General features: G+C 66.2%; 64 protein-coding genes (2 of these 64 only partly in view). 61 read left to right on the top strand and 3 right to left on the bottom strand.

The genetic code is table 11. From position 1 onward, the window contains the following. The 18 genes from EDF69_RS16800 to EDF69_RS16715 form a co-directional block, all read left to right on the top strand. A protein-coding gene (locus EDF69_RS16800; RefSeq protein WP_029623217.1) for a ParA family protein crosses the window boundary here: on the top strand, positions 1–202 show its 3' portion. Its footprint begins 428 nt before the window's first position; only the last 202 of its 630 coding nucleotides appear in the window; its start codon lies beyond the left edge, outside the window; it ends in the stop codon at positions 200–202. A gap of 456 nt (positions 203–658) precedes the next feature. Then, positions 659–1,498, top strand: a complete 840-nt coding sequence (locus EDF69_RS16795) for a DUF7146 domain-containing protein (protein WP_010408880.1) — start codon at positions 659–661, stop codon at positions 1,496–1,498. Between the two features lie 58 nt (positions 1,499–1,556). Beyond that, positions 1,557–4,013 carry a strawberry notch-like NTP hydrolase domain-containing protein gene (locus tag EDF69_RS16790; protein WP_132884027.1) on the top strand — a complete coding sequence of 819 codons (2,457 nt, stop codon included), beginning with the start codon at positions 1,557–1,559 and terminating at the stop codon, positions 4,011–4,013. Positions 4,014–4,158: 145 nt separating this feature from the next. Continuing rightward, the gene (locus EDF69_RS16785; protein WP_095687465.1) at positions 4,159–5,706 is read left to right on the top strand and encodes a tyrosine-type recombinase/integrase; all 1,548 of its coding nucleotides are present in this window, start codon (positions 4,159–4,161) and stop codon (positions 5,704–5,706) included. Further along, positions 5,700–6,614: a tyrosine-type recombinase/integrase gene (locus EDF69_RS16780; protein WP_095687466.1), complete on the top strand. Its 915-nt coding sequence runs from the start codon at positions 5,700–5,702 to the stop codon at positions 6,612–6,614. Before EDF69_RS16785 ends, EDF69_RS16780 begins: the two co-directional genes overlap by 7 nt. Then, positions 6,611–7,615, top strand: coding sequence for a tyrosine-type recombinase/integrase (locus EDF69_RS16775; RefSeq protein WP_093067947.1), 1,005 nt, complete (start codon positions 6,611–6,613; stop codon positions 7,613–7,615). The genes EDF69_RS16780 and EDF69_RS16775 overlap by 4 nt, the downstream gene beginning before the upstream one ends. Before the next feature lie 158 nt (positions 7,616–7,773). Continuing rightward, positions 7,774–9,498 (top strand): strawberry notch C-terminal domain-containing protein, encoded by a 1,725-nt coding sequence (locus EDF69_RS16770; protein WP_165890050.1) that lies wholly within the window; start codon positions 7,774–7,776, stop codon positions 9,496–9,498. Between the two features lie 164 nt (positions 9,499–9,662). Then, a complete protein-coding gene (locus EDF69_RS16765; RefSeq protein ID WP_037447387.1) occupies positions 9,663–11,711 on the top strand; it encodes a ParB/RepB/Spo0J family partition protein in 2,049 nt (682 codons plus the stop codon). A gap of 125 nt (positions 11,712–11,836) precedes the next feature. Beyond that, on the top strand, positions 11,837–12,775 hold the full coding sequence (locus EDF69_RS16760; RefSeq protein WP_062126480.1) for an ArdC family protein: 939 nt from the start codon (positions 11,837–11,839) through the stop codon (positions 12,773–12,775). Between the two features lie 15 nt (positions 12,776–12,790). Continuing rightward, a complete protein-coding gene (locus EDF69_RS16755; RefSeq protein ID WP_016510938.1) occupies positions 12,791–13,282 on the top strand; it encodes a hypothetical protein in 492 nt (163 codons plus the stop codon). Positions 13,283–13,322: 40 nt separating this feature from the next. After that, on the top strand, positions 13,323–13,637 hold the full coding sequence (locus tag EDF69_RS16750; RefSeq protein WP_010408907.1) for a DUF7673 family protein: 315 nt from the start codon (positions 13,323–13,325) through the stop codon (positions 13,635–13,637). An 84-nt stretch (positions 13,638–13,721) separates the two neighbouring features. Then, on the top strand, positions 13,722–13,913 hold the full coding sequence (locus tag EDF69_RS16745; RefSeq protein ID WP_024310640.1) for a hypothetical protein: 192 nt from the start codon (positions 13,722–13,724) through the stop codon (positions 13,911–13,913). Between the two features lie 51 nt (positions 13,914–13,964). Beyond that, entirely contained in the window at positions 13,965–14,609 is a 645-nt protein-coding gene (locus EDF69_RS16740; RefSeq protein WP_010408914.1) for a hypothetical protein, read from the top strand. A 37-nt stretch (positions 14,610–14,646) separates the two neighbouring features. Beyond that, on the top strand, positions 14,647–14,937 hold the full coding sequence (locus EDF69_RS16735) for a hypothetical protein (protein WP_024310642.1): 291 nt from the start codon (positions 14,647–14,649) through the stop codon (positions 14,935–14,937). 586 nt (positions 14,938–15,523) lie between these two features. After that, the gene (locus EDF69_RS16730; protein ID WP_132884029.1) at positions 15,524–17,401 is read left to right on the top strand and encodes a reverse transcriptase domain-containing protein; all 1,878 of its coding nucleotides are present in this window, start codon (positions 15,524–15,526) and stop codon (positions 17,399–17,401) included. Positions 17,402–17,410: 9 nt separating this feature from the next. Next, the gene (locus EDF69_RS16725; RefSeq protein WP_132884030.1) at positions 17,411–17,821 is read left to right on the top strand and encodes a DUF6927 domain-containing protein; all 411 of its coding nucleotides are present in this window, start codon (positions 17,411–17,413) and stop codon (positions 17,819–17,821) included. After that, positions 17,818–18,063, top strand: coding sequence for a hypothetical protein (locus EDF69_RS16720; RefSeq protein ID WP_079247040.1), 246 nt, complete (start codon positions 17,818–17,820; stop codon positions 18,061–18,063). The genes EDF69_RS16725 and EDF69_RS16720 overlap by 4 nt, the downstream gene beginning before the upstream one ends. After that, entirely contained in the window at positions 18,060–18,578 is a 519-nt protein-coding gene (locus EDF69_RS16715; RefSeq protein ID WP_037447358.1) for a thermonuclease family protein, read from the top strand. The genes EDF69_RS16720 and EDF69_RS16715 overlap by 4 nt, the downstream gene beginning before the upstream one ends. A 63-nt stretch (positions 18,579–18,641) precedes the next feature. On the opposite strand, the gene EDF69_RS16710 is transcribed toward EDF69_RS16715, so the two are convergent. After that, a complete protein-coding gene (locus EDF69_RS16710) occupies positions 18,642–19,166 on the bottom strand; it encodes a hypothetical protein (RefSeq protein WP_016510268.1) in 525 nt (174 codons plus the stop codon). Between the two features lie 75 nt (positions 19,167–19,241). Between EDF69_RS16710 and EDF69_RS16705 the strand changes: the two genes are divergently transcribed. Continuing rightward, on the top strand, positions 19,242–20,549 hold the full coding sequence (locus EDF69_RS16705) for a hypothetical protein (RefSeq protein WP_062126483.1): 1,308 nt from the start codon (positions 19,242–19,244) through the stop codon (positions 20,547–20,549). A gap of 43 nt (positions 20,550–20,592) precedes the next feature. Next, a complete protein-coding gene (locus EDF69_RS16700; RefSeq protein ID WP_062126486.1) occupies positions 20,593–21,030 on the top strand; it encodes an HNH endonuclease in 438 nt (145 codons plus the stop codon). Here EDF69_RS16700 and EDF69_RS16695 read toward each other — a convergent pair. Continuing rightward, positions 21,002–21,184 (bottom strand): CsbD family protein, encoded by a 183-nt coding sequence (locus tag EDF69_RS16695; RefSeq protein WP_132884031.1) that lies wholly within the window; start codon positions 21,182–21,184, stop codon positions 21,002–21,004. The two genes, EDF69_RS16700 and EDF69_RS16695, sit on opposite strands and share 29 nt — an antisense overlap. A 173-nt stretch (positions 21,185–21,357) precedes the next feature. Here EDF69_RS16695 and EDF69_RS16690 point away from each other — a divergent pair, with 173 nt between their 5' ends. The 31 genes from EDF69_RS16690 to EDF69_RS16540 all read left to right on the top strand — a co-directional run bounded on the left by EDF69_RS16690 (position 21,358) and on the right by EDF69_RS16540 (position 43,897). After that, entirely contained in the window at positions 21,358–22,026 is a 669-nt protein-coding gene (locus EDF69_RS16690; RefSeq protein WP_165890051.1) for a DUF7007 domain-containing protein, read from the top strand. 13 nt (positions 22,027–22,039) lie between these two features. After that, on the top strand, positions 22,040–22,594 hold the full coding sequence (locus EDF69_RS16685) for a hypothetical protein (protein ID WP_062126489.1): 555 nt from the start codon (positions 22,040–22,042) through the stop codon (positions 22,592–22,594). A gap of 16 nt (positions 22,595–22,610) precedes the next feature. Beyond that, entirely contained in the window at positions 22,611–23,816 is a 1,206-nt protein-coding gene (locus EDF69_RS16680) for a helicase HerA domain-containing protein (RefSeq protein WP_010408937.1), read from the top strand. After that, positions 23,813–25,087: a hypothetical protein gene (locus EDF69_RS16675; protein WP_024310654.1), complete on the top strand. Its 1,275-nt coding sequence runs from the start codon at positions 23,813–23,815 to the stop codon at positions 25,085–25,087. Before EDF69_RS16680 ends, EDF69_RS16675 begins: the two co-directional genes overlap by 4 nt. Then, positions 25,084–25,269 carry a hypothetical protein gene (locus EDF69_RS16670; RefSeq protein ID WP_132884032.1) on the top strand — a complete coding sequence of 62 codons (186 nt, stop codon included), beginning with the start codon at positions 25,084–25,086 and terminating at the stop codon, positions 25,267–25,269. Before EDF69_RS16675 ends, EDF69_RS16670 begins: the two co-directional genes overlap by 4 nt. 93 nt (positions 25,270–25,362) lie before the next feature. Beyond that, positions 25,363–27,060, top strand: a complete 1,698-nt coding sequence (locus EDF69_RS16665; RefSeq protein WP_062126492.1) for an ATP-binding protein — start codon at positions 25,363–25,365, stop codon at positions 27,058–27,060. 1 nt (position 27,061) lies between these two features. Continuing rightward, positions 27,062–27,256: a hypothetical protein gene (locus tag EDF69_RS16660; RefSeq protein WP_062126497.1), complete on the top strand. Its 195-nt coding sequence runs from the start codon at positions 27,062–27,064 to the stop codon at positions 27,254–27,256. Next, positions 27,253–28,218 carry a hypothetical protein gene (locus EDF69_RS16655; RefSeq protein WP_062126500.1) on the top strand — a complete coding sequence of 322 codons (966 nt, stop codon included), beginning with the start codon at positions 27,253–27,255 and terminating at the stop codon, positions 28,216–28,218. Before EDF69_RS16660 ends, EDF69_RS16655 begins: the two co-directional genes overlap by 4 nt. A gap of 43 nt (positions 28,219–28,261) precedes the next feature. Beyond that, positions 28,262–28,621: a DUF3768 domain-containing protein gene (locus tag EDF69_RS16650; RefSeq protein WP_062126565.1), complete on the top strand. Its 360-nt coding sequence runs from the start codon at positions 28,262–28,264 to the stop codon at positions 28,619–28,621. 50 nt (positions 28,622–28,671) lie between these two features. Continuing rightward, the gene (locus EDF69_RS16645) at positions 28,672–29,676 is read left to right on the top strand and encodes a deazapurine DNA modification protein DpdA family protein (RefSeq protein WP_066278431.1); all 1,005 of its coding nucleotides are present in this window, start codon (positions 28,672–28,674) and stop codon (positions 29,674–29,676) included. Positions 29,677–29,687: 11 nt separating this feature from the next. Next, positions 29,688–30,494 (top strand): Mom family adenine methylcarbamoylation protein, encoded by an 807-nt coding sequence (locus tag EDF69_RS16640; RefSeq protein ID WP_062126506.1) that lies wholly within the window; start codon positions 29,688–29,690, stop codon positions 30,492–30,494. 77 nt (positions 30,495–30,571) lie between these two features. Continuing rightward, positions 30,572–30,865, top strand: a complete 294-nt coding sequence (locus tag EDF69_RS16635) for a hypothetical protein (protein ID WP_010409087.1) — start codon at positions 30,572–30,574, stop codon at positions 30,863–30,865. Between the two features lie 16 nt (positions 30,866–30,881). Next, positions 30,882–31,196, top strand: coding sequence for a hypothetical protein (locus EDF69_RS16630; RefSeq protein WP_010409090.1), 315 nt, complete (start codon positions 30,882–30,884; stop codon positions 31,194–31,196). Between the two features lie 64 nt (positions 31,197–31,260). Then, entirely contained in the window at positions 31,261–31,770 is a 510-nt protein-coding gene (locus tag EDF69_RS16625) for a hypothetical protein (protein WP_010409093.1), read from the top strand. Between the two features lie 44 nt (positions 31,771–31,814). After that, on the top strand, positions 31,815–32,531 hold the full coding sequence (locus EDF69_RS16620; RefSeq protein WP_062126508.1) for a hypothetical protein: 717 nt from the start codon (positions 31,815–31,817) through the stop codon (positions 32,529–32,531). Between the two features lie 6 nt (positions 32,532–32,537). After that, positions 32,538–33,659, top strand: a complete 1,122-nt coding sequence (locus EDF69_RS16615; RefSeq protein WP_010409098.1) for a phosphoadenosine phosphosulfate reductase domain-containing protein — start codon at positions 32,538–32,540, stop codon at positions 33,657–33,659. Between the two features lie 22 nt (positions 33,660–33,681). Next, entirely contained in the window at positions 33,682–34,230 is a 549-nt protein-coding gene (locus EDF69_RS16610; RefSeq protein ID WP_035386550.1) for a hypothetical protein, read from the top strand. After that, the gene (locus EDF69_RS16605; RefSeq protein WP_010409103.1) at positions 34,227–34,421 is read left to right on the top strand and encodes a hypothetical protein; all 195 of its coding nucleotides are present in this window, start codon (positions 34,227–34,229) and stop codon (positions 34,419–34,421) included. The genes EDF69_RS16610 and EDF69_RS16605 overlap by 4 nt, the downstream gene beginning before the upstream one ends. Positions 34,422–34,493: 72 nt before the next feature. Further along, entirely contained in the window at positions 34,494–34,778 is a 285-nt protein-coding gene (locus EDF69_RS16600) for a hypothetical protein (RefSeq protein WP_066675310.1), read from the top strand. A 22-nt stretch (positions 34,779–34,800) separates the two neighbouring features. Beyond that, complete coding sequence (locus tag EDF69_RS16595; protein WP_010409110.1) at positions 34,801–35,319, top strand: hypothetical protein; 519 nt, start codon at positions 34,801–34,803, stop codon at positions 35,317–35,319. 113 nt (positions 35,320–35,432) lie between these two features. Then, positions 35,433–35,960 (top strand): hypothetical protein, encoded by a 528-nt coding sequence (locus tag EDF69_RS16590; RefSeq protein ID WP_033967159.1) that lies wholly within the window; start codon positions 35,433–35,435, stop codon positions 35,958–35,960. Between the two features lie 165 nt (positions 35,961–36,125). After that, positions 36,126–36,647 carry a DUF736 domain-containing protein gene (locus tag EDF69_RS16585; RefSeq protein ID WP_033967161.1) on the top strand — a complete coding sequence of 174 codons (522 nt, stop codon included), beginning with the start codon at positions 36,126–36,128 and terminating at the stop codon, positions 36,645–36,647. A gap of 321 nt (positions 36,648–36,968) precedes the next feature. Beyond that, positions 36,969–37,427 carry a hypothetical protein gene (locus EDF69_RS16580; RefSeq protein ID WP_052192542.1) on the top strand — a complete coding sequence of 153 codons (459 nt, stop codon included), beginning with the start codon at positions 36,969–36,971 and terminating at the stop codon, positions 37,425–37,427. Between the two features lie 187 nt (positions 37,428–37,614). Then, positions 37,615–38,091 carry a DUF736 domain-containing protein gene (locus EDF69_RS16575; protein ID WP_024310589.1) on the top strand — a complete coding sequence of 159 codons (477 nt, stop codon included), beginning with the start codon at positions 37,615–37,617 and terminating at the stop codon, positions 38,089–38,091. A 268-nt stretch (positions 38,092–38,359) separates the two neighbouring features. Continuing rightward, positions 38,360–38,626, top strand: coding sequence for a type II toxin-antitoxin system Phd/YefM family antitoxin (locus EDF69_RS16570; protein WP_010409116.1), 267 nt, complete (start codon positions 38,360–38,362; stop codon positions 38,624–38,626). Between the two features lie 136 nt (positions 38,627–38,762). Next, positions 38,763–39,020 carry a hypothetical protein gene (locus EDF69_RS16565; protein WP_062126514.1) on the top strand — a complete coding sequence of 86 codons (258 nt, stop codon included), beginning with the start codon at positions 38,763–38,765 and terminating at the stop codon, positions 39,018–39,020. A gap of 690 nt (positions 39,021–39,710) precedes the next feature. Further along, the gene (locus EDF69_RS16560; protein WP_010409121.1) at positions 39,711–40,049 is read left to right on the top strand and encodes a single-stranded DNA-binding protein; all 339 of its coding nucleotides are present in this window, start codon (positions 39,711–39,713) and stop codon (positions 40,047–40,049) included. Positions 40,050–40,186: 137 nt separating this feature from the next. After that, entirely contained in the window at positions 40,187–40,660 is a 474-nt protein-coding gene (locus EDF69_RS16555) for a hypothetical protein (protein ID WP_132884033.1), read from the top strand. A 573-nt stretch (positions 40,661–41,233) separates the two neighbouring features. Further along, a complete protein-coding gene (locus EDF69_RS16550) occupies positions 41,234–42,226 on the top strand; it encodes an SLOG family protein (RefSeq protein WP_037494485.1) in 993 nt (330 codons plus the stop codon). A 712-nt stretch (positions 42,227–42,938) separates the two neighbouring features. Then, entirely contained in the window at positions 42,939–43,262 is a 324-nt protein-coding gene (locus tag EDF69_RS16545; RefSeq protein ID WP_165890052.1) for a hypothetical protein, read from the top strand. 80 nt (positions 43,263–43,342) lie between these two features. After that, a complete protein-coding gene (locus EDF69_RS16540; RefSeq protein ID WP_132884034.1) occupies positions 43,343–43,897 on the top strand; it encodes a hypothetical protein in 555 nt (184 codons plus the stop codon). 180 nt (positions 43,898–44,077) lie between these two features. Here EDF69_RS16540 and EDF69_RS16535 read toward each other — a convergent pair whose 3' ends face one another. After that, positions 44,078–44,296 carry a hypothetical protein gene (locus EDF69_RS16535; RefSeq protein ID WP_010409132.1) on the bottom strand — a complete coding sequence of 73 codons (219 nt, stop codon included), beginning with the start codon at positions 44,294–44,296 and terminating at the stop codon, positions 44,078–44,080. Between the two features lie 635 nt (positions 44,297–44,931). Here EDF69_RS16535 and EDF69_RS16530 point away from each other — a divergent pair. From EDF69_RS16530 to EDF69_RS16485, 10 genes are all read left to right on the top strand, one after another. Further along, positions 44,932–45,105 (top strand): hypothetical protein, encoded by a 174-nt coding sequence (locus EDF69_RS16530; protein ID WP_154651477.1) that lies wholly within the window; start codon positions 44,932–44,934, stop codon positions 45,103–45,105. After that, entirely contained in the window at positions 45,098–47,617 is a 2,520-nt protein-coding gene (locus tag EDF69_RS16525) for a type IV secretion system DNA-binding domain-containing protein (protein ID WP_033967470.1), read from the top strand. Before EDF69_RS16530 ends, EDF69_RS16525 begins: the two co-directional genes overlap by 8 nt. Before the next feature lie 3 nt (positions 47,618–47,620). Then, a complete protein-coding gene (gene mobF / locus EDF69_RS16520; RefSeq protein ID WP_132884035.1) occupies positions 47,621–50,695 on the top strand; it encodes a MobF family relaxase in 3,075 nt (1,024 codons plus the stop codon). A 2-nt stretch (positions 50,696–50,697) separates the two neighbouring features. After that, entirely contained in the window at positions 50,698–50,934 is a 237-nt protein-coding gene (locus EDF69_RS16515) for a hypothetical protein (RefSeq protein WP_033967468.1), read from the top strand. Beyond that, on the top strand, positions 50,931–51,257 hold the full coding sequence (locus EDF69_RS16510; RefSeq protein ID WP_132884036.1) for a hypothetical protein: 327 nt from the start codon (positions 50,931–50,933) through the stop codon (positions 51,255–51,257). The genes EDF69_RS16515 and EDF69_RS16510 overlap by 4 nt, the downstream gene beginning before the upstream one ends. Next, complete coding sequence (locus EDF69_RS16505; protein WP_035386407.1) at positions 51,247–51,978, top strand: type IV secretion protein; 732 nt, start codon at positions 51,247–51,249, stop codon at positions 51,976–51,978. The genes EDF69_RS16510 and EDF69_RS16505 overlap by 11 nt, the downstream gene beginning before the upstream one ends. Then, positions 51,965–52,726, top strand: coding sequence for a hypothetical protein (locus tag EDF69_RS16500; protein WP_010409145.1), 762 nt, complete (start codon positions 51,965–51,967; stop codon positions 52,724–52,726). Before EDF69_RS16505 ends, EDF69_RS16500 begins: the two co-directional genes overlap by 14 nt. Positions 52,727–52,817: 91 nt before the next feature. Continuing rightward, positions 52,818–53,027, top strand: a complete 210-nt coding sequence (locus tag EDF69_RS16495; protein ID WP_010409146.1) for a hypothetical protein — start codon at positions 52,818–52,820, stop codon at positions 53,025–53,027. A gap of 38 nt (positions 53,028–53,065) precedes the next feature. Then, positions 53,066–53,383, top strand: coding sequence for a hypothetical protein (locus EDF69_RS16490; RefSeq protein ID WP_131818623.1), 318 nt, complete (start codon positions 53,066–53,068; stop codon positions 53,381–53,383). Then, positions 53,376–54,066, top strand: the 5' portion of a protein-coding gene (locus EDF69_RS16485; protein ID WP_010409149.1) for a CsgG/HfaB family protein. 167 nt of this gene lie beyond the right edge of the window; the window shows 691 of its 858 coding nt (coding positions 1–691); it begins with the start codon at positions 53,376–53,378; the stop codon falls past the right edge of the window. Before EDF69_RS16490 ends, EDF69_RS16485 begins: the two co-directional genes overlap by 8 nt.

Raw genomic sequence — 54,066 nt, 5'->3', positions numbered from 1 at the left:
TGGAACTTCGGCTGAAGAAAATGACGCGCGGGCGTATTTGACCGAAGCGGGGTATAATGTCCTCGACGGTTCGATCGTGGAACGACCAGCATACCGGCAAGCGCAGAACCAAGGCCTGTCAATTACCGAAACCAAATTCTCCGGCCTTAACCAGCGTGCTGATACTCTGATCCAATCCCTAATCGACAAAGTAGCGGGGTGAATGATGGCCGATATCTCGAAGCTAAAGAAGGCTACTCGTTTGGGTTCACCCCCACCAATCAGTGAGGCGAGCCAGAATTTGGATGCACCCGAAGTAGCCCCCGCCCCTCCGGCTGCACCGCTGATAACCGCAACCCGCATTGATGCCCGCAGTTCGCGCAAGACTAACCGCACTCAACAATTTGCGACTAGGGTCACACCCGAATGGGACAATCGAATCCGCGAAATAGCTCAACGTGAGGGTCTGCTTCTTACAGAAGTGCTCGAGAAGGCACTCGACGCTTATGAGAAACTGCTAGCTCAAAGGTAGCTAGCCGCTAGATACCAGCCATCTCAACGCTAGATAGCGGAGGTCTAACTGCTAACACGGGGATCTTCCGCTAGCTGCTAGCCAGCAGCTACTGAGTCACCTGGGAAGGGAGAGAAGGGGGTCAGAGGCAGCGAGAAAGGATCGGTCATGCCCCTCGTTGCGCTGAAACCCACCCAGACCATCGTGGACATCGTCGGCGCCCTCGGCGGCACCTGGCACGGCTACAACGCCATGTGCCGTTGCCCGGCCCACGCCGACAGCGATCCCAGCCTCTCGATCCGGCAGGGCCATGACGGCATCCTCGTTCACTGCTTCGCCGGCTGCACCGCCGAGGACGTGCTCCGCGAGATCGCGCGCATCAGACCCGGACGCACCTACGACCCACCCGCTGAACAGCGCACCGGCAGACCCGCCAACATCGAACGGCTGTGGAACGAGGGGTTGCCGATCGCCGGAACGCCCGCGGAAGCCTATCTCCGCTTTCGCGGCATCACCGGCGCCTTCGACGACCTGAGCTACCACCCGCGCTGTCCGTGGGGACCGAAACCGCATACCCGGTTCCTCCCGGCGCTGCTGATCGCGGCGCGGGAGGGGCGCACGCTGCGCTCGATTCAGCGCATCTTCCTCGACCTCGCGCATGGCGGCTATCTCGACAAGGCGACGCTCGGCACGCCGGGAGGTGCGACCTGGCAGGGCATGCGCGTCACCGACACATTGGCGCTTGGTGAGGGGTTCGAGACCTCGGCCGCCTTCACCCAGATCCACGGCATCCCGTGCTGGGCGACGCTCGGCGCGGCGCGGCTCGACCGTGTCCACATCCCCGATAGCGTCACCACGCTGATCTTCGCCGAGGACAATGACTTCGAGGGCCGACGCGCACGACGCAAGGCGTGGGCCGCCTATCGGCCGCGCGGGCTGACGCTGAAGCGGATGCCGCCACCCTCACGTTATGGCGACTGGGCCGACGTCGTGAAACCCGGAGCCTGAGAGGGAAGGGGGGTCGGGGTCGTGAGCTGCACGAGCAGCCACAGACCCGGAGACCCCCATGACCGACCTGTTCGACCCTGCGCCCGCGCGCGCCGACCATGCCACCGCTGCCGCCCGCCTGCTGCTCCCCGCGATCGCCGGCGACGCGAAGATCACCCGAGCGATGCTCAACGACGCGATGATCCGCGCCTATGGCGGCACCGACGCCGATGGTCGCTGGACCCAGCGCGAGAGCTTCGAGGTGCTGGAGCATGCGACCGCGCTGGCGGTATGCGCAGCAGGCACCACGCCGGCGGTCGACGCCGCGATCGGGCTTATGGCGCGCCTTCCTACCCAGACCGTGCGCAGCGAGGAGCAGATCGACTGGCAGCAATTCTCGACCCCGCTCGATCTCGCCACGATCACGGTCATGCTCGCGAACGCACGCGCGGATGACATCGTACTCGAACCGAGCGCCGGCAACGGTCTCCTGGTAGCGGGCCTCCCGCCGATCGCGGCGCTCCAGCTCAACGAGATCGATCCCGCGCGCCGCGAGCGGCTGTCGGCCACCTTCCCGAAAGCCAGCGTTACCGGCCACGACGGCGCGCAGATCGCCAGCGTCATGGCATCCGCGGAGCGCCCCAGCCTCATCCTGATGAACCCGCCCTTCTCGCGCTCGCTCGGCCGCGGTGCCGACGCGCTCGCTGCGGTCCGCCACCTGCAGGCGGCGATCAAGCGTGTGCGGCCTGGCGGGCGCGTCGTCGCGATCATGCCCGACTGGTTCTTCAACTCCGCGCGCATGGGCACGATCTGGTCGACGACGCTGGCGAGCGTCGCGCTGCGCACCTCGATCCGGCTGACCCATGCCTATGGCAAGCACGGCACCGGAGTCGCGGTGCGACTCTATGTCATCGACAAGACGGTGGGTGATACCACGACGGTCACGCTCCAGCGCGGCGCCGTAAGCGACCTGGTCGAGGCGCTGGTCATCCCGCCCCGGCAGGATCTGATCCCGGAGGCCGCCACTCCGGCGCCGGTCAAGCGGGGCGGGGGGCTGTCCCTCCTGCGCAGCGTGAGATCGAAGCCCGCTGCCACCCCGCGCATCTTCCGCGCTCTCGCCAGGAACGAGGTTCTCCCGGTCGGCTACCAGGTACTCGAGACGCCGGCGCCACTCGCCGAGCAGTCCGGCGTCTATCTGCCCTATCGGCCGAGCCGTATCGTGTTCGACGCTGCCGGCGAGCATCCGACCGCGCTGGTGGAATCGATCGCGATGGGCTCGATCCCCGCGCCGATCCCCGTCCATGTTCCGTCGCTGCCCGAACGCACCGTCACCGAACGCCTCCTGTCCTCCTCGCAGCTCGAGACCGTCGTTTACGCCGGCCATGCCTGGACCCAGTATATCCCGGGCCTGAGCAAGCCAGACAAGGAGGGCGTGGGGCTGGTGCTCTCCGACGACGGACGCGCGTACCGCAAGGGCTATTTCCTGGGCGACGGCACCGGGGCAGGGAAGGGGCGGCAGGTCGCGGCCGTCATCCTCGACAACTGGCTGGCGGGTCGTCGCAAGAACATCTGGATCAGCAAGAACGAGGCGCTCCATACCGACGCGATCCGCGACTGGACCGCGCTCGGCGGTCTCGCGGCCGATGTGCAGCCGCTCTCGCGCTGGAAGATCGACGAGCCCGTCACGATGGACGAGGGCGTCCTGTTCGTGACCTATCCGACGCTGCGCTCCAACCGCGGCGACGCCACCCGGCTCGATCAAATCATCGCCTGGGCCGGTGCCGACTTCGACGGCGTCATCGCGTTCGACGAGGCGCATGAGATGGGCGGCGTCGCGGGTGGCGAAGGGTCGATGGGCACCAAGAAGGGCTCGCAGCAGGGCATCGCCGGCGTTCTCCTGCAGAACCACCTGCCCGACGCCCGCGTGCTCTACGCCTCGGCGACCGGCGCGTCGGAGGTGAACAACCTCGCCTATGCCGTGCGGCTCGGCCTGTGGGGGCCGGAGACCGCCTTCGCCAACCGCGAGGCGTTCATCACCCAGATCCGGCAGGGCGGGATCGCGGCGATGGAACTGGTCGCGCGCGATCTCAAGGCGACCGGCCTCTACACCGCGCGCGCGCTGAGCTTCGCCGGGGTCGAATATGACATCCTCCGCCACGAGCTGACGCCTGAACAGATCGCGGTGTACGACACCTATGCCGATGCCTGGGCGATCATCCATCGCGGCCTTGAAAAGGCGCTCGAACTCACCGGCGTCGTCGACGGCAACGAGGGCAAGACGCTCAACTCGGGCGCGAAGGCCGCGGCGCGCTCGCGGTTCGAAAGCTGCAAGCAGCGGTTCTTCGGGGCGCTCCTCCTGTCAGCGAAGCTCCCGACCGTCATCGCGGCGATCGAACAGCATCTGGCGGCCGATCAGTCGGTCGTGCTGCAGCTGGTCAGCACCGCCGAGGCGATCCTCGACCGCCGCCTGGGCGAACTGTCGCCCGACGAGCGCGCCGACCTCGACATCGATCTCTCCCCGCGCGAGGCGGTGTAATGTTGAGCTCAACATTACAGAAATTCTTTGCAGTCGCAGTTTATGTCGAGCGTGGCGGCAGGAGGCGCAGGTTTCCTTCGGTTTTCCATGATTTCACTCCAGATAATTACGGTTCCCTCGACCTCAACAAGTCGAAGGAACCAACATGCGATCAAGATCATCATTGCCGTTTCGAGCGGCCCCGCTCCGGGTCGACGACCCGCCCAGTCACGACGCTCTACTCACCGCATTCCTCTCCTCTCTGTCGCTCGACGAGAGGTCAGGCAGTGCGGTTCTGTTTGGCGCTGCGGCCCGTCATTTCCTGCATTGGATGGAACTGCACGGGATCGCGATCCGCACGATCGACGATCGGACCGTTCGGCGGTTCGAGAAGCATCGGTGCCGTTGCCACCGGTATTCGGCGCAGCAGCCAGTTTATAAGGCGGACATTGCAGCGCGGGTCAGGCGCTTCGTCCGCTTCCTGGAAGATCAAGGCTACGTCGATGTCGACGACGGGATGGACGATCTGCCACGGTACCTCGCCGACTATTTCGATGGGATCGATCGCTTGCAACTCGCGCAAGGACCGGCCCAGTCCTATCGATCCGAGGCCGAGCATTTCGCGGCCTGGCTTCGCATTGTGCGGCGGCGGTGGGCCGATATCGACGACACGATCATCGACCAGTACGGCGCGCATGTTTGTCGCTGTCCGGTCTGGCGCAAGCGAGGCAAGCTCGTTGCATCAGGTGCGAAGCGTCGACGGCGGTGCGCTCGGCACTTCGTCGAGTTTCTGCGGCGGCAGGGTGCCATCCCACCAGTCGAACCGGTGGCGGATGCTGACCCGCACATGGCGGCTTACCTTGCCTGGCTTCGGCAACATCGCGGCGCCACCGAAGAGACGATCCGCCGCTACCGGGCCGACATTCGTCGGCTCATGCCCATGCTGGGCGAGCCTTCGCAATGGGATGCGGCGGCGCTCAGGCGGGCGTTTGAACGACGAAGCAAGGAGACGCCGGGATCCGTCTCGCTGATCGTCACGATCATGCGGAGCTACATCCGCTTTTTGATTGGGCAAGGCGAGTGTCGACCGGCACTGTTGCACGCGATCCCTTCGGTCCAGCGATACCGCCTGTCGACGCTGCCCCGCCACGTCGACCCGGCAACGGTCGAGCAGATCATCGACGCCTGTCCGACAGGCCGCCCAGTGGAAGTTCGGGACAAGGCCATCATTCTTCTGCTCGCCAGGCTCGGCCTGCGTGCCGGCGATATTCAGGATATGCACCTCGAAGACATCGACTGGCGGTCCGGTCATCTGACGGTCAAGGGCAAGACCAGACGGCCAGACCGGCTGCCGTTACCCCAGGATGTTGGCGACGCGATCCTGGACTACATTGCCACGGCCCGTCCCAAGGCCGCCGATCCGCACTTGTTCGTACGCGCGCAAGCCCCGTTCCGGCCATTCCGTTCGTCCGCCGAGATTGCCGGCATAGTTGCGCGCACGCGTGAACGCGGCGGGATCCAGGGCGTGCCGACCGGATCGCACATCTTCCGGCATTCGCTTGCCACCAACTTGCTGCGCGCAGGCGCGGGGCTGGAGTCCGTCGGGACCATCCTGCGCCACAGCTCACCCGAGACCACCGCCATCTACGCCAAGGTCGATCTGCCGATGCTCATGAAGATCGCCCAGCCATGGCCAGGAGAACCGTCATGCTGAACACGCACATTTCCCGCTACGTTGCACTGCACCGCAGTCTTGGCCGGAAGTATGACGAACAGGATCGGCTGCTCCGCCTCTATGCAGCCTACGCAGGGCATTTCGGTGACCAACACACCCAGGTCCAGCGCATCTACGACTGGTGCCACACGGCGAGCTCGCAATATGTGGCACAGACCCGCTTCGACACCGTTCGCAACTTCAGCCTTTTCGCCCATGCCGAGGAACCCGCCCACGAAGTGCCTCCTGCTGGCGTCTTCGGCCGGGGTAAGCGTCCACGCCCGACCCCGTATATCATCGAGCCCGAACAGATCCGCGCCATCATGGCCGCGGCGCTGGACCTGCCGCCCAAAGGCACAATCAGCCCCCACACCTACCATTGCCTGTTCGGATTGCTGGCAGCGACTGGCCTGAGGATTTCCGAAGCCCTCGCGCTACAGTGTGACGATCTGGGCGAAGACGGGTTGATCATTCGCAATGGCAAGTTCGGCAAGCAGCGCCTCGTCGCGTTGCAACCGTCGACCCGGCAGGCGCTCGAAGCATATCTCGCGACCCGAGCGAGGCTCGGCGCCACGGGCAATGACCTGTTCGTCACCATCCGAGGACGGGCACCCCACAAGGTTCGCGCCCACATCGTGTTCGTCCGGTTGGCACGACAGCTTGGATACCGCGGACCGACCGGAACAGCGGGTATGCGGATGCACGATTTGCGCCATACCTTCGCCGTGCGCTCGCTGGAGTCCTGTCCGCCGGACAGGGAGGCCGTGGCACATCACATGGCCGGCCTCAGCGTCTATCTGGGACACGCGTCGGTCGCCAACACCTACTGGTATGTCGAGGCCACCCCGGTGTTGCTGCGCGACATCGCGGTCGCCAGCGAACACCTTTACCTGGGAGAAGCGGCATGACGGCACTCGCCCCTTATCTCTCGGCGTACCTGCGCGAACATCTTCCGCGCGACCGCGCCGTCAGCCCGCACACGGTGAAGACCTACGCCAACTGCTTCGTGCTGCTGGTCCGGTTCGCTGCCGACCGGTTGAAGCGTCGGCCAACCGATCTTGAGGTCGAGGATCTCGGCACGGACCTCATCCTGGCCTTCCTCCACCATGTTGAGAACGGACGCGGCAGCTGCGTGAGGACCCGCAATGGCCGATTGGCAGCGATCCGATCATTCTTCCGGTACATCGAGTATCGCGTGCCTGCCTGTCTCGATCAGGCCCTGCGCATTCGTGCGATTCCAACCAAGAAGACCGACAAGGCACTGATCGACTACCTCGACCGGGCAGAGATCAAGGCTTTGCTTGATGCACCTGATCCCCGGACCCGCCTCGGCACTCGTGACCGCGCTATGTTGCACCTGGCCTATGCTGGCGGGCTCAGGGTGTCGGAACTCGTATCGCTGCAACAGCGCGATTTCCCGGACCGTTCGCTGTCCACCATGCACATCATGGGAAAGGGCCGCCGCGAACGGGTCTTGCCGCTCTGGAAAGAGACCCAGATCGCATTGCGCGCATGGCTTGCGATCCGCCCCGAAGCGCAGGTTTCCGAGATATTTCTCAACGCGAACGGGCAGCCCATGACGCGTGACGGGTTCGCATTCCGACTGGCCGAACACGTTAAGATTGCCGGAATCAAGCAGCCTTCGATCCTCGGAAAACGGGTCACGCCGCACGTGCTGCGCCATTCCTGCGCCATGCACACGTTGGCGGCGACAGGTGACATTCGCAAAGTCGCGCTGTGGCTCGGCCACGCCAGCATCCAAAGTACCGAGGCCTATCTGCGCGCCGATCCCGAGGAGAAGCTGCAGATTCTCGCGGCCCACGGCGCCCCCGCCATCATGCCCGGACGCTTCAAGCCGCCATCCGACGCTCTGATCACCATGCTTACCGACGTTCGAAGACTGGCCTGACCCGTCCCCAGACATTCCCCTGATCCTCATATATTATCTGGAGTGAAATCATGGAAAACCGAAGGAAACCTGCGCCTCCTGCCGCCACGCTCGACATAAACTGCGACTGCAAAGAAGCCGTGATCGACTATCTGACGCGGGCATTCCCGGTCCAGCAGATGACCTTCTTCCGCGATGACACCGGCGAGGTGCGCTCGCGACCGCTGTTCGACGAGAGCGGCCACCCGGTCACCAACCCCGAAGCCGAAGCCGAGCGCGACAATCTGGTCGAGCAGCTTTGCGCGCTGCCGCCGATCGCGGCCGTGCTCGATGCCATCATCACCCGGTTCGGCACCGAGATGGTCGCCGAGGTGACGGGGCGCACCAAGCGCCTCATCACGGTGAGCGGGGGAGGGCAGAAGCTCGAATCGCGCTCGGCCCGCGCCACGCAGGCCGATTCCGCCGCCTTCATGGAAGGCACCAAGCGCATCCTGGTCTTCTCCGACGCCGGCGGGACCGGGCGGTCTTATCATGCCAGCCTCGATGCGAAGAACCAGCAGCAACGCGCGCATCTGCTCCTGGAGCCGGGCTGGAGGGCCGATCGCGCGATCCAGGGCCTGGGACGTACCCACCGCACGCATCAGGCCTGCTCGCCCCTGTTCCGGCCCGTCACGACCGACTGCAAGGGCGAACTCAGGTTCACCTCGACCATCGCGCGGCGTCTAGACAGCCTCGGCGCTCTGACGCGCGGCCAGCGCCAGACCGGGGGGCAGAATCTGTTCGACCCGGCCGATAATCTCGAAAGCGACTACGCCAAGGCGGCGCTCATCAGCTGGTATCACCTGCTCGTCGCGGGGAAGCTGACCAGCACCAACCTCACCGATTTCCAGCATCGCACCGGCCTGGAACTGCTCGATACCGACGGCGTGTTGAAGGAGGATCTCCCGCCCATCCAGCGCTGGCTCAACCGGTTGCTGGCGCTGCCGATCGGGCTCCAGAACTGCATCTTTGACGAATTCCTGGCGCTGGTCGAGGCACGGGTCGCGGCCGCGCGCGAGGCGGGGACACTCGATGTCGGCGTCGAGACGATGACGGTCGAGACCGCGACCGTGCTCGACGATACGATCCTGCGCACCGACCCGGTCAGCAAGGCGACCTCGCACCTGCTGACGATCGAGGTGACCCGGCGCCGCAACCCCATGTCGCTCGAGCGCGTGCTGCGCATCGCCGATACCGACCAGACCGCCGTGTTCGTGCGCAACGGCAAGTCGGGCAAGGTCGCGCTGCGCACCAACGCGCGCTCCTGGCTGACCGAGGACGGGGTGGCGGTGTCGCGCATCGAACTGATACGTCCGACCCGGCACGAATATCTCGCACTCGACGATCTCTACGAGACGGCCTGGGAGGAATGCAGCCGCGCACGGTTCGAGGCGGAATGGTCGGCCGAGGTCGACGAGATCCGCGGCAAGCTCGACGTCGAGACGATCCGGCTCGCGACCGGCCTTCTGCTGCCGATCTGGTCGGCGCTGCCGAGCGACCATCTCGTGGTCAACCGCGTGGTCGATGCCGAGGGTCGCTCCTGGCTCGGGCGCATGGTGTTCCCGGGCGACGTGCCGGCGCTGTTCTCGAAGATGGGCCTCGACAGCAACGACGTGCTCAGCCCGGCCGAGGTCGCGCGCGCCGCGATGGAGGGCGGGACGGTCACGATCCGGCGACCGTTCGTGTGCGAGGTGAAGCGCGTACGCGTCAACGCCAAGCCGCGCATCGAGATCAGCGGCGCACCGGCCGACCAGCTCGCGTGGCTCAAGTCGATCGGCTGCTTCACAGAGATCATCGCCTACAAGACGCGCGTCTTCATCCCCGTCGAGACGGCCGATGCGGTTCTCGCAAAGCTGATGGCCTGACCGGCACGATAACAGCCAGCTAGCAGCAAGGTAGCCGCTTGTCGGCGAGCCCCAGTCGCCCTCCCGCCCAAGCGGGAAACGAGAGGGGAGAAGGAGCGGGGAGGGTGTCCGGGTCGGGGGAAACACCCGTGCACCGGACACTTTCCCGCTCATGGAGACGATAGATGACCCAGACCGTCAAACTCGCGAAGCTGAAGCGTTCCGAGAAGAACGTGCGCACCACCCCGCCCAAGAATATCGAGGCGATGGCCGCCAGCATCCGCGCTCGCGGCATCATGCAGAACCTGCTGGTGACCGCCGCCCGCCCGAAGGGCATGTTCGAGATAATCGCCGGCGATCGCCGCTATCTCGGTGCGATGATGCTGGCCGAAGCCGGCGAGATCGTTGCCGCCGACTATGACGTGCCGGTCAAGATCATCACCGGCGACGAGGCGGACCTGCGCGAGGTGTCGCTGACCGAGAATTTCCAGCGCGAGCAGATGACCGTCGCCGAGGAATGCGTCGCGTTCCAGCACTTCCTCAAGACCGACGGTGACGTCGACGCGGTCGCCAAACGGTTTGGCCAGACCCGCCGCTTCATCGAGGGACGGCTGCGCCTCGCCGATCTTGCCGAACCGATCTTCGAAGCCTTGGCCGCGGGCAAGATCTCCTACGAGATGGCCAAGGCCTACGGCTCGACGGCCGACAAGGCCAAGCAGGAGCGCGTGTTCGAGCAGTATGGTCACTCGTCCTACGTCAACGCCGACCAGATCCGTCGCGCGATCGCCAACGACACGATGAAGGCGACGGATCCGATCGCGATCCTGGTCGGTGCCGATGCCTATGTCGCCGCGGGCGGCCGCATCGAGCGCGAACTGTTCAGCGAGGACGGTGACCGCTGGACCGACCCGGAACTCGCGCAGACGCTCGCTGCCTCGCTGATGGAGGCCGAGGCCAAGCGGCTCGGCGAGGAACTGGGCGTCGCATGGGTGCGCCCCGTCGCCACGACCAGCCTCTACGGCATCACGTCCGACCTCCACCGCGTGACGCTGCCGGCAGCGCCGCTGACGGACGAGGAACAGACGCGCTGCGACAAGATCGAGGAGCGCGTGCAGGTCATCGAGAGCGATATGGAGGACGAGGGTATCGATGACGACACCTATGCCGCGCTCGATGCGGAATCGGATCGGCTGCGCGAGGAATATCAGGCGATCCACGACAAGGCGCCCGAGCTGACCGACGAGGTCAAGGGCCAGGTCGGCGTCTTCCTGACGCTCGGCCGCGACGGCAAGATGACGCTCGACACGACCTATTACAGCGAAACGCCGATCCGCCTGCCCGGGGACGATCGGCCGCTGCCGTCGTCGCCGTCGTCGCGTCGCACCGCCGACCTGCCGCCCGAGGCGGTCGCTCCTGGCGGCAAGCCGCTCAGCGCGCGGCTCCATGACGAACTGGCGGTCCAGCGCCGCGACATCCTCGCCGCCTCGATCCTCGGCGATCCGGGGCTCGCGCTCGACTATATGCTGTTCTGCCTCGCCGACCCCAGCCACGGCTACGGCCGCTACGGGACGACGGTTCGGGCAGGGCGTCCGCAGGACCCGCAGATGCCCAAGGATCAGCCCGCCACGCAGGCGCAGGTCGCGATCGCCGAAGCCCGCGAGGGTCTCGACACGTCGTGGACGGAAGGGTCGAACCCGGTCGAGCGGTTCGAGGCGTTCCGCGCGCTCAGCGACGACGCCAAGGCGGCCTGGCTCGCGGTCGTGGTGGCGACCTCGCTCGAGGCCAAGCCCGATTACAGCTCGGTCACCACCAACCCGCTCCATGCGCGGCTCGCCTCGATCCTCGAGATCGAACCCGCCAAATGGTGGCGCCCTACCTCGGCGAACTTCTTCGACCGCGTGTCGAAGGGTACGCTGCTGGCGCTGCTCACCAACGTCGGGGGCGCGCCGCTCGCGGCCCGCTACATGGCCTCGAAGAAGGGCGAGATCTCGACCAGCTGCGAGAAGCTGTTCGCCGGCGAAGCGATCACCGAGGCGGAGACCAAGGACGCGGCGCTGGCCTGGGTGCCCGACGCGATGCGGTTCGATCTCGTGTCGGTCGCCGGTGCCGACGAGGCAATCGACGACGAGCCCGGCGATGAGGGCTTCGACGACGACGACTACGGCGACACCGATGATCTCGGTGCCGACGATGCCGGGATCGACAGCGACGAGGCGCTGATCGCGGCCGAATAGCCCCCCGATACCCCCGGCCCGTTCGTCTCCCGGGCACACCTTGGCGGCTGTCCCTCACCGGGGCGGCCGCCTTCTTTTTACCCGCGGACCGTCACGCGTGGCCCGCGCATCGAGGGAGCTTTCCCATGACCTTTCACCGCAAATCGACTGCGCCACGCCGCGATGTCGCGGCCGAGATCACCAACCTCATAATCGCCAAGCTTGAAGCCGGCGTCCTGCCCTGGTCGCGCCCCTGGGGACTGACCGGGGCAGGGGGGCGACCGCTGCGGCATTGCGGCACGCCCTACACCGGCATCAACGCGCTCTATCTCTGGGCGATCGGCGACGCCCAGGGGTTCTCTGGCCGCAACTGGATGACCTACCGACAGGCGACCGAGTTGGGCGGACAGGTACGGCGCGGCGAGCATGGCGCGCACAGCGTCTATTATTCGACCTTCTCGAAAACCGAGGCGGACCGCGTCACCGGCGAGGCGGCGACGAAGAATATCCGGTTCCTGCGCTCGTACACGGTGTTCAACGTCGATCAGATCGACGGTCTCCCGGCGTATTATTATCCGGTGCCCGCACCGCCCGAACCGCGCATCGAGAGCCGGCACCGCGCCGCGATCGATGCCTTCTTCGGAGGCCTGCCGGCGACCGTGCGGCATGGCGGCGATCAGGCATTCTATTCGCCGATCGGCGACTATATCCAGCTACCGCAGCGCGGCGCGTTTCGCTCGGACGATCATTACGCCAGCACGCTCGCGCACGAATATGTCCATTATTCGGGCGCGCCGCAGCGCCTCAACCGCGAGTTCGGCAAGAAGTTCGGCGACAACGCCTATGCGTTCGAGGAGCTGGTCGCCTGCATCGGCCAGTGTCTGGTGTGCGCCGACCTCAATCTGCCCGGCGAGCTGCACGACAACCACGCCAGCTACGTCGATCATTGGCTGAAGATCCTGAAGGGCGATTCAAGCGCGATCATCAAGGCCGCGGCGAAAGCCGAGCAGGCGGTGACCTGGCTCCATAACGCCGCCGCGGGTGGCGCGCCCGGGATCGACCAACCCGAAGCCCTCGCAGCATGACCTGGAGATCGCACCATGCACATCGAATTGCGCAAGCTGAAGGTGGTCGACGCTTTGTCCGAGGAAACGACCTGCTACTCGGCCGAGATCTGGATCGATGGGCAGCGCGCCTTCCTCGCCTCGAACCGCGGTCATGGCGCCGCGGACGATTACCATGCCGTCGGCAGCGTCACCGAACAGGCGGTCGATGCCTGGCTCGCCGCCAACCGGCCCGTCTCGCGGCTCGGCGACAGCGTCATGCCGCACTGCCTCGAATTCGAGGTGGCGGCGCTCATCACCCGGATCGAGGAGGCGAAGCGGCTGCGCCGGCAATGCCGGACGAAGCTGGTGACGATCGAGGGCGACCAGGTGTTCTGCTATCGGCTCAAGGGCAGGACACCCGCCATCGTGTTCGCCGGCGTGCAACGCCTCACCCCGTCGGCGCGCATGGTCAACGGCGATGACGCCGCGCTCGACGAGGCGGTCGCCGTGATGATCGCCCAGGCCGGGAAGCACGCCCCATCCTGATCGCATGACAGCTTCCACCCGATAGGACAGGATACGCACCATGCAACCGCAACGCCGCCCCCTCATCCGCGCACTCGCCTTCGACGAGGTCGGCGCCGCGATCGGCCGCCTCGTGGATGTCGCCTCGTCCGATACCGGGCAGGCCGCGCGCGTCGCGGACTTCCTGCTGGCGTGGTGGAATGGTGACGACAACGGCCACTTCCCCATCCTCCACCTCAGCAACTGCGACGCGATCATTTCCGAGGACATGCTAATTGTCATGGCCTGGCTCGCGCAGGAGCCTGCGATCTATCCCGATGCGTGGGGCTATCGTGACGCAATGGTCGACCTTGTCGGCCGATGGAGGCTGCGATGAGCGCACGGCCGTTACAACCATTATGGGCCTGCTTTCGTTTGCCCCGAACGCAATCATGGCGGCAGACCGTAGTGGGAGACTGGCATGAGCGATAATATACGGCTCGCGCTAATGCGGCAGGCGCTCGCGCTTTATGACGCGACCGACGACGGAGCGACCGTTGCCGCCTGTCATCTGCAGGCCGCGGTCGATGCGGAGCAGGGTCTGCGGCCTATGCAACCGGGCGAGGACATCGATCCTGAAATACCGGAGCAATTACGTAACTGGTTATCGTGAAGGGGAGGGGGAGCGAATTTCTGAGCGCGTGAGGCGCTCGGGAGATCGCTCATGCCCTACGATGTCGCCTTCCGCCACCAGCAGGCGCTCGACCCGAGCGCGCTGGTCACGATTGGAGCAAGCCTTCACGCCATCACCCGCGCGATCGACGACTGCCGCAACGCCGGCATCGCCTTCGAGACCGATCCCGCGGTCATCCTGCTCGCCCGCCATCTCGCAAGCGTCACCGCGCGGCAGTCCGAAGACGCGCTCCTCAAGCGGCGCTGCATGGACCGTATCGCCGAGCTGCGACAGCACCCGGCGCTGCTGACGCTCGCGGTGCGCGGCGTCGCGCACGATGCGGCCGCCAAGGATCGCTTCCACAGCGACGGACGCAAGGCGCTGCGCCGGCTCGCCGAAACGCTGGGGCTCGACCCCGCGCACTACGACCTTCGCTCGAACCGCAGCCACGCCTCCCGGTCCGGCGAGATCACCCTCCACGGCGAGGAGCTGTGGATGCAGCTATCGCTCCACGGCACCATGGCCGACCGCGAGGTCATCTACCGCCGCGTCAGCGGTCGTCACGATCACCTCGGGGAGCGCGACTGCTACGCCTCGATCCGCGACCTGCTCGCGCCCGAGCGGTTCGCCGTGCGGCTGCGCAAGGAATTGCGGCTCACACCGCCGGTCGCCGAGCCGGTCAGCCTGTTCGGCTGATCGATCACCCGTCCACACACGCGAAAGGACCGCCATCATGGGCTGGCTAAGCATGCCGCTGTCGTCGATGTTCCCGCACACAGGCCCCAAAGCCTATCTCGACGCGCAATTCACCTACGACAACCGCGATGCCGACGGGAAGGGCAAGGCGCTGCGCGTCATCGCCTCTTCCTGCCTGCGCAACAAGGTCTGGTACGCGGCCGTGGTGCCGTCGACCGACGGCACCGACGAACCCGCCTTCGCGGCCGTCTGCCTGGTCAGCTGGAATCCGCGGGCCAAGGACGGATTCGTGTTCGCCTACAAGGATAGTGCGCCGTTGTGGCGCTGAAAGGAGTATCAGCAATGATGAGGTAAGTTGAGGAAGCCTCTGCCCGCCAAGCTAACCTCGGGTCTAAAAGATCTGAAATCCGGAAACGGACGGGGGACAATAGCATGCTTGGAGCAAGGCCGAACGCGTCCCAGTCGTAAAGGGGCGATGCCGGTCAGGGCAAGACGCGCATGGTGAAGGCTACACTGCTTAAATCCCAGTCTGCAGCGTTTTATATAGCGGAAATTGGCGAAAGCGACTGATACGCCATTCCGGACGATGGCAAGGGTCTCATGTCTTGGCCCTTTGCTCCTCAGCCCGTCCGGCGCGCCTCTCGTCGAGGGGTTCAGTGGATGAACGGGACACCTAACCGCGTCGTATCTCCAATCAGTGTAACTACGGGATGCCCTAAACAGGCGGCTTTGGCCGACCTGCATGGGTACGGAGCCGCAATAGTATTCAAATGCCCGGGGTAATGCCCGGGACAGCTCCTCCACGGGGGAGACGGTGCATCCGCATAAGGAACGGGCGACCGGGCCGAAAACGGGGACCATCGGGAGAAGGGCGGCAGTTGCGACACTTCAATCGGCAATCATGGGGTGTGCTGATGCTACCTGAAACTGTGATGGCCCGGTTGGAGGCCATTCCGACGCTGGCAGCGTCGGGCAAACGGGTGAATGGGCTTCACCGTCTGATGGGGTCTCGGCTTCTTTGGGAGCAGGGACTGAGTAAGGTCGCCTCCAATCGGGGGGCGATGACGCCGGGCGTCGATGGCGAGACCTTCGCGGACTTCGGTCCCGAGGACCTCGCTCCGTTGATCGCCAGCGTCACAACCGGAGCCTACAAGCCGAAACCAGTGCGTCGGGTGTTCATCCCGAAAAGCAAGGGAAAGCGGCGTCCGCTGGGGATACCCACGCGCGACGACCGTCTCGTCCAGGAAGTGGTACGTCAGCTTCTCGAAAGGATCTATGAGCCGGTGTTTTCGAACGCCTCGCACGGATTCCGACCGGGGAAATCGTGTCACACGGCACTTGAACATGTTAAAGCCGTCTGGACGGGCGTGAAGTGGCTTGTTGACGTGGATGTCACTGGGTTCTTCGATAACATCGACCATGACGTCCTGCTCAGGCTGTTGCGGAAACGGATCGACGACGAGAAGTTCGTTGGCCTGATTGGCGACATGCTGAAGGCAGGGGTAATGGAGGGGCGGACGCACAATCCGACCTACAGCGGCACTCCACAGGGCGGGATCGTCTCCCCGATCTTGGCGAACATCTATCTGCACGAGCTCGATGAGTTCGTCGCAGAACGGATTGCCGCCTTTGAGAAGGGAAAGGCCCGCGCCACGAACCCGGAGTATGGGCGACTGGCAGCGCGCATCGCGAAACAGCGAAAGCGGCTCAAAAGTCATCAGGCACGCGGCAACGCTGACGAGGCAACGATGGCGGCCATATTGGCCAAGATCGACGTTTTGTCCAAACAGATGCGTACCCTACCGTCGCGAGACGGCATGGACGCCGGGTATCGCCGACTTCGCTACTGCCGTTATGCCGATGATTTTCTCTTCGGGGTGATCGGCAGCAAGGAAGATGCGCGACAGGTCTTCGCCGAGGTTGAGGGTTTCCTGACCAACGCATTGGCCCTTAGCGTGTCCGAGGAGAAGAGCGGTATCCGCAAGGCGAGCGATGGCACCGCCTTTCTCGGTTACGAGGTGCGAACCTACACGGGTCGCCAGTGGACAGTGCGGAGCCGGCGTGGCTCACAGCACTTCACCCGCCGGCCTCCTTCGGAGGTGATGCAACTCAACGTGCCGTGGGAGAAGGTGTTCGAGTTCGCCTCCAAGAAGGGCTACGGGGATATGGCTGTCTTGAAGGCCCGTCACCGGAACACCCTTCTTAGCTGTAGCGATGCCGAGATCGTCCTTGCCTACAACGCCGAACTGCGGGGGTTCGCGAACTATTACGCCTTGGCACGGGACGTGAAATTCAAGCTTAACCGGCTTGAGTTCATCCAGCGCTGGAGCATGTTCAAGACCTTGGCGAGCAAGCACAAAAGTAGCGTGCGTGTTGTCGCCGCCCGTATGAGGTCGGGGCAGGAATATAGCGTCGGCTACGTCGCTGACGGCCAGCCCCGGTCGGTCAGAGTCTGGAAGCTGATGGATCTGAAGCGTGAATGGATTGACCCGGTCAAGGTGGATACCCCACCTTGGACGCAAATCTATTCGCATTCACGAACCGACTGGGTCGATCGCCAGAATGCCAAGCAATGCGAGGCATGCGGGCGGACGGACCGGCCGTGTCACGTCCATCATGTCGAAGGGCTCGCCGATGTTAAGCACTGTGGTTTAGCCACGATGATGAAGGCCGCACGGGCGCGTAAGACGAAAGTCCTGTGCGATCTGTGTCACGCCGACATCCATCGAGGCCAATTGCCCGATAGCCGAAACATGAATGGTGTTATCGCAGCGGAGAGCCGCATGCAGTGAAAGCTGCACGTGCGGTTCGGCGGGGGGATCAGGGCTGACTCTCTGAGCAGCACCAATCCTACCCGACTGACCGAACACGCCGGGCCTTGCGAGGCCGAATGCCCCGAGCGCATCCTCTCGCTGCTCGGCGATACCGACGATCCCGGTGCGCTCGACTGGCGCCGACGCTGCCTCGAGCGGCTCGCGACCCCGGTACGCCCGCTCGAACACGGCATGCACATCCGCTTGCCGAGCAAGGTCACCTTCGTTGACGGCTATGAGGGAGACGAGTTCATCGTCCACAAGCGCGGCCGCAAGATCTCGCTCGCGATCCCCGGCAACAGCTACCCGAAATATCGGATCGGTAACCTTCGCAAATGGGCGTGGACACTCGTGCCGCCCAAGCCCGAAACTCGCGTCCACAAGACGGTGTTCGGTTGATCGCCGACATCCCCCACGTCAGGATCATCGCCATGTCCGCCCCGTATCCGCCCGTCACACCCAGCCCGAAGCGGTCGCAGCTCTGCAGCCGAGCCCATGCCCAGCGCGTCGCCATGCGGATGTTCGATGCCGGCGCACGCCAGGTCTCGATCGTGCGCACCGGCGATCCGCTGCAACCCTTCCGCGTCCTCCCGGTCATCGTCGACGGGCCGAACGTCGAAGTCGAATTGCGCTACGCATGAGGGGCGCCCTGCTCCTCGGCATCGCCGCGCTCGCCGCCTGCGGGGCAGGGGAACCCCAAGGCCGCGACGGGGCGACGATCACCGGCGAGGGGCGGGCGATCGACGGCGACACGGTCTCGGTCGATTTCCGCCTGTCGGGGGCCGACGCCTTCGAGCGCAAGCAGATGTGCTCGAAGGACGGTGCCTGCTATCCGTGCGGCAAGTTCGCGCAGGATTCCGCCTCGCGTATCCTCAAGAGCAGTGTCGCCACGATCCGCATGACCGGCGCGAGCAGCTACGGCCGTCCGATCGCCATCGTCACGGTCGACGGCTACGACCTGGGCGAGCAACTGATCCTGCAGGGTCTGGCGGTGCCGGCGACGCAATATCTGCGCGGCGATCCGCAGCGCGCCGCGCGCTATGTCGCTGCGGCCGAACAGGCGCGATCAGCGGGCCGCGGCGCCTATGCGGGAGAATTCATCGATCCGGCGCGCTGGCGGCGCGGGGAACGGCTCGCGTGCGAGGCGCGTTACTGATATCCCCCCCTGGAAGAGGCGGTCCGGCATGCTCCCTTGCCGAACCGCCTTTTCTTTTTGTCGTCAGCCCTTGAGCTTCGGACCGGGGCCACGATCGTCGGAATCGTAATCGGGTCCCGGGTCATGCGACCAGGACGCGCCGATCGCGAACGCGGGGTCGAAGCGGCCCAACGGACCATCCGGCTCGGCCGCGACATACGGATTGACCAGCGGCTTCACCGGCAGCTTGTTGCGATAGATGTGCCCGGCGATGCGACCGCGCGCCTCCAGCAGCTTCTCCAGCCAGACGAGATCGTCGAGCATGGTCACGACGCCCTTGCCGGCGACGCAATAATAGAGGCACCGCTGGAAATCGTCGCACGCGGTGCTGAGGATCGTGGTCAGCTTGACCTTGCCCTCGTTCTCGCCCTCGTGGATCCATTCGAGCGATTCCCGCAACTCGCGCGCCGAGAGATACGCATCCTCCGGATTGCTGCCGATGCACGCCCCCGCGAGCATGCGCCGGGTAACGCGAATATCCAGATCGACCGACAATTCGGTGAGCACCGCATCGAGGTCGAACTCTCCGATAAATTCCGAACGCTTCATGGCCAGCTCCTTTGTTCATTGAACGTAACGTGAACAAAGGCGACAAGGCAAGCATTATGGAGTAGCTTCACCACCATGTGGCTCGTCCCACGCGATACCCGGGGTCTTACCCTGCGCTCGCCCGTACCCGACGTGGTGCGCGAGGCGCTGGTGCGCTGGTACACAGGCGAAGGCGAGGACAGCGATCACCGCGCCTCGGTCATCATGGTGGTCAAGGCACGCGATCATCACCAGTGGATAGCCTGCGACTGCCTGGGGGAGGGGACGGACCCGCCGCTACTCTCGCCGGCCTATCTCTCCGAAGCCGAAACCTATTACCTGCGCCGGCTCACCAGCATCCGCCAGCGTCGCCCCGAACATGACGTCGACTGCCCGTTCTTCCGGGAGCAGGCGCCGCCCCGCATCCGCGAGAAGGCGACCACCACCCCGCGCACGATCAACGAGCCCGACGGGCTGTTCTCGGCGCACCGGCTCGCCCCCGAGAAGCTGGCGCAGCTCCCTGATGACAGCGAACCCGACGATCGCACCCGCGGCGTCGCGATCCCGCGCCTCGCGCGCCTGCTGTGGCAGTTGATGGAAATGGCGCAGGTCAACGTCGTCGAACCACTCGAGGTCGGCGAGCCGCGCACGACATCGATGGCGAGCGAGTTCGCGGCGATGCGCGCCGCGGCCGAGCGGGTCCAGATCGCACCGGGCATCCCGCTCGCGCGCCATCTCTACACCCATATCGACCCCTATGAACGCGGCGTCGTGTTCGCGAAACTGCGCGAGGCGGCGAAGAAATGGCCGAGCGAGCACGCCCCGCAGGCCTTCCTCCTCCTGTATGCGATCGACGTCTCCGGCTCGACCATCACGCTTGCCGAAGGGCGCGAGCTGATCGTCAAGAACCGCATCCGCCACATCGGCGTCCACCAGCGCCACATCGGACCGCCGTATCTGGTCCTGGCCGTCGTCGGCGAGCACAACCCGCGCGAGGGCTATGCGTGCCTGCGCGCCTATGCGCAGCCGATCGCGCGCCCCGCCAATTTCGTCGCGATCCACAATCTCGCCGAACGCAAGACGATCGTCGGCCTGCTCGATCTCCAGTACCGGCTTCGCCGGCGCGGCATCGGCGTCGGGTTCAAGCGGCTCCTGTTCGATATCGCGACGTCGATCGGCGAGATGCGTCCAGACCTCCTTCTCGACCTGCGTGATTTCACCACCGGCGAGGTGATCGAGGCGGCGCTCGAGGTCGTCACCGGCGACGACGCCGATGCGCTCGGGCTGAAGCTGCGCCAGGTCGAGAAACTTCGCGAGATCGCCCCCGTCGTGACGATCCATGCCGAGGATCTCGAAGGCGACAGTCTCGAAACCGCCGTGCTTGACCAGCTGCACATCGGATGACGTCGTTGGCAGGAATTTAATCCAGGGCCACCATTCTCGCATCATGGCATCGACCACCCAAGCCAGAAACCAGCGGCGGATCCTGCGCTGGGCGCAGTCGTCGCTGTGCGCCGGATGCGGGATGCCCCTGCCGAGCCCGCGGCGCCTCGCCCGCCATCATCCCGATTACCCGACGTTCGACCATGTCACGCTGCGCAGCGCGGGTGGACGGCGATCGCTGTCGAACGGCCTGCTGAAGCATCTGCGCTGCAATCAGGCGCGCGGCGCGAGGCCGTCCACGGGGTGCGATGCGATCTGGATGACCGTGGTCGCGGCACGGCTAGCCGAGCGCCCGCGCAGCCTCAAGTCGATCTTCAAAGGTGGCGCTCGGAATCCCGGATTCCCGGCGCGCAAGGAAAAGGCCGCCCCGGTTGCCCGAAGCGGCCCGATCGTGTCATCGAAGGTCGGGGGGGTCAGATATCGTCGCCGAGCGCGCCCTTGACCGGTCCCTTGACGTCCTGACCGGCGCCCTTGACCTTCTGCGCCTTGCCCTCGGCTTCGAGACTGGCGTTATCGGTCGCCTTGCCGATGCTTTCCTTGACGTTGCCGGCCAGCTTGTTGCCTGCCGCCTTCAGCTTGTCGGTTGCTTCACCCATGATCGATCTCCTGTCGTGAAATATCAGGACTGAGAACACTTTGCGCGTGAGCGCGATCCGTGCGGCCAGTCACGGCTGCACCATGAACGACCCTGCCTGCCGCCATCATCCCGGTCTGCCGAGGGGGAGGAGAGAGAGAGGGAATCTGTCGAATCCATTGAGGGAGACGACAGATGACCCGGTTCCAGCCCAGCCCACGCCCTGAGACGACACCCTGGGACGCACCCGACCGCGCTGACCAGGTCCTGCCCGGCATCTGGCGCGTATCGACACCCAGTCATGGCGGATATGTCCTGTCGGACGAACGCCAGGCCGCGATGCCCGAGGCGCTGCGCCGCGACGATCCTTACTATGAGGAAGACGTCGATTACGCGCTGGTGCTCTACGCCTTCGGCAGCGAGTTTCGCCGCCTGCCCATTCCGGGCATCGCCCTGCAGGTCGAGAACGCGCGCCGTTCGGTGCGCTGCTGGCATCCCGACCGCTGGACCGCGCTGACCGGCGAGGAAGTGTCGATCCACGACAGCCACGTCGTCCGCCGCCGCGCCGCCTATCAGGTGATCATCGGCCAGTACGAGAGCGTCTCGGCGTCGGGTTCCTGGGCGGACTGGGTGCCCGAGGGCAAGGTCGGCTGCGTCTTCCGCCGTGTCGTCAGCGTCGATGCGCTCGGCTTCGCGCGCCACGAGGGCGCGCCGATCCACGGTCTCGTCGACAAGGACCGTTACGAACGCCGCCAGATGCCCGAGACGTTCGAGAGCCTCGACGCGGTCCGCGTCGAAAGCACCGCCCCGATCTCCAAACAGGTCGACGCGAGCGCGCTCGCGCACCTCCTCCTCAGCGCCTGAAAGGACCGCCACGATGAGCGTCTATCTCTATCTGTTCCACGGCCGCGCCACGCCCGACGAGGACGTCGAAGACTGGGGCTGCGAAGGCCCCGCGATCGGACCGCTCGACTATGTCCACACCACCTATGGCAGCGAGGTGAAGATCCGCGGCGCGAAGGCGGTCCTGGAAAAGTTCTTCCCGAATTCGGAAATTCATTTCCACGACGGCTACGGCGAACACGCCATTCAGCTCGCCGGCGACTGCTTGCCCTACGACGGCAAATTCTACGGTGACTGGTCGATCTGCACCGGGGATCGCTTGTGCTCGCCTGCCGCCTCCCGGGTCAAGCCGGTGTGCGACGACTGCGGCAGCGACAACGTCACCAAGGACGCCGTCGCGGCCTGGGATGAGCCCGAACAGGCCTGGGTGCTGCTCAGCACCTACGATTCCACCACCTGCCAGGACTGCGAGCGCGAAAGCGACGACATGCTCGAATGGCGGACGCTCGATGGTGCGCCCGCTCCCGATCCCGACGCTCCCGCCATCCCAGCCAACGATCCGGCGCCCCCTGATGCCGACGCCGCCTGACCCGGAGGACCACGCCATGACCTGTGTCACCCCGATTCGCGCGCCCGAGGCCGCGGACAATCGCGTACCGCTCGGCCATCATTCGACCGGCACGCTCAGCCTCGACCTCGATCGCCTGCTTGCCGGACGCCTGCTCATCCAGGGCAGCTCCGGGGCGGGCAAGAGCAGGACCTTGCGCCGGATCATCGAGGAGGCGTTCGACTATACGACGCTTGCGATCGTCGACCCCGAGGGGGAATTCGAGAACCTCGCCCGCCATATCGGCGCGACCACGATCCGCGCGGTCGAACTCACCGCCGACGGGCTGACGGCCGCGGCGACGCGCAGCCGGCGACATCGGCTGTCGATGCACATCGACCTCACCGACCTCGATCCCGACCAGCGGATCATCAAGGCAGCCGCGTTCTTTGCCGGCCTGGTCGGCGCACCGCGCGAGGACTGGGCGCATACCATGCTGGTGTGCATCGACGAGGGCCATCTGCTCGCACCGCATGTCGCCGGTTCCGCGCTCGATGCCGATGCCCGCCGGCTCGGCGTCGCCACCCTGACCGACCTGTGCGCGCGCGGCCGCAAGCGCGGTCTCGCCCCCGTCATCGCCACCCAGCGCCTCGCGAAGCTCTCCACCTCGGTCGTGTCCGAGCTGCAGAACGTGCTGGTCGGGCTCAACGTCTTCGACCGCGACATCGCGCGCGCGGCCGACCTGCTCGGCTTTCCCGCGCGTGACGCCGACCTGCTGCGCAACCTCGCCCCCGGCGATTTCTTCGCGATGGGTCCGGCGCTGTCGGCAACCCCGGTGCTGGCGCATATCGATCCCACCATCACCGAACATCTCGGCAAGACCCCGGAACTGCGTGCCGCCGCGTCCGTCGATGCCGACGAGGCGGCGAAGCTGCTCGATCTCGCGGGCCTGGCCGAGGTCGCGGACCACGGCCCCGCCATCGCCCTCAAGGGCACGCGCGCGCTCGACGCGTTCCTGCTCGATCCCGCTGCGACCGACGCGGCCGCGATCATGGACGCGCTGAAGCGCATCTCCCCCAACGCCAGCACCGCGCGCGACCTCGCACGGCACCTGTCGCTCGACGCCGAGCGCACCGACCGCGCGCTCAACCTCCTGTCGGCGATCGCCGCGGTCGACACCATGCCCAAGGGCGACGACCGCATCGCCCGCCTGCATGCACGGCTGCGCGCGCGGCTGAGCGACGTCGCCGTGGTGTCGCTGTGACCGACCTCGCGCCCGATATCGTCGAGCTGGTCGCGTGTCCGAAGCTGCCCGAGCCGTGCGGGCGCCTGCGCGAGATGCCGTTCCGGCACGATGCCTGGACCCCCGACGAGATCGCCACGGTCGAACGCATGTTCTGCGACGACGCTGCGATCGACGACATCGTCGCCGCGCTCGGTCGCGGCCGCGCCGGCGTGCGCGACAAGATCGCCAAACTGGGCCTGCGCCGCAATTCGTCGCGTCCGTGGTCGACCGACGAAGACGCATGGCTCACCCGCGAATATGGCCTTCGCCCCACGGCCGATCTCGCTGGAGATCTCGGCCGCGCCTGCACCAGCGTCTATGCCCGCGCGGGCGTGCTCGGGCTGACCGAAGGAAATCCTCCAAAATGGAGCGACTGGGAGGATGCCCAGCTGCGCGCCGGCTACGCGCAGGCGATCCCGATCGCACAGATCGCCACGCTGATCGGACGCCCGCTGTCCGGCACCGCGACCCGTGCCAACGCGCTCGGTTTGCGCCATCCCAACAAGCCCGCTGACTGGACCGAGGCCGAGGCGACGCGGGCGCTGACGCTGGCCGGGGAGGGGCTTCGTTATATCGCGATCATCGACATTCTCGCCACAGAGGGCTTTCCGCGCAGGACCAAGGCTGGCTTCGGGCCGCACCTGCGCAAGCTCGGCTATGGCCGGGGATGGGGCCGCAACTGGACCCCTGACGAAGACACACTGCTCATCCGCGCCTATGCCGACGGGGCAAGCCTGACCCCGCTCACGACCAGGCTCGGCCGCACGAAATGCTCTATCCGCTGGCGCGCCGACTATCTCGGGTTGCGCGGCACACATGCCAACCGCGACGGGTTCCGGGGCGGGCCGGTGTGGAGCGACAATGATCTGGAAAGGCTGCGCGACCTTTACGGCACGATGCCGATGGACGCCCTGGCGACGAAGATGGGTCGCACCAAGGCTTCGCTGTTCACGCGCGCGAACATCCTCGGCCTTGTCCACGGCTATCACCGGAAATGGACCGAAGAGGAGATCCGGGCGCTGCGCATCGCGCACGACTTCGGCGTCGCGCTGCCTGATGTTGCGGCAGCGATCGGCCGCAAATATCCAGCGGTCCACAAATATGCCGAAAAGCACGAGCTTCGCTTCTCGCGTCGCCCGCGCCGCGCAGCCCCCTGGACGCTCGCCGAAATTATCGCGCTCGATCCTTCGGGAACGGGCGTCACCGACCATGTTGCCATCCCCGGCACAATCGATGAGGAAAAGCCATGACGCCGCTTCGCCTCGCCCGCGATATCGCAACCGGCGCGCCGATCGACCGCGACACCCGGCGTGCCCGCCTCCTCGCGGCGCGGCGCTATGCGATCAACTCGGTCCCGCGTCGCGGTATCCTCAGCGGTCACTGGGACGCGGACACCGTGGTCGGCGCGTTCCGCGACGGCAAGGCAGGCTGACCAGGGCTCGGCCCGATGCGCCGATGAAGGAGAGAGGGAGCGGGGAGGGAAGGCGTGACGGACGCCTGAGCCCTTTTCCAGGAGCGCACTCCCATGATTCCCGCCACCATCGCGACCGCGGTCGCCCCCGAGACGATCGCCAAGGTCACGCGCCTGTTCAACAATACCGCGTTCGACGTCATCTGCGAACTCCTCCAGAACGCGCGCCGCGCCGGTGCGACCGGCGTCGCGCTCGCGCTGAACGGCGCCGGCGCCGAGCACTTCCTGCACATCACCGATGACGGCCACGGCATCGCCGATCCGGTGAGCATCGTCACGCTCGGCCGCTCGGGCTGGTCCGACGAGACGCGCCGCGCCGAAGATCCCGCCGGCATGGGCGTGTTCAGCCTCGCAGGCCGCGACGTCATCATCCGCTCCTTCTCGAAACCCGACCGCCAGGGCTGGATGGCGCATATCCCGGCCTCGGCGTGGGAGACGAGCCGCCCGATCGCGATCGAACCCGATCCGATCATGCGCGGCACCGCGATCACCGTGCGCGTGCCCGACGAGTGGCTGAAGACGCTCGAGCGCGACGTGGCCCGCGCCGCCAAACATTATCCGGTTCCCGTGACCTGGAACGGCGCGGTCCTTCCGCAGGAGGACTGGCTGAAGGACGCGGTCCATGTCGAGGAATGGTACGGCGTGCGCATCGGCGTGTTCCAGAAACACCCCTCGCATTATTCCTCGCGCGACGGACGCCTCAACTTCCACGGGCTGACCATCCCGTGCGACCTGCCGTATGTTCAGGAAGTCGACCGGGGCGGCCACTGGATCGCGCGGGTCGACATCTTCGACGCGCCGCAAATCCAGCTCGTCCTCCCGGCGCGCAAGGAAGTGGTCGAGAACACCGGCATCGCCGCCCTGCGCGATGCGGTCCGGCTCGCGATCTACCGCGCGATCGAGGCCGCGGGGACGCACCGGCTGTCGGCGCATGACTGGCGCGAGGCGCGCTCGCTCGGTATCGCACTACCCGAAGCCGAGCCCTATCTGTTCGCATGGACCGCCTATGCGGCCGACAGCTCGCGCAACTACGAGAGCGGCGCACGCGTGACCGACACCGGCATGGTGCTGATGCCCGACTTCGATGCGCTGATCGGCCAACCCGCGCAGGCGGCGATCGCGAAGCATAATCCGTTCGGTGGTCCGCTGGTCGAGGCCCAGGACGCGTTCAAGGGCTATGGCTGGTACGATATCCTCGCCCGTGTCGAGGATATGCGGTTCCGCGTCACCCAGGGCGACCGCACCTTCATCGTCTCCGACAGCCGCGAAGCCCCCGCCGAGGCGGAAAACGGTTGGGTCGAGGCTATCACGCTCGAGGCGACGATGAGCCACGCCGGCGCATTCATCGAGGTATCGACCGACGCGGATGTCGCCTTCGCACCCGACCAATGGTCGTGCAACTCGGTCGACGAGACGTCCGTCTTCGTCCGCCGGGGCAGCGAAATCACCGCGCTCGGCGTCGCCGACATCCTCGAAAGCGCGATCTTCTATGCCAGCGACGACAGCGATGCCGACAGCTACGATACGCAGCTCGAGCGCTTCCAGGCCGATGCCGCCGAACGAATCATCGGCCTGCTCGAAGGCGACGATGCCGCGCTTGAGAACCGCATTCGCGACAAGCTGGCGGGGCATTATTTCCTCGTCCCCGAGGACCGGACGGTCACCGTCGTCATCAATCGCGACCGGCTCGACGTGACGATCACGCCCCGCGCGGTTCCCGCCGCGCCCAAGGCCGCGGCGGAGGACGCGTGACATGGCGCGCTACAACCACGCCTACACGCTCGCCTTCAGCCTCGTCTCGAACGACGACAAGGGCCACGACGTCGATGCGCGCCAGCTGAAGGCGGCGCTGCTCGCACGGATCGAGAATCTCGACGAGGAGGGTAGCTGGATCGAGTCTGCCGGTGCGCCCTATGACACCTATCTAGAACCGGAGGAGGCGCCATGACCGGCGCGCCAGTTCCGGTCGTGCCGCTGGCGCCGCCGCCACCAGTGGTGCTGGCCTACGGCATCGGCGTCGACAGCACCGCGCTGCTGATCGAGAAGCACGCGCGCGGCGAAGCGCCTGACCTCGTGCTGACCGCCGATACCTCGGTCGAGAAACCGGCGACCTACGAATATCTCGACGTGATCCGGCCCTGGATGCGCGACCGCGGTATCCGTTTCGAGCTGGTCAGCTATGTCCCGAAGCGATTCAAGCACTGGCCGCCCTATTACGGCATCCTCGAGATGTGCCTGACCAATGCCACGCTGCCGAGCAAGTCGCTCGGCGGGTCGAGTTGCAGCCTCAAATACAAGAAGGCGCCGCAGGACAAATTCCTGTCGACCTGGCAACCAGCGGTCGACGCTTGGGCGCGCGGGCAGCGCGTCGTTCGCCTGATCGGCTATGACGCCGGACCGCGCGACACCGCGCGCGCCAACCATGCGCTGTCGATCGACGATCCGCTGTACGACTGCGAGTACCCCTTGCGCGAATGGCGATGGGACCGGCCCGACTGCGTCGCCCGCATCCAGGCCGAGGGTCTGCCGGTGCCACCCAAATCGGCGTGCTGGCTGTGCATCGCCAACCATCCGAGCGAAATCCGCGGCCTCCCGCAATGGTGCCTGCGACTCATCGTGCTGGTCGAGGCACGCGCCGCCCCGCGACTGCACACGGTCGAGGGCCTGTGGCGCAGATCGACCCGCGCGCGCCCGGGATCGATGACCGCCTTCATCCGCGACGAGCACCTCCTGCCGGCTGACGAGATCGACCGGATCATCCGCGATGCGCCGCTCGACCTCATCCGGTTCCAGGATGTCGCGGCCGTCATCCCGCTCGGCGAGCGCCCGACGATGGGCGACTGGCTCGACCGCTTCCATGCGGCCTTTCCCGAACGAGGCCGGGGACGAAGCGACGCGCTCGCCGCCTGAAGTCCCCGCCACCATCGCTATCGACCAAACGGAGGATCATCACATGATTTCGACCGCCACCGAAACGCGCCTCGAAGCCGTGGCCAGGCTCAACGACCGTTGCCGCCAGGGGTTCGACCGCACCGCGAAGATCGTCATGACGCGCGCGTGCCTCGGCGCGCTGTCGAACGGCACGCTCGCCTCGGAAGCCGTCGCCCAGGCGCATGTCCTGCAGGCGCTGCGCCGCTACACTTTCCCCGCCGACTGTCCCGAGCGCGATCGCGGCCAGTTCGAGCTGTCAGGCGAGACGATACACTTCCGTATCGATTATTATGACGTGGCGCTGGAATGGGGATCGGAAGACCCCGCCGACGCCAGCATCACGCGCCGTGTTCTCACGCTCATGCTGCGCGAGGATCTGTGATGCGTATTGTCGGAATGGCCGACAGCTATCAGCTAGCTGGCCGCTAGACGATGACGATCGAGATCATCCTCGGCCTGCCGCATCTCGCAAACGGGCCTATCCTTCAGCGCGCGGTCGCGCTGCAAGCACCGGTGCTGATCTCGGCCAATTGTCTGTCGCGCTGGCGCAAGGCCGATGGCTGGCGCGAGTGGTCGGGATGGCGCACCGGAACGCTCGCCAACGCGCGACCGCTCGCCAGCGTCGACCTCGATTCCGCCGGTTACACCATGATGGTCCGCTATGGCGGGCTTCCCTGGAGCATCGCCGATTACATGGCGCTCGCCGCGTCATGGCCGTTCCGACGCATCTCGTCGGTCGATTACTGCTGCGAAGAGGGCGTTGCCCACGACCGCGAGGAAGTGCTCGACCGCATCGCGCGCACCACCGCCACCAACCGAGAATGCTTTGCCCGCGCCGACGACTTGGCCATCCGCGACCGGCTGATGCCCGTGCTGCAGGGCCGCGTGCCCGACGACTACGTCCGTTCACTCGACGCGATCGGCGGTCTGATCCTGCCCGGCACCGTCGTCGGCATCGGCAGCATGTGCCGGCGACCGATCCACGGTCCCGAAGGGCTGATCGCCGTCGTCGAGCGGCTGACCCGCATCCTGCCGATCGGCGTCAAGGCGCACCTCTTCGGGGTGAAAGGCGATGCCCTGCCGTACCTCACGCCGTTCGCACGCTGGATCGCCTCGATAGACAGCCAGGGATGGGGCGTAGGCGTGCGACAGCACGCGCTCAGGCATCGCATCGCCAAGACCGACGCGCTCGGCGCCGACTTCATGGAACGCTGGTATCGCACGCAATGCGCGCGAACGCTCGAAACACCGCGCCACCTGCCCGAGGCCGCGGCGTCTGCTCCACCGCCACCAACCGCCGACCCCTGGGAACGCGCGATCGCGCAGGCTCGCGCCGAGATCCGCGCCCTGATCGAGAGCGGCGATCTCGATCACGATGAGATCACCACCGGATGGATCGAGACCTGGGCGGCCGAGATCTACGCCGACGCGGCCTGACGGAGGTAACCATGCTCACCGACCGCTCCCAGCGCTGGCGCGACCGGCGCAGCTTGTTCGTTGCCGGCGACAGCGTGATCGACCCGCGCCGCTACGCCGTCGATGTCGTCGCCCATGATACTGCCCGCGCATTCCTCGCCGACCATCATTACCTCCCGCGCTATCCCGCCGCCCAGCTCGCCTGCGGGCTGTTCGGTCCGGGCGACCCGGGCAGATCCACGTTGGTCGGTCTCATCGTGTTCGGCGTGCCGGCGACCGGCGCGGTCATCACCCGGCACACCGGCTATGCCGATCCCGCTCGGGGCTGCGTACTGCAACGGCTCATCTGCCTGCCCTCGGTCGCCGCGAACGGCGAAAGCTTCTTCACGTCGCGCGCCTTCCGCCTCCTGCGCCTCGCCAAGCCCCGGATCGACGCTGTCGTCAGCTTCTCCGATCCCGCCTTCGGCCATTGCGGCGTCGTCTATGCCGCGCTGTCGGGCGCCTATCGCGGCCGCACGAGGCCGCGGACGGTGCTGCGCATCGCCGGCGAGACGATCTCGGAGAGAACGCTGTCGAAGATCCGCAACCTCGAATCCGGCCATGCCGGGGCGATCGACCAGCTGGTGCGGCTCGGTGCGCCGAGGCCGGAGGCGCACGAACACCCCGCCGACTGGCTCGCGCGGCTCCGTGCCGACAATCTGCTCCGCCCGCACCGGCAAAGCCCGCTATTCACCTATTGCTTCGAGCTGACGCGCGACGCCCGGCGCACCGCGCGCGATCTGCCCCGGCTTGCCTATCCGCGCCGGAGCGACGCGATCCGCGAAATCCTCGCGGCATGATCCCCGCGCCAGCGGCGCGAGGGAAGGGGAGCGGGAGCGGGCGGCATGTCACCGACATGCCGGAAGGAGCACCGCCCGTGGATATCCATCTCGCCATCGCCAGCGTCCAGGCCGACGCTGCCCGCATCGCGCGCTACACCGATCGACGCGACCGTTTCCTCGATGCGCTGGACTGGTCCGCGCTCGACGAACAGACCGCGCGCGAGGCCGCGATGCTCGACGATCTGCTCGCCGGCGATCTCGCCGACGCCGCGCTCTACATCCTCTGGCTGGAAGAACGCCTCGCCAGCGGCGAAACCGATGTTCCAGGCGTTCTTCGCTTCTACCCGCACCCGCGCCCCTGGCACGGCGAGTGGATCTCGCTGCACTGACCCTGAAAGGATCGCCATGAGCCGCCACCAGTTTCCCGGTATCGAACCCGGCACCAGCGTCAGCATCGGGTGGGACCGCCCGCTTGGCACCTTCTTCGTCCAGGTGCTGCGCCCGCACCCGCATCTCACGGGTGAGGACGAAACCGTCGCATGGCATGGCGCGCACCCCGGCGAGCTGACCACAGCGGCCGCCGCGGTCACCATCGCCTCACGCTGGGCCGATCTTCCCGCCGATCTCGCGATCACGCTCGAGACCGACCGGCTGATGACCCTCGGCCAGTCCGATGGCGAGGCGCAGATCGCCATCAAGCGCCGCTTCTTCGGCGACTGAGTACCCGACAAGAAAGGGGAGGGGGATGGGGCGCGTCGATCAATGACGATCGACGGAGAGCCCCATGCCATATTTTATCGATCTCGGTGCCGGTCCCGCCGAGGAGGATTGCGCGCAACTCGGCCAGTCGCCCAACTTCGACAGCCTCAACCGCCTCGAAATCGCGGTCTACAAGTCCGCGCTGATCGCACGCTACGGCCCGCCGCCCCCGGGATGCCGCCTCGCCGGCCTGTCCAACCGACACGATTTCGGTCGCTATGTCGAACTCGTCCTCCATATCGAGAACGAGCTCGACGAGGCCGTCGCCGACTATGCGACACGCGTCGAGGAGGGACTCGCCACCTGGCGCGAGGCGGGCTTCACCGCGCCGGTCGAGTATAACGGCGAGACGCCCACCATCGTCCATGCCGATCCGGCCGATGCCGTCATCAGCGCGCTGCTGATTACCCGGCCCGGGCCGAACGGTCTTTTCCCGATCCCGGATTTCGCGGTCCTGCACGGCAATCTCACGCAGGCTTACCCCGCCGAGGCCGCGGCCGCCAACGCGCGTCTCGCCGAGGCCGCGGACGCCTGAGCGCGACCGCACAGAGCGATTTCCCATCATTTCGGAGCATTCCCATGGCGAACACCTACACCAAGGCCGCGTTCACGCTGACCATGAGCCACGCCGACGCGGCGTTGCTAACCATTGCCGAACAGGCAGTCGATATCCTCGACACCAACGGCGACGATGCCGACCTCGCCCACGAATATGACGCGCTCGATCCCGCGTTTCACGCCGTGTTCCCGGCGAAGGGGCCGATGAAGTTCGAAAGCTTCCTCGAGATATTCGACGATTGGCATTTCCCTTATCTCGACTGCGCGATCGACATCGACTGGAAAGGCGAAGACGGGAACGCGCGCGTATTCTTCAGCGGCGATCAATTCGGCGTCGAACAGGTCGCCCAGCTCATCTTCCGCGCTTGCAAGTCCGCGCTCCCCTGCGGGTTCGCATGGATCTCCGACTGCGACCGGCTGCGCCCCGGCGAGTTCGGAAGCGGCTGCGTCATCATTACCGACGCGGGGCTGACGTTCCACAGCACCCAGGACATCCTCGATCGCGCCGCGCGCAGCGCCGCAGCCGATCCCGACACCCATGGTCACGAGGGTCGCTTCGGTTTCGTGCTCGCCTCGCGCGACCAGGACGGCCACGCCGTCTTCTGGAACAACGACGACGGCTTCGGGGCACTCGCCAGCGCGACCGTGTTCTCGAAAGCCGAGGCCCGCGCACACGATCCGGTCATCGCCAACGACGAACCCGAGTGGCTGGCGCTGCCAGCGCCGCTCGCGGCCTGAACGGCCATGTTCATCGACATCGGACGCGGCCTGGTCGCCGGCCTTCCGGCCCTCGCCCTGCCGCCCGCCATCCTCGACGCGGTCGAACGCGGCGCATGGATCGTCTTCAACCTCTCGGGCGGCAAGGACAGCTCGGCCGCGATGTTCGCGGTCAACCTGATCCTCGATGCGCTCGGCCATCCGCGCGAGCGGCGTATCGCCATTCACGCCGACCTCGGCCGTGCCGAATGGGACGAAACGCCCGCGACGGTCGAGGATCTCGCGGCCCACGCCGGCGTCCCGCTGACGATCGTCCGGCGCAACGCCGGCGACCTGTTCGACCGCTGGGCCACGCGCTTTGCCAACGGCAAGGCGCGCTACGAGGCACTCGAAACCTATAATCTGATCGGTCCCTGGTCATCCTCGGCGCTGCGCTTCTGCACCTCAGAGATGAAGGCCCATGTCATCGGGCCGCACCTCGCCAGACTGCTGCGCGGCCAGACTATCATCAACGTGCTGGGACTGCGCCGCGACGAGAGCATCGCTCGGTCACGCACACCCGAATGGAAAGCAGACGCGCGCTACGCCGCTGCCGGCAATCCGCACGGCACCGCGATGATGCTGTGGAACCCGATCGCGCACTGGACGACACCACAGGTCTTCGCCGCGCACGATACGCTCGGCATCCCGCTGCACGTCGCCTACACCTGTTACCAGTCGTCACGACTGTCGTGCCGCTTTTGCGTCCTTCAATCGCTCGGCGACGCCCAGGCATCGGCTTCGGCACCGGCGAACCGTCCCGCGCTGCTCCACCTGGTCGGCCTCGAGGCGACCTCAACCTTCTCGTTCCAGCCCGCACGCTGGCTCGCCGACGTCGCACCGCGTCACATACCGGGTAATTTGAGGAACCGGATTTCCCTCGCCAAGGCCGATGCCGCCGAGCGGCGACGGCTCGAAGCCGCGATGCCGCCCGACCTGCGCTACGTCAAAGGCTGGCCGCCGCGCATTCCCACCATCGAGGAGGCCGGCATCATCGCCGCGTCCCGCGCACCGATCCTCTCGCGGCACGGTCTCGCCGATCTCTATCCCAATGCCGGCGCGGTGCGAGACCGCTTTTCCGACCTGATCGCGCTGAAGCGTGCCGCCTGATCCAGAGCAAGGAGCTTTCATCATGCCCGATATCACCGATCTCCCCGTCATGACGCGCGCCGACGCGATCGCCGCGGGCTTCGCCGGCTACAACGACGTGCCGCACAAACCAATCGACGTGCCCGACGGCGCGTTCACGATCACGGCGAAGACCAGCGAGGGTCGCCGCGTCACCTTCTGCTTTCTCGAATCCACTTATGGTGGCCCGCCCCGCTTCATCGACATCCAGTTCCACGACCGCGGCACCACGATCCCCAACGCCGATAACGGGGTATCACCCACCTTCAACGCGTTCGCGATCACGCGTGGCGGCAAGTTCGTCGCCGACAGTCGACCGCTCGACGAAGAGATCAAGCCCTCGATCCTCGTGCTGATGCTCGACAAGGCCGGGGAAGAACCCGCGCGATCCGCGACCAACCCGGCGCCGATGTCGGACATTGACCTCGCTGCGCTGCTGACACGCGCGGCCGAAGTCGTGGCTGCGCCCGACAGCCGGATCGCGTCGCATCGCAACACGCTTGCCGGCCAGCTCATCGCCGAGGCCGCGATCAGGCGGGCGCGCCCGTCATGACCACCCCCTCGCGCAGCGACGGGATGCACGTCGCCCATACCGCAACGGGCTGGGTCGTGTTCGACAACAGCTTGTCACACCCCTCTCGCCTCTCGGGCGCCTATCCGTCGCGCGCCGCGGCGACCGCCCGCAAGCGGGCGCTCGCGCGTGCGCTGCGCCACCAGCGTCCCGACGAAGCACCGGACGTCTGAGGAAGGGGAAGGGGGACCGGCTGTTATGAACCGGGAGGATCATCCGACCCGGTGACAACCGGAGCTGACCCCATGCGCAGCATCCTCGCCTTCTACGAAATCGACCGTGCCTGGGGCGGCCCCGAGGAAGGGGGATGGTGGTACGACACCGGCACCTTCGTCCGCGTGATCGCCCTCCATTACCACGACGAGGCCGCGGTCGCGGCGATGCGCCGCGCCAACCGGCTGCTCGAGCGCCTGCAGCGGCATCGCCCGCCGGTGGATTCGGCTGCCTACACCGGCGGACGCTTCCGCGCCTTCAGCTTCTCCGGCCTCCCGCCCACGCGGTTTCCCGCACGTCGCCCGGAATATTCCTGACCCAGCAGAAAGGGACCAGCCCATGTATCGCGTCCATTATTTCGACACCAGCGAAGCCGCGCATGACGCCTGTCTCGATGACGGTCCCTGCATCGAGGAAGGCGACGTTCTCGCCATCCTGTCGGAGGGCGTCATCGGTCTCGCCTCGACCGATCCGATCGCCGTCACCCTCGACCCCGGCGCACTGCGCATCGTCCGCCCGATGGCGATGGACGTGCTGCTAGCAGAACTCGTCCACGGCGCCTCCCAGATCCGCCGCGCGGTCGCGACCGCCCTCCTGCACCATTTGCCCGTGCAGCCCCATTTCCTCGCCTTCGTCGCGCCGGCGCTGCCCTATCCCTATCCGCAGACCGTCGTCGCGCTCTCGTTCGACGATATCATGCTGACGATCGATGCGATCCACCACCGTATCACGGCGCTCGAACGCCGGTTGGGGACACTCGAATCCGACAGCGCGCACGCCTTCTTCCTGCAACGCTCGATCGATCATCTGTCGGCCGCCCGGAAGCGCCTCATGCGACATCCGCGACCGCCTCGCTGAACGGCACGGCATCGCCTCGCGACGATGCCGGCACCGGCTGCGCCGGAAGGAGAGAGGGACCGGATCGGCATCCTGGACATGGGGTCCGGGCATTTTGCCGAAAGGTCACGATCATGTGCATCGATCCCAACGCCGAGCCCGTCGCCTTCGCGCTCGACACCAAACTCTGCCACCTCCTGCCCACGCTGACCGAGCCGCACCGCGAAGCCATCGCCCAGGATCTCGCGCGCACCGCCATCTTCATGGCGACCGCAATGGCGGCCGACATGGCGCAGGACGCGGTGAACGGCCTCGTGCCGATCCCGAAGATGCCGACGCTCGGCAAGCCGCCCGCACCCGCGCTGGTCCCACAGGCGCAAACGCCGCGCGATACCGTGCTGCTGACCCCCGCGGTCGCGCCCGTCGTCACGATCAAGGCCAAAACGACCGACGTCACCGTCGCCGGCTTCGACCAGCGTCAAGGCTACACGTTCGGGATCGACAACAAGTCCGACCGGCTGATCGACATCCGCCACGCCGGCAAATGCTGGTGCATCGATCCGAGCGACGAGGCGACCGACGTCGTCAGCCGCGCGATCGGCGCGCTCGCCGCGGCGCACGCCGATATCGGCACCGCGCTCACCGACCAGCTCGCCCACTGAGCACCGACATCGTCCGCCTGCCGCACGATCCACCGTCCGCGTGAAGACGCGGTCGGTGAGGGGCGCTCATCGCGCCCTGCCCGGCCGAAGGGCCGGGGAGGGGAGGAGGATTGAAGATCGGTGTCGAGGACATGGGGTCCAGCACGACATCACAGGAGACACGTCATGAACATCGGTCAGATCAAGCAGAACGACGCGGGCATTTTCATGGGCCGCATTTCCACCCTCGCCGTCGCGATGACGATCGCGCTCAAGCCGGTCCAGTCGTCCAACCCGCGCGCGCCGCGCTACGAGATCCACGCGCTCACCCCGGGCCGGACGTGGGTGCAGGTCGGGGCGTTCTTCGAACTCACCTCGAACAACACCGGCGAGGCGTTCCTCAACGGTCGCATCGACGATCCGTCGCTCGCCGCGCCGCTGCAGGTCTCGGCCTTCCGCCAGGACGACGGCTCGTACAACGTCGTGTGGCAGCGCGCCCAGAAGCGCCGCGATGTCGGTGCCGCGCTCGGCGTCAAGGCGGATGACGATCTGTCGCCGCCGTTCGGCGCCGATGGCGGCCCGGTCGGCAACGGCCCCGATCACGATGCGGGCACCACCGACAACGGCCTGGGCGAAACCACCGCCCCGGTCGAGGAGCCGGTCGGCAAGGGCCGCGGTCGCCGCCAGCGCGTCGCCGAGGACGCCTGATCCACCCCCGGTGCCGTGCACTCCCTCACGGCACCGCATGGCGCACGGGCGCGCCCCCTTTCGCTCCCGCACGCCGAAACTCGGGGCAACGCCGGCACACGGCGTCGCCCTTTTTTTGCTTCATGGGCTCCAGTCCCGATTCAACACCGTATCGGATCGATAATTTAGCTATTCCTTCGCTTTATCGCCGTATAAGCACAGGATATCGCAGTTCGAACCTGGGCCACGCTCAAGGGAAGGGGGTGATGAATGGATAGCCGGGCGAATGGTGATGACACCGCTCGCGGGACCGGCACGTCCACTTCATCACGAGGTCCCGACATGGCCGACCGCGTCTCCGTCTCCATTACGATCGGGGGGAAACTTCCCGCCGATCGACTGCCCGAACTGTACAAACTCGCCGATTTCTACGGCCTCTCGACCGAATGGGGGGGAGAACCGCTTGAATCCGTTACATCCGGCGAACCCCTGCGCCTCCATGCTCACGAGGTCCAGAACGGCAATATCGAGGATATCGAGGACTTCTGCTGCACCAACGACCTTCCGTTCAGGACGTGGTCGGGAGGCTCGCCCGGGTCGTTCTCGCCCGAGGTTCGGGTCTGGCCAGGTCATGGTCCGCGCGCGATATTCTCGGCCGACGACAACGAAAGCGTCGTGCTGACGCTTCAGGAATACAATGCTCTAGGTGACCTCGCCGCGATCGGTGAGCACTTCCGGTTGGGTGGCTTCAAACCGCCTGCGCTCTCCATCGTCCCGGGAAAGCCTGAGACCGATAGCTAACAGCGCCATCGGCACATCCTCCTGACCTAGCCCGATCCGCGTCCCGCACGCACCACCGTCCGCGTGAAGAACGCGGTCGGTGAGGGGCGCTCATCGCGCCCTGCCCGGCCGAAGGGCCGGGGAGGGGAGGAGGATTGAAGATCGGTGTCGAGGACATGGGGTCCAGCACGACATCAGGAGACACGTCATGAACATCGGTCAGATCAAGCAGAACGACGCGGGCATCTTCATGGGCCGCATTTCCACCCTCGCGGTCGCGATGACGATCGCGCTGAAGCCGGTCCAGTCGTCCAATCCGCGCGCCCCGCGCTACGAGATCCATGCGCTCACCCCGGGCCGGACGTGGGTGCAGGTCGGCGCGTTCTTTGAACTCACCTCCAACAACACCGGCGAGGCGTTCCTCAACGGCCGCATCGACGATCCGTCGCTCGCCGCGCCGCTCCAGGTCTCGGCCTTCCGCCAGGACGACGGCTCGTACAACGTCGTGTGGCAGCGCGCCCAGAAGCGCCGCGACGTCGGTGCCGCGCTCGGGGTCAAGGCGGACGATGGCGAACCCGCGCTGCCTTTCACCGCCGATGGCCGTGACGTGGCGACCTCGGGCGCAGGCGATGACACCGGAGACGGGCTGGGTGCCAGCACCGCGCCGGTCGACGAGAGGGTCTGACCGGCATCGGGCGGCGCTGACGCGTCGCCCGTATCGCCACCTCGACGGGGATCGCTTCATCGCCGAAGCGGTCCCTGTTGCCGTTAGTGCCTGTTGCAGCCGCGCGGTCCGTGGTGTACGGATTGTCTTCCGTTTTACGGAAGATACGGATTCCCATGTAACAGAAAGATGGCCGTTACAACATTGGCAGGACCAGATGAGGGTCCCATCCTGGAGGGACGCAGGGCTTAATCGATCCCCGGCCGCGTAACGAAAGATGAGGGAAACCATGACCCCTACAATCGAAAAGGCCAGATCGACCGACGTGTCGAAGCGGTTCGGCTTCTATTACGACGAGGCGATGACGCATCCGATCGCAATCGAGCGCAACGGCGCTGCCCGCGTGGTCATGCTACCCGCCTCCGAGTTCGAACGCTTGTCCCGCCTCGATCACCTCGCGCTCTCGCCGCAGGAGTTGAGCGATGAAGCCATCCACGCCATCAGGACCGCGACGCCCAGCGCCGGGTCCGTCCAGAACGATCAGTACGTCGATTGAACCGCAAGCCGGTGACCTGATCTGGTATTTCTACCTCTGGCGGCATGAACATAACCGGGGCGACGAGGACGGCTCGAAACTCCGCCCCTGCATGGTGGTTGGCAGCTATCGCTCAGCCGGAAGGCTCCGTGTCCTGATGGTGCCACTGACGACGCGCGATTATTCACCGGCTGCATCCATCCCTCTGCCGCCGCGATTCATTGAGGCCTTCGGCCTCGATGACCGATCACGCATCGTGTGGGACGACGTGAACGATTTCGCATGGGTCGGACCCGACGTTCGCGCCGGTAACGACGGTAGCACCATCATCGCCGAGGTGCCGAGCCGCATCGTACAACGTGTCGCGGCGCTGATCGTCGAGCATCGGATCACCCCCACCCGGCGAACCGAGTAGGCGATCGATCCTCGCCAACCCGAAGGGCGGCGCCCGCAGACACAGCCCGGTTCGCTGGCCGAGTGGAAAGATCATCACGATCGGCGATGATCCCGCAGCCGGGCGGCGCGTAAAGCCGTCGCTGTTCTGCCAGCGGGTATCGGCAGGCGTTTGCCCCCTATGGCGATGAGGACGCCCAGGTCCGATGCGGTTGCCGGCGATCGCCCTGGCGAGGGTCGGCCGTCGGGCGACCTTGCGGCATCCGGTCTCCTTGCCGGTGCGTCGTCGCCCGGGCGCGGCCGTCCTTGTCGAGCTTCGGAGCGGCACCACGTCGGTCAGCGAGCGACGCTGGCGGCACGCCTGCCTTCGCGCCGGGTCGTTCGGGGGTACGGGTCAGGCGACCGACATGAGCGGTTCACGAGGTTTGTCCATGGCAATGCCTGCGGGAACCTTGGGCTGATCGACGGCCCATCCGCCGTTTCGTGTCACCTGCGCCGCGCCCCGGGGCCTCGCAACCCCTTTGGCAGGGCCGTGTTGCCGCGCTTCGCGCGGCTGCCCGCACCACCCCTGCAAAAGGGGTTCCCCTCCGGTCGACCAGGCCCGCCGCCTGCGCGCCGGCCCAGCTCGCCCTCCGGTGCGACGCCCCGAACCGCGACGCCCTTCAGGTGACACCGGCGGACGGACCGCCGACCAACCCAAGGAGGCAATGCCATGAACAACGTGAACCTCGTCGGCCGCCTGACCCGCACCCCCGAACTGCGCGAAGTCAATCGCGCCACCAGCGTCGCGACCATCTTCGTGGCGACCGATCGCCCGAAGCTCAACAAGGACGGCCACACCTACAAAGGCGACGACGGCTTCACCGTCAAGGAGACCGAATACCACAAGGTCACCTGCTTCAACGGCCTCGCCAAGGCGATCGCCGGCAACCGCAAGAAGGGCGACCTCATCGCCATCGAGGGACGCCTGCACTACACCCGCTGGCAGGACAGCGACGGCAACGACCGCTACGGCTGCGAGATCATCGCCGATCGCGCCGAGTTCTACTGACCGGCCAGCGAACCGGGCGGCGCCTGCGGGCGTCGCCCTTCGCGCATGCTTCTTCATCGCCAGCTCGGACGCTTCGGCCACGTTGCTTCGCACCGCGGCCTTGCGCCAGCGCGCGCTCACCTGAAAGGTCCGGCACCATGACCGTCCAGCGCGACATGTTCGACGGCGACCCGTTCGCGCCCGAGCCGATACCTACGGCACCGGACCCGGTCGCTCGGGTCGACGAGCCGGCACCCGCCGGCGGCGACCACGACGGCAATGCCGTCGCGCTCGCCCCGCTGGCGGTGCCGTGCGGCTTCCGCAACCGTCGCAATGAACCCTGCCGGCGTCTCGCCGAGCGACCCATCCTGATGAACGGCCAGCCCTTCGTCCATCGTGGTCACCAGCTGCTCCAGTGTCCGCGTTCCTGCTGGCTAGACGATGACAGCGCGGTCGAGCCGGACATTGCTGACCGGATCGGTGAAGATATCCGGTTCGCAACCGAACCGGATATCCAGACCGACCCGCACGGCGAGGACACCGATGCCAACCGCGATCCAGACGACCCGGGAATCCAGGAGATGCCGGATTACGATGCCGGGGATGACGGTGGCGAGTATGAATGGGACTGATCCTGCTGATCCTGCTGTGCTGGCTGTGGGACGGCCGTAGAGGGGCAGGGCGGGGCGTCCCGCCTTGTGGGCGGGACCGGGCTCTATTCGGCCCTGGCGGGCCTCACGGAGCCCCCTGGCGGGGTCTCCGCCCTGCGGGTGACGATCCCTATGCCGGCGCCGGGCGTCCTGCGCGCGGGCGGCGGCAGCTGGCTCGCCCTCCCGGGCTCACTGGCGCTGCCTTTGCGGCGCTGCGCCGTGCCGGCGCATCACCGCCGCCCGTGCTCGGTCCGACCCGGCGTGCCCACCACAACATAATATTTTCTCTCTCTGTGATGAGGAAGTCTGGCATGCGGGGTTGGCGGGCCGTCAAGGACGCGCGGTCCCCCCAATTTTCACGCACCCTTCCGTCTCCGCTTCGCTCCGCCTCCAGGGCACGAGAAAATCGGCTCCCCCGCGCGCGAGCGTTAACCGGGGTCCGCGACCCTGCGGGCCGCGGCTTCCCGGTTAACGTCCCTGACCGCCCTGACCGCCGCATGCCGGATGAGATTCCTCACCGAGAGAAGGTGAGATTTTCAACTCATGGAGGCTATCATGACCAAGTACAGCAACTTCAACGACATGGGCCGCGCGATCAACGAGCGCCGCGCCGACGAGCACACCACCGAGACCTATCAGGGGGCGTTCATCGAGGCGAGCGAGATGGCGAAGCTTTCCATCGTCAGCGAAGCCGAGAAGCTGGACATGCCCGACCCGGAGCAGGCCGCACACGCCGTCGAGCAGATGCTGGCGACGATGTTCGACGTGTTCCGCGACACTCGCATGGAGGAGTTCGCCGCCGACCTCGCATGGGGCTTCGTCAACAGCTTCCACATGGTGGCCAAGCGCATCGAGGGCCGTGAGGATGACGCCGCCAAGAAACTTGGCGACCTGGTGCGCAGCTACGACCCCTCGGAGATCTACGCGGTGGAGCTCGAAGAGACCCAGCTGCTCTGCCAGACCCTCGAGAATTGCGCCGAGGCGATGCGCTGCATGCGGGACCACGCCGGGAACGTGTATCGCGTCGAGACCGGACGGCCCTTCTCGACCGTCCGCGGCAGCAGGGTGTCGTCCAAGCTGACCGCCTCGATGATCGACGGTGCCGACTATCTGGCGGCACGCGCGGCAAAGCGTCGGGACGAGCACAACCCGAGCGGCCCGATTGTCGCCTTCTCGGGCGGCATGGAATGGCACGACCACGAGCAGCTCTTCGAACGCCTCGACCAGATCAAGCGTCGCATCCCGTCGATGGTCCTGATGACCACCGCCATGAACAAGGGTGCCGACGCCATCGCAGCGTCGTGGGCGGCCTCGCGCGAGGTCAAGCTGGTGCGCATGTTCCTCGACAAGCGCCACGGCAACCGGGGCGGGTTCCTCCGCAACGACCGCATCGCCTCGCTGCGTCCCGTCGAAGCGATCGTCTGCGAAGGATCGGGCGTCCAGATCGACTTCGCTCGCAAGTTGCGTACCGCCGGCGTACCGCTCCACGTCTTCCGCAAGGACGGACAGGCACCGGTGCAGCCGAGCCAGCGCAGCCGCCGCGCCTGACGCACCCACGGAAGGGCTCCGGGCAACCGGAGTCCTTCCCCTTTTTTACGTCGCCCTGGGCGGCGCTCCGGGGCATCGAGCCCCATCGCGCCGCGTGGGACTGACCTATCGGTCGATCACGCCACGTTGCCCGCTCGGCACGGCTCGCTCGCGGCAGGGCAATGCCGTCGCATTGCCACTGCCAGCTACGCCTCGCCGGTGCCGGGGTCGATACCGACACCCGTCGCATCGCCTCGCTCGCTTTGCGGTCATCGCTGAATGCGATGACCAGCGCGCTACGCCTCGGCCGATACGACTGGCGATCGTCGTTGAACACCAATCGGCACGCCTCGCTTGCTTCACGGCGATCCCTTCGGATCGCCGGTTCGCTACGCATCGCCGTGCCGATCGCGTTGGCTTATCGACCGCGCCGTCTCGCTCGCATCGCGGCCACGCCTGCGCGTGTCACGCTCGCTACGCATCGACCGGCGCGGTTCAACCGGCGTCACGCTTGCGGCATCAGCACGGCTCGCTGGCGGGCGCGGCGATGCCGTCGCATCGCCTGCACTGCCGCTGCGCATCGCGCCGTGCCGATCGCACCCATTGATCGGCCACGCCGTCTCGCTCGCATCGCGGCCACGCCTGCGCATGTCGCGCTCGCTACGCATCGACCGGCGCGTCTCACCCGGCATGTCGCTTGCCGCATCGGCACGGCTCGCTGGCGGGCGCGGCGATGCCGTCGCATCGCCTGCGCTGCCGCTGCGCATCGCACCGTGCCGATGCCATCGCGCAGGAGCTGACCGGCACGGCTCGCTCGCTTCACGGCGATCCCTTCGGATCGCCGGTTCGCTACGCCTCGCTCGTGCCGATCGCACCCGCTTATCGACCGCGCCCGTCTCGCTCGCATCGCGGCCACGCCTGCGCGTGTCGCGCTCGCTACGCATCGACCGGCGCAGTCCGACCGAAGCCCGGCTCGCTCGCGGTGCCGCAATGCCTGCGCATTGCGAGCACCAGCTACGCATCGCTCGGGCACCCGGTCCTGCGGACCGACCCATGACCCCGTGATCGGCCATGCCGATCCTGACGGATCGGAAGGGGAGGGGAACCGGAGATGATGGTTCCAATGGGAGACAGACCATGTCGATCACCTTCTTCCTCAGCGTCGATCGCAAAGCCGACGCCGCGCCCGCCGTCATCACCGCCCGCCAGCTTGCCGCGTTCCGCGCCTTCGCCCGCGAACGTGGCCAGCTGCTCGAAGACGAGGATGATGACCCGCTCGTGTCGTGCTCGTTCGAAGCTCGCGTCTGCCCCTGGTCGCTCGCGTCGATCTGCGCGATCTTCGATCACGATGTGGGTGTCATCGCCGTGGTCGAGGAAGCCCAGTTCCGTGGCCTCAACGTGCGCTTCTGGCACGATGACGCGACCCGCACGATCACGATGCGCGTCGCCAGCACCCCGGACGGCGCAGCGGATTCCAATCTCGCGAACGGCAACGCCTTCCACGTCCTCGACGCGCTACGACTTTCGGACGATAATTGCGGCAGCATGCCCATCGGGCAACTACGCGAAACACTCGGCCAGCCCTATGTTCGCCGCGACCTTGGTCGCCTCGATGGTCGTTACCTCGAACGCTTCGACACCCTCGCTGCTCAGGCCGACACCAGTGAAGGGATACGCATGGTCTGGGGATAGCCTCCCTCCAGTCGCCATCGCGTCGGGGAGCATCGGGCTTCGCCTCGATGCTCCCCATTCTTATGCCTGAATGGACCGAAGCTTCGCCAACTCGGCCCAAGCATTGAAAAGGGGAGCGCCTAACGGCAGCTCCCCTTCTATTTGCATGATGGGCTTGAGCCCGCTTTCGCGCTGACCCGCTTACGCGGTCAGGCGCTTCACGGTCTCGGCGATCCCGAGTTTCTTGATCGCTCCAATGATCGCGCTGAACTGGGCAGGATCGGCCTTCATCAACCCCGACCGTTCCACCTCCTTCAGCAGCTCCGAACGCTCACGATCGGCCAGTTGCTTGCGGCGTTCGTTGAGCCGCTGTTCGTCCGCCTCAAGCTGTGCCCGTTCCTGCTCGATACTCCGTGCCATATGACCTGCCTTTTCTGATCGTGGATCGGCCTCCATTTCCCACGATGCCAGCACCGCTCCACCGGCACAATAGCGACACTCATAATCGCTCGCTGGTCCGGCTTTACCGGACCAGCATGAGGCGACGGACACTGACCTTCGGCCAGGTCCGTCGTCGGGCGGGATTGCTCCGCCCAATACCCTTCGGTCCAGTCCGGTGGTCGCCTGCCTGCGGCGCTTACTCTCCCGGAACCCAGTCCAATGATCGGACATCCAGCCATGATGCCACCACCACCGCGACAGTCCCTAAGGATTTGCACACCGTACGCGGCACGCCGCAGGTTAAGTGTCTGTAATTGCCGGTGTTTGCAGGGGCAAACATGTTTGCCCCTGCAAACGCCTTGGTGGTTCTCCCCTAAGCGCTTGAGAACGCGCGAAAATCCCTGTTTGCAGGGTGAATGCGTTTTCACTCTATACCTCGGGACCAGGCTGTAGTATTTTCCACTCTCCGAAAACCCCACCAGCCACTTTCAAGTGGGTGGTGAATGTCTAACTCGACGATAGCTTTCAGACTTTCGTCTGAAGAGATTGCGGCACTTGATCGTGTAGCCGCGAAACGGTCGTGCTCCCGGTCTGAGGCCGCGCGCACTGCGCTTATGTTCGGTATCCGTTTCGCTGAGGCCGAGCATACTTTCAACATCACCCGTGCGGTCCTCGTTCTCGAGTACATGCAGGCGGCGATCGACGTGATTATCACACGCGATCACGGCGACGTCGTACCCCAGCTTCGCGAAGCCGCGAAGGAGCGCCTGGCGACGTTCCATGCGTAGCGGCGACATCCGGTTCAACGGTCAGGCGGCGACCGTAAAGCACCATTCCGCGCGGGGGCGGATCACCCGCAACTCGGGCAATTTCACCCGCGGTTCGCAGCTTCTCGCCAGTCAGTACAAGATGACCTGGGCGGGCCTCCAGGTGCCCATCTGGATATGGCTGGGGACGTTCATCGTCCTGTTCAATATCTTCGTCTGGCTGGGCCTCGCCGAGCATGAATTCCAGCTCGACCTGATGAAGCTCTATTCCGCCATCTGGACGTGGGTCGGCGGGGACAAATTCCACCTCATCAACCTGACCTTGCCAAACGGCATCGTGACCAAGGTTCCGATCGGCTACGTCCCCTACGAACCCCATGTCGTTCATGCCTGGGCGAAGACGGTCAAGATCTTCCTGACGACACTCGTCATGTCGGCCTTCATCGCAGCACCGATCATCATGTGGTTCATCATGTGGGCAAACAAGCGCGGCAGCGACATGCTCCAGGAACGCCACAACCGCGGCGCCCTGTTGGTCGAGCGTGACGTGCTCGTCAAAACTGTCAGCGGCCACAACCGACGCAAGTTCCGCACCGAGTGCGCCGAACACGATCCGCCGTACGTCCCCGAACTCGTCGCCAAGGCTCCGATCCTCGATCGGATCGACCGGGGCATCCACGTTCCATACACGATCGCCGGCATCCCCTATCCGTGGCGGCTCGAACAGAGCCATACCATGCTCATCGGCACCACCGGCACCGGCAAGACGACCCAGCTGCGCAGCCACGTCTCGCAGCTTCGCGCGCGCGGTCATCGCGCGGTCATCTTTGACCTGACCGGCGTGTTCGTGGAGACGTTCTACAACCCAGAAACCGACGTCATTCTCAACCCTATGGACGAGCGTTGCGCGCCGTGGACGCTGTTCGACGAATGCCGCAACTATGCCGACTTCGTTTCGGCCGCATCGGCCCTCATTCCCTCGCATCCCGACGACAAGGAACCGTTCTGGCAGAACGCCGCGCGGATGCTCTTCATCGAGATGTGCCTGAAGCTTCAAGAGATGGGTGAGGCGAACAACGCCGCGATCGCGCACCACCTGATGCAGGCCGATCTGAAGTCGATCAACGCCAAGCTCGATGACACCATCGCCGCCCCGCTGACGACCGAGAAAGCCGCCCGCATGGCGGAATCGATCCGCTCGGTTCTGAACGTCAACGGACAGGCGCTACGCTTCATGCCGGACCCTGTCCCGGGCGGCCCGCCCGCCTTCTCGATCCGCGACTGGATCGCGACCGACAATCGCGACGGCTCGATCATGTTCATCACCGGCTCGTACAACGACCTCGAGATGACCCGCGGTCTGTTCACGCTGTGGATCGATCTGGCCGTCAACAACCTCATGCGCCTGCCCAAGACCCGTGACCTGCGGACCTGGTATCTGTTTGACGAAGTCCATGCGCTTCACGCGCTTCCTGGTATCGAGCATGGCCTCCAGTCGGCCCGCAACTTCGGCGGTGCGTTCGTCCTTGGGATCCACTCGTTCGACAAGCTGGTCGCGACCTATGGCTTGCAGAACGCGACCGCGCTCACCGGACTTGCGCGCACCAAGCTGATCCTCGCCACCGCCGATCGAACCACAGCCGAAAAGTGCTCCGAGTTCATCGGCAGCCGCGAGGTCCGCCAGATGGATGAGGCCTACAGCTACGGCTACAACAACACCCGCGACGCCTCGACCCTCACGCCTCGCACGGCGATCGAGCCGCTGGTCATCCCCGACGACATCAACAACCTGCCGTCGCTCCACGGCTTCGTGAAGTTTCCCGATGGATTTCCCGCTGCGCGGATCGAACTCAAATACCGCTCCTATGCCGAGGTCGCGCCGGGGGCGGTGCCCCGCAAGAACTTCAAGCCTACCGAATACGTCTCGCCGGAAGACCGGCGTCGTCAGAACACCCGGAACAATGGCGCGGATGAGGGGGGTGAGGGTGGCCGCGAGCATACCCCCACACGGCCTGTGGGGGGCGTGGAGGCGAAGGAAAGGCAAGAGCCGGACCTGACCGCCTCGCAGCCCGAGAAGCCGCGTAGCGAGGCTGAAAAGGCGGCTGCGGCGATGGAGGTCACCGGGTCGCTGCCGGTGGTGATCGATCAGATAACCGGCAAGGGCGTCGCCAGCAGCCCGACCGGCGTCGATGCCGTCCGCGCGTCGGATGCCGCAACGAGGGTCGGGGGCGAACCTTCCAAGCCTGTGACGGGAGGTTCATCCAGTCTGGATGCCCAACTCGGCGGCATGGGCATGTCCCTGATCGAGAACCGTGCGGGTCCGCAGAGCGGGGTGGATCCGACGCGCGGCGAGGCGTCACGCCATGCCCCGGAAAGCCGGTCCGATCGCGGTGATGCCGATCGCCACGAGGACCAGGCGACCCGCGAATTGCGCGATGGGTTTGCGACGCAGCGCGACCCCGATCACCACCATCGTCATCACGGCCCGGATCATTCGCCGGAGATCGATGACGACATGGACATGGGGATGTAGCCGATGCTGTCGATCGCTTCCGTCAAGTCCGCCTCCGGCGCGGCGCAGTATTTCGCCAAGGACGATTACTACACCGCCGAGCATTCGTCCGAGGCGACCGCCTGGGGCGGGGTGGGCGCGGCCGACCTTGGCCTCAAGGGCGAGGTGACCAAGGAAGACTTCGAGAAGATCCTCAACGGCGAGATGCCCGATGGCGAAAAGGTCGGGCAGGTCGAGGGTCGCAGGCTCGGTGTCGACCTGACCTTCTCGATGCCGAAGTCCGCCAGCGTAATGGCCTATGTCGCTGGCGACACCCGTGTCCTCACCGCGCATATGAACGCCGTAAAGGCGACGATGGGATGGGTCGAGAAGACCTTCGCCGAAGGCCGCACCTACGATCAGTCCAGGTCAGGGGATGCGGTGCGAACCGGCAACCTCGTCTATGCGCTGTTCCAGCACGACACGAGTCGCGCGCTCGATCCACAGGGCCACATCCATGTCCTGATCGCCAACATGACCAAGATGGCGAACGGGGCATGGCAGGCGCTCCACAACCAGCAGCTGTGGAAGAACAACACGACCATCGGCGCGGCCTACCACGCGCAGTTTCGCGCCGAGCTGGCGAAGATCGGCTACGAGACCAGCGTCACCGGCAAGCACGGCCAGTTCGAGATCGCCGGCGTGCCCAAGCAGGTGATCGACACCTTCAGCCAGCGGCGCGCCGATATCCTGGCGAAAGCCGGCGAACTCGGTGTCACCTCCGCCGAGGCGTTGCGCAAGGTGACCAACAATACCCGCGACGCCAAGCTGAACGTCGAGGATCGCGATGCCCTGCGTCAGGAGTGGCGCGACCGGGCGGCCGCGCTCGGGTTCGACGGCAAGGCGCTGGTCGATGCCGCGCGCGAGCGTGCTGGCGCCAGCGGCCTCGATGCCCAGCCACGACCGATGGAGCGCCTCGGTGACGTCCTGGCCAATCTCCGCGAAAGCCTGGGCGAGTTATTCCGACCCGCCGATCCGCTCGTCGCCAGCGGCCTCGACCGGCTGCGCATCGCGCCGGTGGATCTGCGCGCCCAGCACGCCGTCGCCTCCGCGATCCGCATCCATGCCCAACGCGAAGCCGCGTTCGCGGTGCCGGACATCACCAGGACCGCGCTCGACCTCGGGCTGAAGGGTGTCACCGCCGCGCATGTCGACGCGCGCGTCTCCGAGCTCATCCGCAACGAGAAGCTGATTCCGGGCAAGGATGACCGGATCGACAGCGTCGTCACCCATGTCACGACGCCCGAGGCGCTCGCGACGGAGCGCGGCATCCTTGCAGAGATCGAGCGCGGCAAGGGGGAGGGGCGGGTGATCGTCTCCGCCGACACCGTTATCGAGCGGATCAACGCCGCATCGGGCGACAAGGAACTCAATGCAGGGCAGATGGCGGCCGCGACGATGGCGCTCACTTCCGCCGATCGCATCGTCGCGGTCCAGGGCGTCTCGGGCGCCGGCAAGTCGACCATGCTGGCGAGCGTCGCGCGCAATGTCGAGCAGGAAGGCGGCAAGGTGGTCGGTCTCGCGCTCATGAAGGCGACCGCCGATCGTCTCGGCGCCGAAGCCGGCATCGAGAGCCGCACCGTGTCCTCGTTCGTCCACAGCTATGCCCGCCACGCGCTCGCTGGGAAGGGCGCGGGCTATGACGGCGCGCGAGACGCGCTCGCCGGCACCACGCTCATCCTCGACGAAGCCTCGATGGTCGGCTCGGAGCAGATGAAGCACCTGGTCGGCATCGCCAATGCGCTCGGCGTCGATCGCTTCCTGATGATCGGCGATCGCCAGCAGATCACCGCGGTCGACGCCGGCAAGGCGTTCGCGCTCGCGCAGGCCGGCGGGATCACGCTGGCGCGGATGGACGAGAATCTGCGCCAGCGCACCGAGCAGCTGCGCACCGTCGCCGCGCTGACCAACCGCGGCGAGGTGCGCGAGGCGATGGCGATGCTCGGCGACAAGGTCACCGCCAACCCCGAGCATGTGAAGGCCGCGGCCGAACACTGGCTGGGCCTAACCCCCGAACAGCGCGAGACCACCGCGATGTTCTCGTCGGGCCGCGTCGCGCGCGCAGAGCTCAACGTGCGCATCCAGGACGGCCTCGCCGCGGAGGGCACGTTGAAAGGGGACGGCGTCGTCACCCCGGTCCTCGACAAGGTCAACGTCACGCGCGAGGAACTCCGCTACGCGCATACCTATAAGCCCGGCCAGGTGATCGACCTGCGCCATGCCATGCGCGAGCTCGGCCTCAGCCCCGGCACCTATGACGTGCTCGGCGTCGACGCGAAGGGGCGCGTTCAGGTCCAGATCGGCAACCGGGTACGGACCTTCGATCCGCAGAAGATATCGCCGGTCGACAAGACCGACGCGATGCAGCTCGCCCAGCGCGAGCAGATCAAGCTGCATGAGGGCGACAAGATCCGCTGGACCCAGAACGACAAGGACCGCGGCCTCAACAACAACGATATCGCCCGCGTCGTCTCGGCCGACCCGTCGGGGATCAAGGTGGAGGCGAGCGACGGCACCCTCCACGAGCTGAAGGCGGGCGATCCGATGATGGAGCGGATCAGCCTCGCCTACGCGCTCAACATGCACGCGGCGCAGGGCATCACCACCGACACCGCGATCGCGGTGATGAGCCACAGGGAATCGAACCTCTCCAACCAGCGGCTGTTCAACGTCACCGTCACGCGCGTCCGCGACGACATCCAGCTGTTCACCGACGACCGCGAGAAGCTGACCGCCGCGATCGAGCGCAACGAGGGCAACAAGACCTCGGCGCTCGAGACCACCGGCGCGCTGTCGATCGACCCCGATCGCGGCGCTGCCGGCGCAGCCACGAAAGCCGGCGCGGGCGAGACGTTCAACCCTTCGCTGCCGCCCGACCTCGATCGCGGACCGGAGAAAGTCGGAGGCGAGCCGAGCGCAGATACAGCCCGCCCCTCGACCGGCGGCAAGATCGACATCCGTACCGATCCCTCGCTCGACCTCTCCCGGTTCAGCGTCCCGGTCGAGCCCAAAGGGCCTGAACTTCCCTACCCCGAAAAGGACATCGGACTGGAGCTATGAGCATGACCACATCACCACCGACCTGGGACCAGGTGATCGCCACCAAGCACTGGCACGCCTGCGACCTCGACACTCATACGCTCACGCAATGCAGCCAGCTCGCGCGGCGCGACGATGCGCTCGACTGGGGCGGCGAAACGCTTGCGATGGCCGCGATTTTCGGCCTGACCTACGTCTTACTCCTGCCGCTCACCCGCGCGCTGCGTGCCCTCCGGGTCCGGTCCGAGCCAGCACGATGAGCCTCGCCGACCGCGACTATATGCACGGGCCTCCCCGCATCGGTCGGACCTCGCGGCTCGACACGCCGCCCTGCGACGCGATCGAGGGCGCGTCCGAGCATCTCCAACAGGCCCGCAGGAAGCCCGTGGAGCCACGGTCAACCGCGCCGCGCGTGCTCGTCCCCCTGACGCGCCGGCTGCGTCAGGCGGGGCTCCTGGCGGCCGTGGTGGCGGCTTTCACCTTCGCCTGGGCGGTCGGATGCGGAATCGTCAGCGCGTCGCTCCACACCGATGGTGGAATTTTCGTTCCGCCCGCAACCCAAGGTACGCCCGGTGGACGGTAGTTTCCCTTTTCGCTTCCGGCGCCAACCCGAGCCGACGCACGCGACCCTCACGATCGCCGAAACCGCGGATCTGACGGCAGCGGCGCTTGAAGCGGTCCGCGCCGGTGACGGGGGCCGGCTCGCGGTATTCGGCGATGGCGACGCGATCGCCGAACTCGCCGACCAGGTCCGCGACCAGCTGATCGACCCCGCGCGCGGCAACTGGGACTTCTTCGCAGACCATCCGAGCGACTATGCACGCTCGTCCGCGATCGAAGCGTTCCTTCCCGACGATCCTGACGTTTGCTCGGGCTACACCTGCGCTTCGCGCTATGTGCTGCTCCGCGCGATCCAGCATGCCGGCGATGAACCTGGTGCGACCCTTTCGGCCGTCCGCGATCTGATACGGGATCTCCCGCCGGAAGCCGTCGCAGAGGCGGCGGGACACGATTCTGGAAACGGTCACGCCCTGCGTTGGGGAATGACCGTGCTGGCCGGCGTGCGACGAGCGACCCACGCTTTCGCCGACCACGACCGGCTGATGCCCAGGATCTCCATCGCGCGCTGGCTGGCAGGATCGGCGTCGACCATCCTGTTCGTACGACGCGAACCTGGACTGACTTCGAGCGAGGTTGTCGCCGTCGAGGCCTCGCTGCGCGATCACGCGATGCTGTCCAGAATGGACGTGTTTCCCCTGGCTCTCCCCTCGCAGTCGATGGAGGTGGTCGATGGGCATCGATGATCGCGACTATATGCGCGATCGCTACCGCAAGCGGCAGGGGCTCGATCCCGGTGCGACGCAATGGAACGATCGCAAGGCACGGGTCGAGCTGAACCGCTTCGGGTTCAGGAAATCGGTGCCGCTGGGGAGCGCGAGCTGGATATCTGGCGGATCGAAAGGGTCGTGGTTCGAAGCCAGGAACAGGGGCCACGATTATCAGCGCGGTCGATGGCGGCCCCGCCCGCGCTTCACGCCGGCCCCTTACTGGCAGGCGCTGGGCGTCGGTGTTGCCATCGCACTGGTCCTTGCGGCCTGGGCCGGGCAGGGCCAGATCAAGCGCGCAACCTCCAGCCTGTTCGCGTCAATCGTGGGGACGAACACCGGTTTTCCGGAATCGGGAACGGTCGCCGTCTCCTCCAGCGTCGACCTGCGAACCGTCAGAAGCCACCTGACCATTCAGGGTGCGGCAGACAATAGCATCGTCCAGCTGCTCGATCCGGCGACGGCGAAGAACCGGCTGTCGGTCTATGTCCGCGCCTTCGAGCGTGTCACCGTGCCAGCCCCGCTCGGCCAATATCGCGTCCGCTTCATCCACGGCCGCGAATGGGCAGATTCTCGGACCTTCTTCGGCAAGGGCACGCTGCACGACGAGGTTGCCGGCGTGATGCTGTTCACGCGACGGGTCGGGCACACGCTCGATCTTCGTCTGGGGGCCGACAGCAATCTCGTGGTCCGGCGCATCGCCGCCAAACCGGCCTCGATCCAGTGACACTGTCCTTCATCCACGCGCGGGGATTTCGCATCGCACCGCCAGGACCGGCCCCCGCGCGCCGGCACGGCGATCAACCGGGACAGGAGACATGAGCAACTGGGATTTCGAGGAAATGGGCGAGTTCGGCTCGGATGCCGACGCAGACCGCTGGGCGAAGCGCAACAACATCGCCCCGCAGGATGTCCGCATTCGCCGCAAGGGGGACGGGGTTGAGCTGGAGGTCCGGCGCTCGGCGCTGGGCGACAGCAGCGCCCGCCACGATGACCGTCGCGACGGCCGACGCAACGGTTTCTTCTGAAAACGGCCAGGGAAGGAGTACACACGATGAAACTGAAGATGATCGCCGCGCTGGGGCTTGCCGCCCTCTCCGTGGCCTTGCCGTCGGCCGCCAGCGCGCAGTCGTCGGCGCCGGTCCTGCTCGCGATGGCGAGCTTCGCCGGAAGTCATGCCGGCACCGATGCCGCGCGCGAGGTCGAGGCGAAGAAGGCGCGCTATCGCGCGCACGCGCTTCACAACGGCAAATGCAAGGACTGCGCGGACTGTCCCGACTGCAAGGACTGTGACGAAGCCGCGAAGAAAGTTGCGGCGGACGAGGAGCGTGCCGGGATCTGCGATCCCGCAGCGCATGCGAAGAAGGCGGGCGCCGGTGCTTGATCGCACCCGCATGCTCGTCGTGACGGCCGCGCTCGCGGCCGTCACACCTTCAATGGCCCACGCCCAGAAGCTGGGGCAGGGCGGCACCGGCGTCGACGAGACGACCGCCGTGCCGCAATGCCAGGTGCCGCTCGGCGTTGCCGCGCTGGTTGAGGAGAAGGCCGCCAACCCGGCCGATGGCCTGTCGCCGCAACTGCAGGCGCTCATGCGCATGGCGGAGATGCAGAACGGCGGTTCGACCGCGCGCGTCGACGCGCTGCCACTGGTCAAGCTGATGATCGCGCGATCCAATTGCTTCCGCGTCGCCGATCGCGGCGAGGCGTTCAGCGCGCTCGAACGCGAACGCGCGATCAATGGCGGGACTGCCACAACCCGGCCTGTCACCAAGGCGGATTATCTGATCGAGGTGAAGGTGGTCTATTCCGACGCCAAGTCGCGTGAGAGCGGGGGCGGGGTCGGCGGTGTGTTCGGCGGGGCGGTCGGGCTCAAGTCGAAGACACTCGAAAGCCAGGTGCTGATGACGCTGGTCGACGTGAACACCGGCATCCAGGAAGCGGTCGCCAGCGGGTCGGCGCGCAAGAAGGATATCGGCGTCGTGGGCGGTGGGCTGTTGCTCGGCCTTGGCGTGGGTGCGCTCGGTGGAAGCTACGCCTCGACCGACATCGGCAAGATCACCACGCTGG

It is taken from the genome of Sphingomonas sp. JUb134, from assembly GCF_004341505.2.
Classification (GTDB): domain Bacteria; phylum Pseudomonadota; class Alphaproteobacteria; order Sphingomonadales; family Sphingomonadaceae; genus Sphingomonas.
This window is presented reverse-complemented; position numbering and strand designations above follow the sequence as displayed.

What these genes read in the sequence shown, in the direction of transcription:
- EDF69_RS16795 (WP_010408880.1), top strand. Translation starts at nt 659, where the DNA reads ATGCCCCTCGTTGCGCTGAAACCCACCCAGACCATCGTGGACATCGTC.
- EDF69_RS16790 (WP_132884027.1), top strand. Translation starts at nt 1,557, where the DNA reads ATGACCGACCTGTTCGACCCTGCGCCCGCGCGCGCCGACCATGCCACC.
- EDF69_RS16785 (WP_095687465.1), top strand. Translation starts at nt 4,159, where the DNA reads ATGCGATCAAGATCATCATTGCCGTTTCGAGCGGCCCCGCTCCGGGTC.
- EDF69_RS16780 (WP_095687466.1), top strand. Translation starts at nt 5,700, where the DNA reads ATGCTGAACACGCACATTTCCCGCTACGTTGCACTGCACCGCAGTCTT.
- EDF69_RS16775 (WP_093067947.1), top strand. Translation starts at nt 6,611, where the DNA reads ATGACGGCACTCGCCCCTTATCTCTCGGCGTACCTGCGCGAACATCTT.
- EDF69_RS16770 (WP_165890050.1), top strand. Translation starts at nt 7,774, where the DNA reads ATGACCTTCTTCCGCGATGACACCGGCGAGGTGCGCTCGCGACCGCTG.
- EDF69_RS16765 (WP_037447387.1), top strand. Translation starts at nt 9,663, where the DNA reads ATGACCCAGACCGTCAAACTCGCGAAGCTGAAGCGTTCCGAGAAGAAC.
- EDF69_RS16760 (WP_062126480.1), top strand. Translation starts at nt 11,837, where the DNA reads ATGACCTTTCACCGCAAATCGACTGCGCCACGCCGCGATGTCGCGGCC.
- EDF69_RS16755 (WP_016510938.1), top strand. Translation starts at nt 12,791, where the DNA reads ATGCACATCGAATTGCGCAAGCTGAAGGTGGTCGACGCTTTGTCCGAG.
- EDF69_RS16750 (WP_010408907.1), top strand. Translation starts at nt 13,323, where the DNA reads ATGCAACCGCAACGCCGCCCCCTCATCCGCGCACTCGCCTTCGACGAG.
- EDF69_RS16745 (WP_024310640.1), top strand. Translation starts at nt 13,722, where the DNA reads ATGAGCGATAATATACGGCTCGCGCTAATGCGGCAGGCGCTCGCGCTT.
- EDF69_RS16740 (WP_010408914.1), top strand. Translation starts at nt 13,965, where the DNA reads ATGCCCTACGATGTCGCCTTCCGCCACCAGCAGGCGCTCGACCCGAGC.
- EDF69_RS16735 (WP_024310642.1), top strand. Translation starts at nt 14,647, where the DNA reads ATGGGCTGGCTAAGCATGCCGCTGTCGTCGATGTTCCCGCACACAGGC.
- EDF69_RS16730 (WP_132884029.1), top strand. Translation starts at nt 15,524, where the DNA reads ATGCTACCTGAAACTGTGATGGCCCGGTTGGAGGCCATTCCGACGCTG.
- EDF69_RS16715 (WP_037447358.1), top strand. Translation starts at nt 18,060, where the DNA reads ATGAGGGGCGCCCTGCTCCTCGGCATCGCCGCGCTCGCCGCCTGCGGG.
- EDF69_RS16710 (WP_016510268.1), bottom strand. Translation starts at nt 19,166, where the DNA reads ATGAAGCGTTCGGAATTTATCGGAGAGTTCGACCTCGATGCGGTGCTC.
- EDF69_RS16705 (WP_062126483.1), top strand. Translation starts at nt 19,242, where the DNA reads ATGTGGCTCGTCCCACGCGATACCCGGGGTCTTACCCTGCGCTCGCCC.
- EDF69_RS16700 (WP_062126486.1), top strand. Translation starts at nt 20,593, where the DNA reads ATGGCATCGACCACCCAAGCCAGAAACCAGCGGCGGATCCTGCGCTGG.
- EDF69_RS16695 (WP_132884031.1), bottom strand. Translation starts at nt 21,184, where the DNA reads ATGGGTGAAGCAACCGACAAGCTGAAGGCGGCAGGCAACAAGCTGGCC.
- EDF69_RS16690 (WP_165890051.1), top strand. Translation starts at nt 21,358, where the DNA reads ATGACCCGGTTCCAGCCCAGCCCACGCCCTGAGACGACACCCTGGGAC.
- EDF69_RS16685 (WP_062126489.1), top strand. Translation starts at nt 22,040, where the DNA reads ATGAGCGTCTATCTCTATCTGTTCCACGGCCGCGCCACGCCCGACGAG.
- EDF69_RS16680 (WP_010408937.1), top strand. Translation starts at nt 22,611, where the DNA reads ATGACCTGTGTCACCCCGATTCGCGCGCCCGAGGCCGCGGACAATCGC.
- EDF69_RS16670 (WP_132884032.1), top strand. Translation starts at nt 25,084, where the DNA reads ATGACGCCGCTTCGCCTCGCCCGCGATATCGCAACCGGCGCGCCGATC.
- EDF69_RS16665 (WP_062126492.1), top strand. Translation starts at nt 25,363, where the DNA reads ATGATTCCCGCCACCATCGCGACCGCGGTCGCCCCCGAGACGATCGCC.
- EDF69_RS16660 (WP_062126497.1), top strand. Translation starts at nt 27,062, where the DNA reads ATGGCGCGCTACAACCACGCCTACACGCTCGCCTTCAGCCTCGTCTCG.
- EDF69_RS16655 (WP_062126500.1), top strand. Translation starts at nt 27,253, where the DNA reads ATGACCGGCGCGCCAGTTCCGGTCGTGCCGCTGGCGCCGCCGCCACCA.
- EDF69_RS16650 (WP_062126565.1), top strand. Translation starts at nt 28,262, where the DNA reads ATGATTTCGACCGCCACCGAAACGCGCCTCGAAGCCGTGGCCAGGCTC.
- EDF69_RS16645 (WP_066278431.1), top strand. Translation starts at nt 28,672, where the DNA reads ATGACGATCGAGATCATCCTCGGCCTGCCGCATCTCGCAAACGGGCCT.
- EDF69_RS16640 (WP_062126506.1), top strand. Translation starts at nt 29,688, where the DNA reads ATGCTCACCGACCGCTCCCAGCGCTGGCGCGACCGGCGCAGCTTGTTC.
- EDF69_RS16630 (WP_010409090.1), top strand. Translation starts at nt 30,882, where the DNA reads ATGAGCCGCCACCAGTTTCCCGGTATCGAACCCGGCACCAGCGTCAGC.
- EDF69_RS16625 (WP_010409093.1), top strand. Translation starts at nt 31,261, where the DNA reads ATGCCATATTTTATCGATCTCGGTGCCGGTCCCGCCGAGGAGGATTGC.
- EDF69_RS16620 (WP_062126508.1), top strand. Translation starts at nt 31,815, where the DNA reads ATGGCGAACACCTACACCAAGGCCGCGTTCACGCTGACCATGAGCCAC.
- EDF69_RS16615 (WP_010409098.1), top strand. Translation starts at nt 32,538, where the DNA reads ATGTTCATCGACATCGGACGCGGCCTGGTCGCCGGCCTTCCGGCCCTC.
- EDF69_RS16610 (WP_035386550.1), top strand. Translation starts at nt 33,682, where the DNA reads ATGCCCGATATCACCGATCTCCCCGTCATGACGCGCGCCGACGCGATC.
- EDF69_RS16605 (WP_010409103.1), top strand. Translation starts at nt 34,227, where the DNA reads ATGACCACCCCCTCGCGCAGCGACGGGATGCACGTCGCCCATACCGCA.
- EDF69_RS16600 (WP_066675310.1), top strand. Translation starts at nt 34,494, where the DNA reads ATGCGCAGCATCCTCGCCTTCTACGAAATCGACCGTGCCTGGGGCGGC.
- EDF69_RS16595 (WP_010409110.1), top strand. Translation starts at nt 34,801, where the DNA reads ATGTATCGCGTCCATTATTTCGACACCAGCGAAGCCGCGCATGACGCC.
- EDF69_RS16590 (WP_033967159.1), top strand. Translation starts at nt 35,433, where the DNA reads ATGTGCATCGATCCCAACGCCGAGCCCGTCGCCTTCGCGCTCGACACC.
- EDF69_RS16585 (WP_033967161.1), top strand. Translation starts at nt 36,126, where the DNA reads ATGAACATCGGTCAGATCAAGCAGAACGACGCGGGCATTTTCATGGGC.
- EDF69_RS16580 (WP_052192542.1), top strand. Translation starts at nt 36,969, where the DNA reads ATGGCCGACCGCGTCTCCGTCTCCATTACGATCGGGGGGAAACTTCCC.
- EDF69_RS16575 (WP_024310589.1), top strand. Translation starts at nt 37,615, where the DNA reads ATGAACATCGGTCAGATCAAGCAGAACGACGCGGGCATCTTCATGGGC.
- EDF69_RS16570 (WP_010409116.1), top strand. Translation starts at nt 38,360, where the DNA reads ATGACCCCTACAATCGAAAAGGCCAGATCGACCGACGTGTCGAAGCGG.
- EDF69_RS16565 (WP_062126514.1), top strand. Translation starts at nt 38,763, where the DNA reads ATGGTGCCACTGACGACGCGCGATTATTCACCGGCTGCATCCATCCCT.
- EDF69_RS16560 (WP_010409121.1), top strand. Translation starts at nt 39,711, where the DNA reads ATGAACAACGTGAACCTCGTCGGCCGCCTGACCCGCACCCCCGAACTG.
- EDF69_RS16555 (WP_132884033.1), top strand. Translation starts at nt 40,187, where the DNA reads ATGACCGTCCAGCGCGACATGTTCGACGGCGACCCGTTCGCGCCCGAG.
- EDF69_RS16550 (WP_037494485.1), top strand. Translation starts at nt 41,234, where the DNA reads ATGACCAAGTACAGCAACTTCAACGACATGGGCCGCGCGATCAACGAG.
- EDF69_RS16545 (WP_165890052.1), top strand. Translation starts at nt 42,939, where the DNA reads ATGCCGTCGCATCGCCTGCGCTGCCGCTGCGCATCGCACCGTGCCGAT.
- EDF69_RS16540 (WP_132884034.1), top strand. Translation starts at nt 43,343, where the DNA reads ATGTCGATCACCTTCTTCCTCAGCGTCGATCGCAAAGCCGACGCCGCG.
- EDF69_RS16535 (WP_010409132.1), bottom strand. Translation starts at nt 44,296, where the DNA reads ATGGCACGGAGTATCGAGCAGGAACGGGCACAGCTTGAGGCGGACGAA.
- EDF69_RS16530 (WP_154651477.1), top strand. Translation starts at nt 44,932, where the DNA reads ATGTTCGGTATCCGTTTCGCTGAGGCCGAGCATACTTTCAACATCACC.
- EDF69_RS16525 (WP_033967470.1), top strand. Translation starts at nt 45,098, where the DNA reads ATGCGTAGCGGCGACATCCGGTTCAACGGTCAGGCGGCGACCGTAAAG.
- mobF (WP_132884035.1), top strand. Translation starts at nt 47,621, where the DNA reads ATGCTGTCGATCGCTTCCGTCAAGTCCGCCTCCGGCGCGGCGCAGTAT.
- EDF69_RS16515 (WP_033967468.1), top strand. Translation starts at nt 50,698, where the DNA reads ATGACCACATCACCACCGACCTGGGACCAGGTGATCGCCACCAAGCAC.
- EDF69_RS16510 (WP_132884036.1), top strand. Translation starts at nt 50,931, where the DNA reads ATGAGCCTCGCCGACCGCGACTATATGCACGGGCCTCCCCGCATCGGT.
- EDF69_RS16500 (WP_010409145.1), top strand. Translation starts at nt 51,965, where the DNA reads ATGGGCATCGATGATCGCGACTATATGCGCGATCGCTACCGCAAGCGG.
- EDF69_RS16495 (WP_010409146.1), top strand. Translation starts at nt 52,818, where the DNA reads ATGAGCAACTGGGATTTCGAGGAAATGGGCGAGTTCGGCTCGGATGCC.
- EDF69_RS16490 (WP_131818623.1), top strand. Translation starts at nt 53,066, where the DNA reads ATGATCGCCGCGCTGGGGCTTGCCGCCCTCTCCGTGGCCTTGCCGTCG.